Raw genomic sequence first — 57,671 nt, 5'->3', positions numbered from 1 at the left:
TGCATACAACTTCGATTCAGGTATTCGTTTGAAGTTTGGTATCGATAACGTGTTTAACCGTGAACTACCATACGGTTATACAGGTACTGATACTACAAGCTCAGCTTATGACAACGTAGGTCGCTTCTTCCATACTACAGCCTCTTATAAGTTCTAAACTATTCGTTATAAGCGATAGGTTTATTGATACAACGGCATCTTCGGATGCCGTTTTTTTATCCATTCATGTTTATCAATTTCATGTTTATCAAGTACTGATATTATCAACCACCAAAGCCAATCTTACTTTCCTTCAGCCAGCACTCGACCAATTTATTTTGTAACCACCATGGTAGCTACTGCAGCGGTCATTTCTCTATAATTCTTAATAATCCCGTAGACAAGTCTTAAATATAATTGAATAATAATTATACCCAGTATCAATTATATTGATGTGACACAATATTCTGAAATGAGTATTGCTTACGAGGTGAGTTATTAGGCAAATTTACTGATCTAATTTTGCTGTTAACTTGTTATCCAGCTCTCACTTCTAGTAAACAAAACATCAACTTTCTTGATACCAAGTGATGCAATCTCAACGCTATGCTAAAATCCACAAGGTAAATTGGTCTTACCAAAAAAGATCGTAATAAGGACATCACTGTAATGCTTCCCTAATAAAGGCATCGCAGCTGAGCAAAGTGATAAGAGCCATTGCGGCTCACCGGCAAGCTGCTCTTACGGACATAGCCATCACTTCAAAGGAACACACTCAAACTTCATCATTTGATGGATTAACCTGTTCTTTTCGGAGAATGAGAAATTATGTCAGACACAGTCAGTAATTCAGATACACAAGCTCAAGAAGCAAGCTACAGCGAGCTTCACCGTCCTGCTAGCGAGTTTGACACTCGCGATGCCTATCTAGAAAATGAACTCAAGATAATGAAGCCCAAACGTTGGGGACTCAACCTTCCTGGACGTGATTTTCGTTTTGAATGGGAAGACTTAGTCCCAGCCATCGCAGGAACTATTGGTATTACTGTGATGTATTCTGCAGTAATGGCAGCTTGGGCTGCAGGTTTAAGTGAAAAATGGGATCACGTCAATCTTGGGGCAGAATTTGCTATCCAGATTGTCCGTGTAGAAATGCTCATCCCAGCTTTGCTCTTCTGTATTATTAGCTCTGGTTTTATTAATCCAAGAGCAAACCTTGGCGGCAACCATGGACCAATGATCCCGTTAATTGGTACCATCGCGCTCGCTGGTGCTCATCCATTAGCGTTAGCAATCCTCATTGGTATATTTGGCTTGATTTTAAGTTATTTCAAAGGGGGCTCGAAACTGGTTAACCTCACCAGTAGCGGTGTGGCCGGCGGTTTATTGGTGTTCTTAGGATTTATGGGAGCTAAAAGTCAGATAGGTTCGTTATTTGACTGGGCAGGAGGACTGCAAGCCAAGCACAGTCTTGACTATTCACTCGGTTATGTTGCATTTACCATCTTGTTAATCAATGTCATTATTTATGCAGCATTAGCCAAATACGGTAAACGCTGGTTAGCGATTCCATTGTGTTCTATTGCAGCAGTTACTCTGGCATTTGGCCTAGGCGCAGGCTTAGATTTACAATTTACTACCGCTCCAGGCATCCCAAATCTCAATCCGGTTTATTGGTGGGGTTCAACTGAACATGGTTGGCAGTTAGGCTTACCAAATGCAGCTCATTTTATTGCATCATTACCATTCGCAATTCTGGCTGTTGCCATGTGGTCACCAGACTTTCTTGGTCATCGTATTTTCCAAGAATTAAATTATCCAAAAGGCGCTGAAAAAGTACTGATGGATGTTGATGACACGATGACAACTTGCTCAGTAAGACAGATCGTTGGTACTGCAGTCGGTGGCGGTAATATTACCTCATCGTGGGGAACTTACATGATCCCAGCGGCTATTGCCAAACGCCCTATTCCAGCTGGCGCTATCCTACTCGGTAGCTTGTGTATTATTGTGGCTATCATTGGTTATCCTATGGATATCACGGTGTGGCGCCCTGTTATGTCGATTGCGCTTTTAGTTGGCGTATTCCTGCCGTTATTAGAGGCAGGTTTACAGATGGTTAAAGACACGACGAGTAGCCAAGCCGCAGGTATCTGTATTTTCGCTGCATTTGTTGCCAACCCAGTATTAGCTTGGGCGTTAACCATGTTACTTGATAATAATGGTTTAATTGGTGATAAAGAGCGTCCTAAAACCTTGTCATTTGCAGACCGTATCGTTATCCCAAGCCTAGCCTTTGTGATTTGTTTGGCGGCGATGTTAGCAGTAGGCATGATCGAAGGGATTCCAGCGTTGCTATAATCTAGTCATGTTCGGTAATACCATCAATATAAAAGCGAGATCGGCAATGGTTTCGCTTTTTATTTGCCAAAAATTGCCGCGGGCTACTCCAAGTTATAAACAGATATGTTAGCCAGTTAACACTTTTGATAATCCGTTAGCGAAAGCTGCCGATATCGTCATTATGCTGTGCTATTATTAACCCATGGATAATTGGTCTTACCAATTAGCTCATTAACAGAAACAATATCGATTAGCGTCATTACACAAGCCAGGCGGAACATTTCTGCCATCAATGTCGCAGAAGATGTAAACGGCTCAGTCTAGCGAATCTACCTAGACGACAGAATGTAAACACTCAACGGATACCAACACTTTGTGTTAATTGTGATGACATCCGTAGAAAATCAACCAGAGGGTTAAGTAAATGACAGATAAAACCGAACTATTTGCCAACGCGTGGGAAGGTTTCGTAGCTGGCGATTGGAAAACTGAAGTTAACGTACGTGACTTTATCCAACAAAATTACACACCATATGAGGGTGATGAATCATTCTTAGCAGGTGCAACAGATGCAACATTAACTTTGTGGGACAAAGTAATGGAAGGCATCAAGCAAGAGAACCAAACTCATGCTCCAGTCGATTTCGACACTGAAATGGTTTCAACCATTACCTCTCATGATGCTGGCTATATCAATAAAGACCTTGAAACTATCGTTGGTTTACAAACTGAAGCGCCATTAAAACGTGCCATGCTGCCCAACGGTGGTATTCGTATGGTTGAAGGTTCATGTAAAGCTTATGGCCGTGAACTTAACAGCGATGTGAATTACGTTTACTCTGAGTTACGCAAAACCCATAACCAAGGCGTGTTTGATGTTTATACCCCAGAAATTATGGCTTGCCGTAAATCAGGTATATTAACAGGTTTACCTGATGCCTATGGTCGTGGTCGTATTATTGGTGACTACCGCCGTATTGCTTTGTACGGTATCGATTACCTAATGAAAGATAAGTTTGCCCAATTCAGCTCACTGCAAGCGCAGTTTGAAGCTGGTGAAGACTTATCAAGTGTGATCCAATTACGTGAAGAGATTTCTGAGCAACATCGTGCTTTAGGCCAAATGAAAGTGATGGCAGCTAAATACGGTTGTGATATTTCTGTACCCGCCAAAAATGCTAAAGAAGCCATTCAATGGACTTACTTTGGTTACCTTGCTGCAGTAAAAAGCCAAAATGGCGCGGCAATGTCACTGGGTCGTACCTCAACGTTCATTGATGCTTATATTGAACGTGACATTAAAAATGGTGTTCTTACTGAGCAGCAAGCACAAGAAATGGTTGACCATTTCGTGATGAAACTACGTATGGTGCGTTTCCTGCGTACACCTGAATACGATGAACTATTCTCAGGCGATCCAATCTGGGCAACTGAATCTATCGCTGGTATGGGTCTTGATGGTCGCACATTGGTGACTAAATCAAGCTTCCGTTTCTTGCATACCTTGTACAACATGGGCCCAAGCCCAGAGCCAAACATTACCGTGTTATGGTCTACAAGATTGCCACAAGGTTTTAAAAGTTACTGTGCCAAAGTATCAATTGACACTAGCTCAATTCAATACGAAAACGATGACTTAATGCGCCCTGACTTCGAGTCAGACGATTACGCCATTGCTTGTTGTGTTAGCCCAATGATTTTGGGTAAGCATATGCAGTTCTTCGGTGCTCGCGCTAACTTAGCCAAAACCATGTTATACGCCATTAACGGTGGTGTTGACGAAAAGCTTAAAACCCAAATTGCACCAAAAGCGGACCCAATCACTGCTGATGTACTTGAGTTTGATGATGTTATGTCACGTCTTGATGGCTTAATGGACTGGCTTGCAACGCAGTATGTGTCTGCGCTTAACGCGATTCACTTTATGCATGACAAATACTCTTACGAGTCTGCGTTAATGGCATTACATGACCGCGATGTGCGCCGTACAATGGCGTGTGGTATTGCAGGTTTGTCAATTGCTGCCGATTCATTGTCAGCGATTAAGTTTGCTCAAGTTAAGCCTATTCGCGATGAAAATGGTATTGCGGTTGATTTTGACATTCAAGGTGACTATCCAAAATTTGGTAACAATGATGCTCGTGTCGATGACATTGCTTGCGATTTAGTTGAACGTTTTATGGCGAAAATTCGCACTAAAAAAATGTACCGTAATGCCATTCCAACACAATCAATCTTAACCATCACTTCAAACGTGGTTTATGGTAAGAAAACCGGTAACACTCCTGACGGTCGTCGTTCAGGCGCTCCGTTTGCGCCTGGTGCCAACCCGATGCATGGTCGTGATGAAAATGGTGCAATTGCTTCATTAACATCAGTGGCTAAACTGCCTTTTGCCCACGCACAAGATGGTGTTTCTTATACTTTCTCTATCGTGCCAAATGCATTAGGTAAAGATGATACGGGTCGTCGTACTAACTTAGCGTCATTGATGGATGGCTACTTCCTAAGCAAGCCTAACCGTGAAGGTGGTCAACACTTAAACGTTAACGTGATGAACCGTGAAATGTTAGAAGATGCGATTGTTAATCCGGATAAATATCCACAATTAACTATTCGTGTATCGGGTTATGCCGTTCGCTTTAATGCGCTCACCCCTGAGCAGCAGCAAGACGTGATTACTCGTACATTTACTAAAAGTATGTAGTCTCTGCTAAAATTGGCTGTATCGATGTGTAACATCTTATCGATACAGCCTTTTTTATACCCATTTTAAGGAACAACAATGACGTTAGGTCGCATACATTCAGTGGAATCATTCGGAACCGTTGACGGTCCAGGAATTCGCTACATCGCTTTTATGCAAGGTTGCCTTATGCGCTGCCAATATTGTCATAATCGTGATACATGGGATCTAGATGGCGGTAAGGAAGTTTCTGTTGATGAAATAATGAGCCAAGTCATTTCATATCAACCCTTTTTAGACGCCAGCGGTGGTGGCATTACAGCCAGTGGTGGTGAAGCAATTTTACAAGCTCAATTTGTCAGCGAACTGTTTAAAGCCTGCAAAAGTCAGGGTATACACACTTGCTTAGACACCAACGGCTTTGTGCGTAAATACGAACCCGTAATAGATGAGTTGCTCGACAATACCGACTTAGTGTTACTTGATATCAAACAAATGGACGATGCCAAACACATCGAACTGACTAAAGTCAGTAACCATCGAACACTACAGTTTGCGCAATATCTTACCAAACGAAATATTAAAACCTGGATCCGTTATGTGGTTGTCGCTGGATTTACTGAAGATGTCGAATCAGCCATCGCATTAGCTGAGTTCATTAAACCGATGAGCAATGTTGAAAAAGTTGAATTATTGCCTTATCACCCGTTAGGGGAACATAAATGGCAAGCTTTTGGCGAAACGTATACTTTGGCAGATATTTCACCGCCAAGTACAGAAATCATGCAGAGAATTCAACAGGTGTTTGTTGACCGAGGTATTAACGCTACATTTTAGTCACAATAACAATAACAATAAACAGATGTAAATTAGCATCGGCTTATGCATAAGATGAATTATAATTCGTCCCAGTAACTTTGATCTAAACGTTCAAAAGCCAGTTTCAAAATGGTGGCCATATCAGAATAGCAGGCTTTTGCGCCTAAAGGTTGGCAATAAATACCCATCTCAGTCAATGCTGAGCTGAGTTGGTTGCCCCAATCAAATAATGATAACGGTAACGGATGGCTCGCTCGCCAACCTAACCATAATAAGCCTTGTAGTGGCAAGCTGATAAAAAAGAGCAACATAGTTAATGCTTGCGGTAAATAATCCCAGCCAAATATATACAGCTGGCTAGCCGCAACGACTAATGCCAACACAGGCATTGCAATAATCGCTAATTGAGTCGCTTTGACGACACGGTACTCTGGGAAATAAAACCCAAGTTGCCTAACCATTGGCCAGGTCTTCATATAACGTTGACCATCGCCAAGTAATTTAACCAAATTCATGTTCAATATACGGCTACCTTTACAGCTTGGGACATGAGTATAACGATAACATAATACAGTGTCATGCCCAAAATGCACTGGAGAATTTACGCCTATACTGATTTAAATTTCAGTCGTAAATCACGGTAAGAACACCGAAGTGTGGCGTTTATGAATGAATAATCATAAACCTTAATCAAAATGGAATTTTACTATTTTATTTAGTTTCATTGACTTAAAAGGCGTTAACATGTCAGACAAATTAGTACTCGTGCTCAACTGCGGTAGCTCATCATTAAAATTTGCCATCATTGATGCTCAATCAGGCGATGATAAAGTTTCTGGATTAGCTGAATGTTTTGGTTTAGAAGATTCACGCATTAAGTGGAAATCTGATGGCAGCAAGAATGAAGCCAAATTAGGTGCCTTTACTGCGCATCGCGAAGCGGTTGAATTCATCGTTAATAACATTTTGGCAGACCATCCAGAACTTGCGGCACAAATTAAAGCCGTTGGTCATCGTATCGTCCATGGTGGTGAAAAGTTTACTCGCTCGGTTATTGTTACACCGGATGTCATTCAGGGTATTGAAGATTGTGCGTCATTAGCGCCTCTACATAATCCTGCGCATTTAATTGGTATTCGTGCCGCGCTCGCTTCATTCCCAGATTTGCCACAAGTTGCAGTATTTGACACCGCATTTCATCAAACCATGCCCGAAAAGGCATATATTTATGCCCTACCCTACAAATTGTATCGTGAACATAGTATTCGCCGTTATGGCATGCATGGTACTAGCAACATCTATATTTGTCGTGAAGCAGCCAAAGTATTAGGCAAAGAGACTAAAGACACCAATATTATTTGTGCACATTTAGGTAATGGTGCATCGGTAACGGCCATTAAAGGTGGCAAAAGTGTCGACACGTCAATGGGCTTAACTCCGCTTGAAGGTTTAGTTATGGGTACACGTTGCGGCGATTTAGACCCATCAATTATTTTCCATTTAGTTAAACAACTTGGCTATACCCTTGATGAAGTCAATAACCTACTGAATAAGCAAAGTGGTTTATTGGGTATTTCAGAACTCACCAACGATTGTCGTGGGATTGAAGAAGGTTATCAAGGCGGTCACAAAGGTGCCACACTAGCCTTAGATATCTTCTGCTATCGTTTAGCCAAATATATCGCCTCTTACACTGTGCCATTAGGGCGTTTAGACGCCATTATATTTACTGGCGGTATTGGCGAAAACTCAGACCTTATTCGCGAGAAAGTCCTTAATTTATTGGCAATATTTAACTTCAAAGTCGATGATAATTTGAATAAAGCGGCTCGTTTTGGCCAGCAAGGCATCATTACTCAAGTAGGTAGCCCTATTGCTATGGTCATACCAACAAATGAAGAGTGGGTTATTGCCGAAGATGCTATTAAGCTGATCACAGCTAAATAAGCAGCTTATTCGGTCTTATATTCGGTTAATTAACATGAACAATACGCACACAAGAGGTCGTCATGTCTCGTAATATTATGCTTATTCCAATCGGTATTGGAGTGGGATTAACATCACTAAGCTTAGGTATGGTTCGTGCACTTGAACGCAAAGGCGTTAAAGTGCAATTTTTTAAACCTATTGCGCAAATTCGATCCGGTGATACTGGTCCAGAACGTTCAACCACTATTTTAAGCACGTCTCCAACTGTTAATCCGTTGGAACCTTATTCAATGGTCCATGCTGAAGCGTTAATCCGTTCAGAGCAAACTGATGTCCTACTAGAACAGATTATTGCCCGCGCAGCAGAATGCGCCAGTAATACTGAAATCCTAGTGGTTGAAGGCTTAGTACCAACACGTAGCCATCCATTTGCTGATGACATTAACTATGAAATTGCCAAAGCATTAGACGCCGATGTTATTTTCATCGCAACCCCTGGAAACGATACGCCTAATGGATTAATGAATCGATTAGAAATCGCCTTTAACTCTTGGGGTGGACAGAAAAACAAACGTTTAATTGGCGCTATCATCAATAAAATTGGTGCTCCCGTTGACAACGAAGGTCGCACACGCCCTGATTTATCTGAAGTATTTGATGATAAAAATATGAACGCGGTTGATAGCTCGGGAATGTTCCAACTTCCGGGTAAAAGTCCGCTGCGTATATTAGGCAGTGTGCCATACAATTTAGAGCTAATTGCCCCGCGCGCATCTGATTTAGCTAAGCACTTAAATGCCAAAATCATTAATGCTGGTGAAATGCATACTCGTCGTATGCGCCGTGTAACATTTTGTGCCCGTAGCCTGCCTAACATGGTTACTCACATCAAAACAAATTCATTGTTAGTGACTTCTGGCGATCGCTCCGACGTGATCGTGTCTGCATGTTTAGCAGCCATGAACGGCGTTAAAATTGGCGCGTTGTTGCTTACTGGGGGCTACCCGCCAGAACCAGAAATCATGAAGTTATGTGAACAAGCTTTTGAAACAGGCTTGCCAGTATTTTTAATTGATTCAAATACATGGCAGACCTCGCTCAATATTCAACGTTTTGATCATGAAGTGCCTGTGGATGATGCGGTGCGCGTTGAAAAAGTGCAAGAATACGTGGCCAGCCATATCGACCAAACCTGGATTGAAAGTGTTACCCAGGATTCTCCACGTGAACACCGTCTATCTCCTCCGGCATTCCGTTACAAGTTAACCGAACTAGCCCGTGCAGCCCGTAAAACTATCGTGCTTCCTGAAGGTGAAGAGCCTAGAACCGTTAAAGCTGCATCTATCTGTGCAGAACGGGGTATTGCTCGTTGCGTGTTAATCGGTAACCGCGAAGAGATCTTACGCGTTGCATCGCAACAAGATGTTATTTTAGGTGAAGGCATCGAAATCATTGAGCCAGAAACTGTGCGTGAAAAGTACGTTGAGCCTATGCTCGAATTACGTCGCAGCAAAGGATTAACAGAAGTTGTTGCCCGTGAACAACTGGAAGATAACATGGTGCTTGGTACCATGATGCTGGCACAAGATGAAGTTGATGGAATTGTGTCTGGTGCTATTCATACTACGGCACACACTATTCGCCCACCATTGCAGTTGATCAAAACGGCACCGGGTTCTAGCTTAGTGTCATCGATTTTCTTCATGCTGATGCCAGATCAAGTATTAGTGTATGGTGATTGCGCGATTAACCCAGATCCAAGTCCTGAACAGCTAGCCGATATTGCGATTCAGTCAGCTGAATCAGCTAAAGCCTTTGGTATTGAGCCTCGCGTTGCGATGATCAGTTACTCAACTGGGACTTCTGGCACCGGTTCAGATGTGGATAAAGTACGTGAAGCCACACGAATCGCTAAAGAAAAACGTCCGGACTTGATTATCGATGGTCCATTGCAATACGATGCAGCCGTCATGCCTAACGTAGCGCTCTCTAAAGCACCTGACAGCCCTGTCGCAGGTAAAGCAACCGTATTTGTGTTCCCAGATTTAAACACGGGTAACACCACATACAAGGCGGTACAGCGTAGTGCTGATTTAATCAGCATCGGGCCAATGCTTCAAGGGATGCGTAAACCGGTTAACGATTTATCACGCGGCGCATTAGTCGATGATATTGTCTACACCATTGCGTTAACGGCGATTCAAGCAGCACAGAATAGTGAGAAAAAATAACGTCAGGCACTTCAGTGTAATATCGTTGTGAATTTACAATAAATGACCACTAAAAAAGCACTGATATTTATCGGTGCTTTTTTGTGTCTGATGTCTTAGATTTTTTGTTTGATTGTCTGTTTGCCTGTTTGCCTGTTTGCCTGTTTGCCTGTTTGCAAAAGCATGTCCCTATGCGGTTCATGATACAAAAAATAATTAAGTCATTTATGGCACAAACAAAAACGCTACCCAATTGGGTAGCGTTTATAAAGAGCGTTATGTATCAATCAATACTAAAAATTATTTCTTAGCTTTTTTCTTAGTTGATTCACTAACCCATTTACCGCCGATAAACTTAGAAGACCAACCGGTAGCTTTGCCGTCAACTTCAGTAGCAACATACTGCTCTTTTGTTTTACGACTAAATTTAACCGAGGCTTTATTGCCTTCATCATCTTCGACTGGCGCATCGGCAAGATACGCATATTTAGGCCATAACAAATCGCGATACTGCACTAACTCTTCCACTAACGGCGCACGTGTTTCACGCGATTTAGGGAAAGTACTGGCGGCTAAAAATATACCAGCAGCACCATCGCGAAGCACAAAGTGAGCATCCGATTTAGTACATTTTAATTCAGGTAGGAAGATAGGATCTTCTTTTGGTGGCGCCGCTTCACCGCTTCTAAGCAACTTACGGGTGTTTTTACACTCGCTATTGGTGCAACCAAAATACTTACCAAATCGACCGTTTTTAAGTTCCATATTATTGCCGCAACGATCGCACTCAATAATTGGACCTTCATAGCCTTTAATCTTAAATTGTCCGGCTTCAACTTCGTAACCATCACATGACGGGTTATTACCACAAACATGTAATTTACGTGTTTCGTCAATGAGATAACTGTCCATCGCGGTACCACACTTACCACAACGATGTTTAGCACGTAACGCTTCCGTTTCGCCATCTTCATTGTCGCTTACCGCTTCTTCACCTGGGGTTAAGTTAAGCGTGGTCTTACAACGTTCTTTAGGTGGTAACGCATAACCAGAACAACCTAAGAACACCCCTGTTGAACCAGTACGAATACCCATTGGACGGCCACAGGTTGGACACTTAATGTCGTCTGTTAATACCATCTCATTAGGGCGCATACCGCCTTCATCGGGATCTAACTCGGCCAACAATAACTGCTTGGTAAAGTCGCCATAAAAACCGTCTAATACTTTTTTCCAGTCCAGCTTACCTTGAGCAACATCATCTAATGTTTGCTCCATGCTGGCGGTAAAGTCGTAGCTCATTAATTCTTTAAAACTGCCGACTAAGCGTTCGCTGACAATCTCACCCATTTTTTCAGCAAAGAAACGGCGGTTATCAACTTTAACGTAACCACGATCCTGAATGGTTGAAATAATCGTCGCATACGTTGAAGGACGACCAATACCACGCTTCTCAAGCTCTTTAACCAAAGACGCTTCACTGTAACGCGGTGCAGGCTTGGTAAAGTGTTGCTTAGGAGATAAGGTTTCAAGCACTAACTTGTCACCTTTTGCAACAACTGGTAGCGTCTTATCTTCTTCGTTTTTCTTACTCACTTGTGGCTGAACACGAGTCCAACCATCAAAACGTAAGGTACGGCCACTGGCTTTTAATTCGTAATCACCCGCGGTTACCGTTAAACGTGTTGCATCATATTGAGCAGGTGTCATTTGACATGACACAAATTGACGCCAGATAAGCTCATACAAGCGCTGAGCGTCTCTTTCCATATCGGTTAACGAAGCGGACTGCACAGCCACGTTCGACGGTCTAATAGCTTCATGCGCCTCTTGAGCGCCCTCTTTGCTACCATAACGAATAGGTTCTGCCGGTAAATACTTGTCACCGAACTCGGTACCAATCATTTCACGTAAGTTTTCAACCGCTTCTTTACTCAAATTGGTTGAATCGGTACGCATATACGTAATGTGGCCAGCTTCGTACAAACGCTGCGCCATCATCATGGTTTTCTTAACACCATAACTAAGACGAGTACTGGCAGCTTGCTGCAATGTCGACGTAATATAAGGTGCCGAAGGTTTGCTTGAGGTTGCTTTATCTTCACGCGCAGTGACAACATACTTTGCATCACGCAACGCATCGACAGCGACTTTAGCTTGCGCTTCATTAATCGGTTCAAATGCAGCAGATTGATACTTCATCACCTGCATTTTCAAGCTAGCGGCGGTAGGTGTATTTAACTCAGCATGGATATCCCAAAACTCTTCTGGAACAAACGCTTTAATTTCACTTTCACGCTCTACAACTAAGCGCACTGCTACCGACTGAACACGCCCAGCAGATAAACCACGAGCGACTTTTTTCCATAATAATGGTGATACCATAAAGCCAACAACACGGTCTAAAAAGCGACGAGCTTGCTGGGCATTAACCATATTGGTATCAAGTACCGACGGTTTACTAAACGCATCTTGAATCGCTGTTTTAGTAATTTCGTTGAACACAACTCGCTGATACCGTGAAGGATCACCACCAATAATTTCCTGTAAATGCCAGGCAATGGCTTCCCCTTCACGGTCCAAATCCGTTGCGAGATATATTTGGTCAGCAGTTTCTGCTAACGCTTTTAATTCTTTAACAACTTTTTCTTTACCAGGCAGAATTTGATACTTAGCCGCCCAGTCTTTATCTGGGTTAACACCCATTCGCGCCACAAGCGCTTGTTTGTCTCTGATCAGCTTGTATTTAGCTTTTTCTTCAGGAGATAATTTCTTAACTTCTGCTGCGGTTTTAGTCACAGTTGTACCGTCAGAAGTAGACGAAGTTGGTAAGTCACGAATATGACCTACACTCGACTTCACAATGAAGTCTTTACCAAGATATTTATTAATTGTCTTGGCTTTGGCCGGCGATTCGACAATAACTAGCGATTTACCCATAGTTTTATTTGCGCCAAAAAGTCTCGAAAAAAAGAAAATTGATTCCATATATAGAGGGTTGAGACAATAGTTTCAAGTTAATCCCTCTTTTACATGGCTAGTAAGTCATTTTTTAATCAGAATTGAATCAAAAATAAAAAATGTAAAAAATAATATGCGTTTTTTAAACGTAATTTTTCACTTAATGATACTTGCGAGCACCTTCAGTGCATTTTTAGTCATTTATACACATTTGTACAAATTAACCACACCTTGTTAACCCTTATAGCTTCAGTATACTGGGGTTAAATTGGCGTTAACTGACATGAACAATCACGTTCCTTTTTTATAAGTAACACAAATGAGTGTAACTACAATAATAATTATTCACTAAAATTCTCAAGGATCACGAATGAAGCATTTTGAAGCGAACTTTGATGGCTTGGTTGGACCAACCCATAACTATGCCGGATTATCATTTGGTAATGTGGCCTCATTTAGTAATGCGGCCCAGACATCAAATCCTAAAGCGGCAGCTAAACAAGGTTTGCAAAAAGCCAAGTCATTAGCAGATTTGGGGATGGTGCAAGGGGTATTAGCCCCACAGGAGCGCCCAGACCTATACACATTGCGTCGAATTGGTTTTTCTGGGTCTGACGCTGAGGTTTTACAAAAAGCTGCTCAGCAGGCTCCTGCGCTACTTAATGCTTGTTGCAGTGCATCAAGTATGTGGACAGCTAACGCGGCTACAGTGTCACCCAGTGCAGACACCTGTGACGGTAAAGTTCACTTCACCCCAGCTAATTTAGTTGATAAATTACACCGCAGTATTGAACCTGTCACTACCGGCAATATTTTGCAGGCGACATTTAATAACGACCGCTATTTTAAGCATCATCAACATTTGCCAGAACACGCAAGCTTTGGTGATGAAGGAGCAGCTAATCATACTCGACTATGTTCTGAATATGGTCATGCTGGCGTTGAATTATTTGTCTATGGTCAAACAGCAACTAACCCTAACGCCCCTAAACCAACAAAATATCCAGCTCGCCAAACTTTGGAAGCATCTCAAGCAGTAGCGCGGTTGCACCAACTTGAAGATGAAAGCTGCGTGTTTATGCAGCAAAATCCAGATGTGATTGATCAAGGTGTATTCCACAATGACGTTATTTCAGTGGGTAACAAAAATGTGTTGTTCTACCACGAACAAGCGTTTTTAAATACCGAAGCAAAGTTCGATGAAATTCGCCGTAAAATGAACTCTGACATGCATTTTGTCAAAGTCACCACAGAGCAAGTATCCATTGATAATGCCGTTCGTAGTTACTTATTTAATACCCAAATCATCACCCTACCTTCAGGTGAAATGGCCATTATTGCGCCAACAAATTGCCAGGAAAACCCTGCGGTATTTGCTTACTTAAATGAACTTGTTACCTTAGGCACGCCGATCAAACAAGTGCGCTATTATGATGTTAAGCAAAGTATGCAAAACGGTGGTGGTCCAGCCTGTTTACGTTTACGAGTCGCGATGAACGAACAAGAAGTCGCTGCAGTTAATCAAAACACATTAATGAATGACGGTTTATTTACGCGCTTAAATACCTGGGTTGATAGACATTATCGTGACCAACTCACGGTAAGCGATCTAGCAGATCCACAATTAATTATTGAATCACGCACCGCGTTAGATGAACTCACACAAATATTAAAGTTAGGCAGCGTGTATCAGTTCCAAAGATAACGTTAACGGGTCGAATAAATAATTGAATAACATATTTTAAAAGCCAACAGCATCCGCTGTTGGCTTTTTGTTTTACATTGCTAAACCGAATCAATAAAAAAGGCGCTAAGTGCGCCTTTTTAACGATTGAAACTGTTACCCAGTCGATTATAGGATTGTTACACCAATGGATACCACTGGAGTAACCAGACCATTTGGCGACTCAACTTCAACGAGGAATACACCAGAATTTGGTTCGTCTTCGCCTTTAATGGTTGTTGTAAACTGACGTCCACCATTGTAGTTAGTACTTGGCCATGTATATTCGCTTGAACTCACCACCGAGCCCGCTGATGTGGTAAATCTTACGATCGAACCGGCTGGCATTTGTTGGTTATGTAAGTCAGAGATAGTAAATGTTGCAGATGCAGCACCTTTGCCCACGATGATCATGTCACTAGCACCAGAGTGTGTTCCTGTGCTATCAACAACCACTATATTAGCAGGATTAGTAGCATACGCTGCACTACCAGACATCACTAAGGTTAAGCTTCTGCGGACAAACAATGACTTTGAATCACTTACGCCATCAGCACATGCACTGTGTACAGGGTCTGAACAAAGCACACCATTATATTTACCGTCTTTGACATCAAATGTACCATTGGAGTTAAAATCGATTAACTCTTCCAATGTGCCACCAGCTTGGCCACCGGTTTGCTGCGGATTAAATAAACCGTCTTCATTGTAGTCGTTATAAGCATCATTTAAATCAAATGGTTGACCAGTGACATCTGTCCCAGTAAGAAACGTATTTGCTTCTGATGCATCAAAGCGACCATTACCATTTAAATCCGGGAAAGACTCTTCACCAATAGCAGTTGCGGTAACCGTTGCACGGCCACCATATTTTTGGTCATAAAAATTGCCATAAACAATATTGGCATTAAGACAAGTGATATCTTCGGAACCATCGCTTAGGTTGTAACATTTTAAGCTAGCTTGAGGGTTTTTCACTTGTACGCCTAACCCATCAAAAAGAACAACACCTTCAGGTCTTGGTAACTGGCTTATCCAAGATACCGAACATGCACCATCTACGGTTTGACATGCATCTTCAATAGAACCACCTTCAGTGGTAAAAGATACCGTTGTGCCATCGGGTACAGGGTTGTTAAACGCATCGGCCATACGAGCGGTAACCTTAACAACAGTACCATCTACATCCCAACCTTCTGCATTAAACAGTTCAGCGGATAAAGAAAAACTGTCTTGATCAGGAATACCCGTAGACACAATTAACTGGCTAGACTGACTCGATACTGCTGGAACTGCACCATTGTCTACCGTTGCAGTCACTCGTAAAGAAGTCGCGACTGTACCTGTGGTTACTACCGTTTGCACAATACCACTATTATCTGTAGTAGCTTGCAGGGGATCAATTTTAACCCCACCTACAGTAGTATTTAGTGCAAATTTAACATTTTGGTTAGCAACCACATTGCCATTTTTATCCAAAACTTTAAATTTAACCACTGATGATTCAGTACCACCAGTACCTAGAATACTTATGTTTTCAGGAATCGCTGATACAAACACAATACTGCCAACATCAGCCTGCAGTATATTGATGGTACCAACTGCAGATAAACTGATGCCACCGGCATTGGCTGTGACATTAATTTGATCTTCACCAACACAGCCCTCGGCACGATACGTTGAGGTTGCGACGCCATTACTTGACGACACAGGCGAGCTAATCACTGCTTGCGCAGGGCTTTTGGTCGCACAAGTAGATGAAAAGTTTACATCCACAGGTTGTGTAAAGGCATTACCTAAATCATCTTGAATAGACACGGTTACCGTTGCCGTTCCACCAGCAGATAAATCAGTAGCACTAATAGCTGCGACACCTTCAACAAATGGTGTACCACTGCCCATCACGACGTTGGTTGCTCCAACAACAACAATAGTTGAACCGGTTTCATTGGTTGATAATGTCGCAGTGGCTTCACCAGCACCTAACGAACTGCCAGCATAAATATCAACGGTAGCTTTACCTTGTGCATTAGTTACTGCAGTTTTAACGGGTAAATCACCAATTGGGCTATCAAATGTAACAATTGAAGACTTTGTAATACCAGTGACTGTCGCAGTTAATTTACCTGGTGATAAAGTGCTAATCGATTGAACAGCGTTACCAGCGGCATCAGTTAACACCAATGACACTTGAGCCCCACCACCTGCAACACCGCCATCACCCGTCATAGTGACAAATAATGATGCACTTTCACCAGACGTGGTAGTCGCGGTTACTGTTGCTCCGGTATTAATCTCAGCCGTGTTGAGTTGGATAGTGGCGACACCGCTTGAATTGGTGACAACTTCACCGGTACTTGGCGCAAATGTACCGTAATCATCATTATTAAGCGTAAATGAAACAAGCGTACTGACAGCGGCACCCGTTGAGTCTTTTACGGTTGCAGTAATAACTGCAGGTTCTGCAACAGAAACTTGAGTGTTGTCGATACTTAACGAAATAGATATGGTTGGGTCTGGTGTAGTCCCACCTCCGGTTCCATCATCGGTTATACTGCCACCGCCGCCACATGCGACGAGAAAAAAAGAACATAAAAGCGCAAAATAAACTTTATATGCTGACCTCATTGTCAGGCTCCCTGTTACATTAAAATAAACTTAAGAATTATTATAGTTACTTATACATTAACAATACGCAAACATCTTATAACTTTAGCATAACTCTACTATTTTATTCGCTATTTATTGGCGAAAACTTTCACTTTTATGCCATTTCCTAAGTTGCCGATACCTGCTAATCTTTAGCGCATTCAATAAAGACATAAAATAATATGATGAGAAGGAACACTCTGTGAGTAATCAATACAAGCTCGGACTCACGAGCAAAATTTTAATTGGCATGGCATTAGGCATTATATTTGGCCTAGCATTGAGAAACTTTTTCCCTGGTAGTCAATTTATTCAAGAGTACATTACCGATGGATTCTTACATGTCATTGGTACTATCTTCATCTCAAGCTTAAAAATGCTTGTCGTACCTTTGGTATTTATCTCATTAGTATGCGGTACTTGCTCCCTTAGCGATCCATCTAAACTGGGACGTCTTGGTGGCAAGACCATATCCTTCTATTTATTCACTACCGCTATTGCGCTCACTATTGCGATTCTAGCAGCCGTGTTAATCCATCCAGGTAATGCAAGTTTGGCCGGTAACGTATTAGAATACTCGGCAAAAGACGCGCCTAGCCTGTCTGAAGTCATTATTAATATTGTACCGACAAACCCTATGCAAGCCATGAGTGAAGGCAATATGTTGCAGATTATCCTATTTGCAGTTGTTTTTGGCTTTGCCATCTCACATATTGGTGAAAGAGGTACGCGTATAGCGTCATTTTTTAACGACTTAAATGATGTAATTATGCGTGTGGTTACCTTAATTATGCAGTTAGCACCTTATGGTGTGTTTGCACTGATGGCGACCCTCAGCTTAACGTTGGGCTTAGAAACCTTCGGTAGTGTTGTCAAATACTTCCTCCTCGTGGTTGCCGTTTTATTTATCCAAGGCTTAGTGGTTTACCCTACTCTATTAAAATTGTTCTCCGGTCTCAGCCCGTTGATGTTTTTACGTAAAATCCGCGACGTACAGCTGTTTGCTTTTAGTACTGCAAGCTCTAATGCAACATTGCCGGTAACCATTGAAACCGCAGAGCACAGAATGGGCGTCGACAACAAAATCGCGTCATTCACCTTACCACTTGGTGCCACTCTCAACATGGATGGCACCGCCATTATGCAGGGTGTTGCAACGGTATTTATTGCCCAAGTATTTGGTATTGAACTGAGCATCATGGATTACGCGACTGTAGTGGTAACGGCCACACTGGCGTCTATCGGTACTGCGGGTGTGCCTGGTGTCGGCCTTATTATGCTGGCAATGGTGTTAAACCAAGTAGGCTTACCGGTTGAAGGTATTGCCTTAATTATTGGTGTAGACAGAATGCTAGACATGATCCGCACTGCGGTAAACGTCACTGGTGATGCAGTGGCTACGGTGATCATTGCCAAATCAGAAGGCGAATTTAATGAAGAAGTCTTCAACGATTCGCAAGCAGGTAAAGCAGCCAAAAGTTTTGAAGAACAAGTGCTTAACGCCAAAAAATAACACTTAAGTTCACCTTATATAAAAAAGCGCTAATTTAGCGCTTTTTTATTATCTTTTCCCTACATAAATGTGCCATTATCATCAACTTACATTGAAATAAGCTCTCATAGATATCAACAAATGGATATCAACAAAATCTAGCCAGCTTTAACTTATAAAAAACGGAATAAATATGGACATGACTTTATTGGCGGGTTTAGCGGTTATTCACATTGTGGCATTAATGAGCCCAGGACCTGACTTTGCCATTATCGTTAAAATGGCTACGCAGCAAACACGCTTAACCGCACTTTATTGTGCCTTCGGCATTGCTGTCGCTATCTTAATTCACACTTTTTTGTCGTTGATGGGCATCAGTGTGATGATACAACAGTCTCATGTTGCCTTTATGACCGTACAACTAATTGGCAGTAGCTATTTAGCATGGATGGGATATGGGGCGCTCAAGTCAGCTATCACCAGTATGATTAGCAAACGTCGTAATTCAGATATTTCATCGACGCAACCTAATGTGGCAAAAGCGGCGCTGATATCGTCATTAAAGGGATTTAAAGTTGGACTATATACCAATCTACTGAATCCTAAAGCGCTGATCTTTTTTATTACTTTATTTTCCGTATTGATTACGCCACAAGTCAATTACTCAACTAAAATTGCCGCCACGGTATTGTTATTTGTGTTGTCATTGGCGTGGTTTAGTTTACTCGCACTGATCCTATCTAAACCTCGGGTACAACAAAAATTACTCGCGGCCAATACCATTATAGATCTACTCGTTGGGATTATTTTTATTGCCGTTGCAGTCACGATTGCTAATAATATAATTCATCAAATTATCGGTCAGTTTTAAACATGATTAAATTCGATTAAGTAAGCAGATGAATAAGTTGACTATTTTTATCAAGCAGTTACCTGTTTGAGCCACGATGCTTACCCGTTTATAGCTTTAAACTAAGAGACTTTATTTAGCAAGCCTGTAAACGGCTGCGAGGATAATGCAATAATCGACGTGCTAAATAATCCACCACCACATTTAAACCCGCAGTGAAAAACAACAGCAACAATGCCCCACTAAAGCGAATTTCAGAAAAATTACTGTCGACATAAAAACCCAACGTCATCACCCCAAGCATGCCCAAGATAGCCGTTTCACGGATAATCACTTCAAATCGATAAAACAGCAGTCCCATAAAATGTGGGTATATGGCAGGTAGCACTAGATAACTGTACTGATCAATCCTAGGCTTGTATGTCAACGGCACACTAATGCTGTCAGCTTGACGTGACATTAAAAAGACCATCAGGCCGCTATTGTGCAGCGCTAACGCGATAATCGCTGGCAACATCGAGGGCCCTAGTAGCATCATAAACACAAAAGCCAATAAATATTCAGGCAATGAACGTAATATTAAATTCACAGCCCTCATGATTAAAATAACCACTTTTGGCATCATCAAGTGGGTATTAAAAGGCAATAATACCAACGTCAACACATGAGTTAACCCCAAGGCACAAAAAGCCAGTACCAAGGTAGCAACCATCCCGGGAAACACTTGCTGGCTGATTAATGTATAACTCCAGTTAACGAGCTTCGACAGGTTATCTGTGTCAAACCAGCTCAAGAAGGGTTGTCCTTGAAGCATCGGTGGTAAAACATCAACACTAATAAAACGCCAAATAAGTTGCGAGTCGATAACAGGAATGGGAGGTAAGAAGTACACAGCAAGCGGTAAATACAGCCAAAGCATTATCGGTTTAGCCCAAAAACGTATGCTACCAATTAACAACACAAATAAGATTAATAGTGCACCGCCTTGTTGATAATGCCCCTGACGAAAAGCGGATTCTAAATAAAACCCTAATGTCGGCATACCAATAAAGCCCAACACAGCACTACTACGAAGCGCGCATTCAAAACGGTAACGAATATAATCGACAATCTGCGGATACATGTGCATCCATCGACCATATATAAATGCCGACAGTTTATCGGTGCCCTTAGGCAGTGAAAATAAGGTATGCATTGGCGCTTGCTGTAAAATATCAGCAAACACACGGGCAAAAGTAGCAGCATAAGGAAGCGCTATGGCTAAAATACCGGTAATGGCTGAAAGACCAAATATCTGTAAGAATATCAATGCCCAAAATATCTCATGGATAGCACGGATAAATGCACACATTGCCGCCACTACAGGATGTTGATACCACAATGCTAATGGAAATCCCAATAGCAACCCAATCGTAATCCCAAGCAGCGCAAAACTAATGGTTTGCCACAGCGCATCAAGTAAATACTCTGTCGCGAAAAAGTCAGGGTGCACAAAGCCTTGCCACATGCGACCAAGCTCAGACCAAGGATCGAGTGCAATCACCTCGGTATCAGCAAAAAACCAACACACGGAGACCATGAGTAAAAGCAACAGAGTGATTTTCTGCCAATGCCCTACAAAAGAGTAGCGACTGTGAGTCATCATTTTAGGCATTATAAAAACGGGGATAGAATGAAGATAAATCGCTTAGCAGCATCAACATGTTCATATTTATGCCACTGAATGGTTTGGTAAATCGGCTAATGCATAATGCTGTGATAAATGAGCCAGAGATAATTGGCTCGCTTTGTCATCTAGTACTACCTTGCCATCGCTAATGACAATAATACGCTCAAAGTTTGCTAACGCTAGTTCGGCATCATGCAACACACAAATAACACTCTGATGCGTTTGCTTAATCAAGTTTAGTAATCGTAAGCCCATTAGCGGATCTAATGCAGAAAAGGGCTCGTCGCCCATAAACACTGATTGTTGTTGAAATAACGCTCTGGCTAAGGCCACACGTTGGCGCTGACCACCAGACAACTCATTGACTTTCTGTTGCAAAGGCACGGTCAGTTCTAGTTGCTGGCAAATAGCGGCGATTTGTTGTTGCGGCTTATTAAACGGCAACAACAAATTAGCCAAATTATACCAACGGGAATAACGCGCTAACCCACCAATAAACACATTGTGATATATCGACAGGTTATCAACTAACCCCTGTGCTTGAGAGCACAAACAGGTTTGCTCGGCCAATTGTTGATAAAGGTGATGCAACAGCGTGGTTTTACCCACGCCTGAAGGGCCTAAAATAGCCACATGCTCTTTTGCCTTAAATGACAAATTCACTTTAGGTAATATAATTTGCTGGTTATAACCTAAATCAACATCAACCAACGACAACATTAATCGAGCATTCCAATTGTTTTTGCCACGCGCTCAATCGGTTCATAATCACTATTTTTAGCCGGTACAAACGACTCACGTGGGAAGCTGGCTAACAAATCTTTATCCGTCATACCAATTAACGTTTTAGTCAGCTTTTCTTTAAAGCCCGCACCAAACGTTTCATCAACACCCGAATGCACCGTCCATTGATAATCTGGGTAAGTAGGGCTTTCCCAAATGACTTTCACTTTGCTGGTATCAACGTCACCGTTTTCAACTGCTGTGTCCCACACTTTGTAATTAACCGCGCCGACTTGATAAACACCTGCTTCAACTTGGCTGATAGTGCGGCTATGGTCGCCAGAAAAACCAATGCGTTTAAAAATTTGTTCAATTGGCTTACCGGTATTTTTTTCAATAAAATACTGTGGCATCAAACGGCCTGAAGTTGAGTCTTTAGAACCAAAGGTAAAGGTATAATCATTCAATGAAGGAAAATTAGTTGAAGCAGCCATTTCAGTAGATTTATGAGCAATCAAATAACTCTTGAAAAACTGATCTTCAAAACCTTGGGCAATAGCCTCAGAACCTGGCACTAAACGACGCGCTTGCACACCAGATAAACCACCAAACCAAGCAAGTTGTACTTGGTTATTACGAAATGCTGTTACCGCTGCAGAATATGACTTTACCGGAATATATTTCACTTCCACGCCCAACTGCTCGGTTAAATAATCAGCCACTTTATCAAAGCGAGTCCGAAGCTGACTTTCATCTTCATCAGGGATAGCCGTAAAGGTAAACGTTGCACTTAATGCAACTGTCGAAAATAAACTTAAAAAGCTAGCCGATAATAAATGTGTTAGTTTCATCTCAATCTTAAAAGTTAGTCTGTCAATAACCCTATTCTAACTTACCTGATAACTGATTACACCGACTAAGCCCTTTCAGGGCAAAAATGTTAGCAAAATAATTATCACTAGCACCATGATGGTATTCAGTTTGAATATGGTTATCATAAAATTCTGTTTAATATTTAACCTTACCAACTTGTAGGGTAATATTGGCCAAGCACATTTCACATATAATGACGGCTTAACAAGGATGGATTATGCGCATATTGGTTATTGAAGACGACCCTCTGTTGTCGCACCATTTACAGGTGCAGTTATCAGATCAAGGTAATCAAGTGCAAGTGGCATTAACCGCAAAAGAAGGGTTTTATCAAGCCACTAATTATCCTATTGATGCTGCTATTATTGATTTAGGTTTACCCGATCAAGATGGAATAAGTCTAATCAAAATGCTGCGCAATGCAGATGTTAAAGCGCCGATTCTAATTTTAACCGCTCGACTAACGTGGCAAGATAAAGTCGAAGGGCTCAATGCTGGTGCAGACGACTACTTAGTTAAACCATTTCAAAAAGAAGAACTCATCGCCAGACTTGATGCCATAGTGCGCCGCAGCAGTGGTTTTGTTCGCTCAACCATCACCAGCGGTGCTCTGCAAATAGATGTCGCGGCAAAACATGTAACGCTAAACCAAACACCATTAGACATCACTGCCTTTGAATACCTTATTCTGGAATACTTGATGCGCCATTGCCATGAGGTTGTCGCTAAACAGCGTTTACTGGATGTGGTCTATGCCGACAAAGAAGGCGACCCCAACACCATTGAAGTGATGGTCAGCCGATTAAGAAAGAAACTTGCTCAAGGTGGAATAGAACAGTCCATCATTACCCTTCGCGGCCAAGGATATAAATTTAATCACCCATGCGACTAATTTTACAACCTAAAAAACGTCTGCTTACCAGGATGTTCTTAACCTCTTTGGGTATTATCGCGTTAGTAGGTTTTGGTCTGGCGTGGCTAATTACCCTACTCCATGCCCAAAATCGCTATAACCAAACCACCAGCGCCTTAATCGCTCAACTACCCATCATTGCCGCTGAGTTTCGCGAAAACAATCTAATCCCTATCACCCAGGCCCGTGAAGGTGACGACGTCGACACGCAATACATTATGGCTACCTGCAATAGCAGCTATAACACTTTATGGCGCTCTGACTACGCTATTGGCTTAAACTTGAATAACATTTGTGAACAATATCTTGATATAAAAGATGATTTACCGCCTTTCTACCTCAACTTTAATGACCAACAAAGTTACTTTGCTTACTTGCTCAGCATTGACGTTGAAACCGAAATGTATCATCTATTGATTTTAAAAGACGCCACCGCACTGAAAACTGAACTCAGTCAATTTAATCGACTCACTTATTTTAGATTGGCAATGGTAATGGCTATTGCACTGTTACTGCTAGTGAGTGCAGCCTACTGGGGAATGCGGCCGTTAACGAAGCTGAAACAAGAGTTGATACAGCTGCAACAAGGACATAAAAAAAGCCTCTCACAAGATTACCCCGTTGAATTACAAGGCATCACCACAGCATTAAATCAACTTATGGACCAAACAGATCAACGTCAAACGCGCTATCAAAATGCCATGAACGACCTTGCTCACAGCTTAAAAACGCGTCTCGCCGCCAGTATTGCCATCATTGACGATGACGCATTAGATCGTCAGCAACAGCACCAAAAAATACTTGAACAAATAAATGACATGGATCATTTAGTACAGTATCAACTCAAACGTGCCATGTTAGGCCAACAAGGCTTACGTCAACAACAAACCGCTATCGCACCGATTGCTCAACAACTTGCGCAAATGCTCGATAAAATATATCGAGACAAACATGTCATATTCACCCTAAACATATCAGCATCATTGCAACTCCCACTCAGCAAAGGCGATGTGATGGAGCTATTGGGTAATTTACTGGAAAATGCATTTCGCTTATGTGGCAATAACGTCATGATCAGCGCCGCGAGCCTCGATAACAATCTCATCCAACTCAGTGTAGAAGATGACGGCCCCGGCGTAGACCACGCCATTAAACAAAAAATAATCCAACGCGGTATGAGAGCCGACACTCAATCGTCGGGACAAGGAATTGGTCTAGCAGTATGCCATGAGCTCGTTAGCAGTTATGGCGGCACAATGACCATTGGTACTAGCGAGCTTGGCGGAGCAGCTTTTGTCATTCAGCTCCCCGCAACGGCATAAGCACGCAGCAACAAAGTCATCAATCAAATAAGCATATAAAGCCACAACTGGTTTTACTCAACAGTAATCACTAACTTAATGGCGCATAAAGTTGCTCTGCACGATTAAACATCGCCCAAGAAGTCGCAATAAATTTATCGTTACTAATGGGCACATTGCCACGATGGCTGTGTGTAAAACCGGCTGGAGCAATCACCATAGTGCCTTTTTTAGGGCTTATTTTACGTTGTTGATAATAAAATTCTGTTTCGCCGCCCTCTTCAACATCATTCAGGTAAAACATGTATAACACCACCCGATGAAGCGCCTCATTATGGCCATTCTGTGGATACTGTTCTGAATGCCAATGCGGATATCCACCAACACCTTGCTGATAATGCTGCACATTAATCGTACCACTGCGATACAAATATTTAGTTAATGCCGCTGCTCTTGGCCTACCTAACGAATCAAAATTATCAGGCGTTAACGTTTGCGGTTGACCATTTTCATCTGCTACTTGTACAGAAACCGCTCCCATTAAGGTTAACGAGTATTGGGTAAAATAATCGCTAATATGGGTAAATGTCGCCGCTAAAAGTTCATTTTTTAATTCAGCTAAATCATCAAAAGCATCTAACATTAAATCACGACTGCGCTTTTTCTCGGTATCTACGCCAAAACCTGTATGGCCTGGCCCTACACTCGGATGCGTTTCAAATGCCGCAATTAAGCGATCACATAAATCATTACTTATCGCGTTGGGATATACTTCAATAAAATCCATAGGGAGTGACTATTGTTAATTTATTTATAGTAGTATGCTGCCACGCAATTAAAGTGCCTGTAAAGGGCAATACATAACATAGCTCATTGTTCTTCAAAGTAACTATCGATTGAATATGAAAAAAAACCAAAAAATCGCTGTAGAACAATTAGAAGTGGGTACCTTTATCCGCTTGCCAATTTCCTGGAAAGACCACCCTTTCCTGTTTAGCAGTTTTAAAATTAAAGACGCTGCACAAATTGAACTTATCAAAGGCTTAGGGCTAAAAGATGTTTTTTTTGATCCCGAAAAAAGCGATATTGAGCCTGTAACGTCCGAGAATGCCAACACCTCTAAACCCGACGAGCAGGCCCTCAACGCACTAAAAGAGCAAATGATTAACCAGAAGTCGGCCAAAATAGATGAGCAACAAAAGCTCAAACGAGATTTAAAGAAAACCGAACAACAATTTAATCGCTCAGTGTCGATGATGCGTTCAATGGTCTCTAAAATCAGTAGCCGACCACTCAATGCGGTCAGTGAAGCGAAAGACCTCATCAGCAACATGACCACCATGCTACTCAATAGCGATAATTTAGCCTTACATTTAATGGGCGATGCCAAAAATGATGAGCATATTTATCACCATTCACTCAACGTCGCCATGTTGTGTATGTTAATGGCAAAAGAGCTAGGTTGGAGCCGCGAAGAAGTTGAAACGATTGGTATTGGTGGGTTATTTCACGATATAGGTAAACTCAAAGTTCCGAGTAACATTATCAATAAGCGAGTGCCTCTTACCACACCAGAAGAAAACTTCATTAAACAGCATCCATTAATGAGCATTAACTTTCTTAAACTCGCTGACAGCTTTCCAGACGAAGCCAAACCGTTAATAGCTAATCATCACGAATTTTTAGATGGCAGTGGCTACCCACAAGGGCTAAAAGCCGACAAATTAGACAAGCTGTCGCAGTTAATCGCCGTGGTTAACGAATACGACAATTTGAGTAATGGCACCAACCAAACCAAAGGAAAACCGCCAAGTATCGCCTTGGGGTTACTGTATAAAAACTATAAAAACAAACTCAATACTGAATATATTAGCATGTTAATCAAAATGTTAGGTATTTATCCGCCTGGCAGCATTATTGAATTATCCAGTGGCCAATTTGCCATGGTTATGTCGGTAAACTTGCAAAAGCTATTGTGCCCTAACATTGTGGTTTACGACCAACTGGTACCCAAAGATTTAGCCCCCATCATCAGTTTACAAGATGAAGGCTTAACTATTGTTCGCAGTCTACCTGCCGCAGCATTGCCAGAAAAAATCCATAAATACCTCAATCCTAGAGAACAAATCAGCTTAGGTATTGGCCAAAACTAGTGTGCTGCAGATAAAATAGACTATGTTGAATAGTCTATGTTGAATAGTCTATGTTGAATAGTCTATTTCATCTCTTTAATGAGTGACTTACATAACACCATTTCAGTTTATTTACCCTAGCCAACTCAAGTATTTGAGGCATAAAAAAGCCATCAATCGGCAACAATTGATGGCATTATTTTGTCTAAAATAAGCTACTGCTACAACCAACCTTTCCGTTTAAAGAAAAAGTAGGTTCCTGCTGCACTGGCTAGCATTAATGCCACTGCCATTGGGTAGCCAAAGCGCCAGTCGAGTTCTGGCATAATATGAAAGTTCATCCCATAACTGCTGGCAATTAACGTAGGGGGTAAAAATACTACCGCCGACACCGAAAATATCTTAATGATTTTGTTTTGTTGCAAGCCACTGAATCCCATCGCTGCATCCAGTAAGAATTGTAACTTGTCGAAAATAAACTGGCTGTGTGGCATCAATGATTCAATGTCAGATAGCATCTCACGAATGTCTTTCAAGTTTTCATCTGACAATCGGTCACGATAATAACGTTGCATATAACGTAATGAACGCTGAGTATCCAACAAACTCAATCGAATTTTACCGTTCGAATCTTCTTGCAAGGTAATCAGTTTAAAAACACCGTCAAGCTCTTCGTCATTAAATACTTGCTCGCCAACATTTTCTAAAATACTATAAATATCTTCAATTAAGTCAGATAGATAATCAACTTTCAAAGTAAAGAGCTCTAACAATAAGCCTTGTGGAGTGGTAATATCCAAGCGCCCTAAACGTAGGTAATTACGCAGTAAACGAATAAGGCCGACATCTTCTTCACGTATTGTTAGCAAAAAACGTTCTCGCAAGTTAAACGACACGTTCACTGCGCGTACATCTGAACTCACCCGCTGTGGAAACAACGAGTTAATGTGTAAACCGTCTTGGTTTTGGTAAAAACGCGCCGAAGCCTCAATTTCTTTAATATCTTCTTCGTCAGGTACTTCTTCAGCAGAGAATAGCCTCAACCATTGACGCTCTTCGTCGTCGGGTTTTAATAAATCTAACCACAATGTCGACTCAGGCACTTTATCGCCCACACTCAATTCGGTGGTGATTAATTCTCTATTTTGATAGGCGTATGCAGTGATCATCGCTCCCCCAAAGTCCGTTAGGCTATTACAAGCATAACAAACAAAAACACTCAAAAAGTGGCGCTAGTTTACTCAACTACAAATGAATGAAAAGTAAAATATTCAACTGCGCCAAAAATCGTACCAGTTAGATAATTTGATCGGTAATTTGCTAAATAAGCCATGAGCTAAGCCGTTATATAAATCCAAATAAAACGTTGCAAAGTTCACCGCCATTGACACGATTTAAGCATCAGTAAATTGATATAAAAATCTGCGTAAATTAATGTCACTCTGCAAGCTATTGAACCCAAAGTTCACACGCAACACTAGATCCAACAACATGTTAGCTCGCTTTACTCGCTAACTCACCAAAGCATAGCACGCGTTAAACCTAGACTCGCTATTATCTTCGCTCATAAAAAAGCGCCCAAATAGGACGCTGTTGTAACAACACCAATTAAGCTTAAGTTATTCGCCTTTTAAGCGACGGTCTAATTGGTCTTTCAAATTGGCTGGCACGCCTTTAATCAAAATAGTGTCAGATATCGGATCATAAATAACCCGTTCACCTAAATGGCAGCCATCAAAGCTCAAGGTCACTCCGCCACCTGTGCCTGAAAACTTCTTCAAGCTGCGTAGACTGGCTTTATCGGCCGGAAACTCATCGTCTAACTCATAACTGCCGCCACACGCAAAATCATAAAATGAATCCATACCAGAATCAGCTAACTCATCGGCTAAATCTTTAACTTCAATCACATCACCGGAACCTGCGCGTTCAGAACAATAATCAAATACCTTGTTACGACAATCTTGGCGTTCATCTTTGGTAAGCTCACTACCTGCGACAAAATCTTCAACTGCATGGATCAGGGTTTTGTTTTGCGCCTTAATGTTAACGCCTTCAACACAGCCCATAAAGTCTAAAAAGAAATCGGCAACTTTACGGCCAGCACGACCACGAATAAACGAAATATACTTACGCGAGCTTTTATCGGCCTGCCATTCAGTTAAATCAATGCGCGCAGCTAATTGAATATTGTTTAAATCTAAATGGTTGTTTTGCGACAATTCCATGTCATCTAATACTGTCATCGACGACTTAGCGCTTAATAACGCCACAAATAAATAGTCGCTCGTCATGCTGGTGTAGCAAGACATCAACAAAAAACCGCCTTGGCTAAAATCGTACTTGGCCAGTTCTTGTTGCAACAGTTGGCTCGCTTGACCACTAAACTCAACAAAACCTAAATCGCCTTTGCGATAACCGGTTAGTGCATCAGAAAATTCACTGTTGGCTTCGCCATCATCGCCATGGGTTCCAAAAAAGCCAAACCCCTTACCCGCTTTACCCGAATAGGTTTGATGTAACTCTTCTAACATGGTTTCAACGGCGTGAGTATTCAACAACGGTTGCGGGCGTAAACGACAACGCATTTGCCCCTGACTGTCTTGAGAAATTTCGTGAATAATTGCTTGCTCAATACTAATGCTCATAAACCTTGTTAATCCTAGTCTGTCGCAGATGATAATTTAAAAAAGAATGATATCAGACCAACCGTATAAATCGAACAAGGGTTTACAATATTCCTCACATACAGCGAATAAAACTTGAGGCGAGCGACGGCTAAATCCGTTATTATGTGCAGCTAATTCATTATTTATTGAAGTTTTCTGACTATGGCAATTCAATCTAAATACACAAACACTCAAGTTGAAGCACTTATCAGCGAGCTGCTTGCAGTACTAGCTAAGCATCAAGCACCAACCGATTTAAGCCTAATGGTTTTAGGCAATTGCGTGACCCATTTACTCGACAAAAAAGTCCCTGGTGAATCACGCCAAAAAGTTGCTGAGCAATTTGCCAAAGCCTTAACACAGTCGGTTAAGTAATCGACTAAATAAAATTTATCACTAATGCTAACAATCAGTTACACTGAAAACAGTCTGTGATAATAACGTAGGAATACGAGTTAACATGATCGAGCGCAAAAAGCAGCAAATGACGCGTGATAAAGTGTCACGCTTAGTTAATTGGGGTCACTGGTTTGCCTTCTTTAATGGCATATTAGCGATGTTAATTGGCGCTCGATATATTGGCAGTGTCGGCTACCCAGAAACCATTATTGGTTGGGCTTACCTGTCAATCAGCACCATAGGTCATTTTACCTTTTTGGCCTTTATCGGTTACTTAATTTTTATTTTCCCGATTACCTTATTATTACCTTACTCCAAAATTTTACGTGGTTTTGCTGCATTTATCGCCTCACTTGGTTTATATGCCCTACTGTATGACACCATTATTTATGACGACTACGGTATCCATTTAAGTCCTTTTGCGTTCGACTTAGCCTGGCAAGATCTCAATGCGCTATTACACAGCACTTCATACATAGTGACACCTATCGTCATTGTGATTGTTGAGCTTACTGCGGCCAATTATCTGTGGAAACGCATCGACAAAATTCAGAAAAAACAATGGGGCAACAAAGTGGTGTTGTTTGTCGGTATCTGTTTTGTCAGCAGCCATTTATTTCATATTTGGGCCGACGCGACCAATATGACTGAAGTCACCCGTTTTGACGACGCCTATCCAGTGTCATACCCTGCGACAGCACGCTCGTTCATGGAAAATCACGGCATTGACAGCAGCATGCAGTCAACAGAGTCTCGCAACACTAAATCACGTAAGCTGAGCTATCCCATCAGTCCGATGCAATGTATTGCAGACAGCCAACCCAATATTATGGTTATCAGCATAGACAGCCTACGAGCAGACATGGTCGACAGTGTCACTATGCCGTTCTTAAGCCAGTATCGTATTCAAAATCAGCGCTTTATGAATCACTATAGCGGTGGCACCGACTTTGAAACCAGCATGTTTACCCTCATGTATGGCTTACAAGGCAACTACAGCGATCGCAAAGAGTTTGATAGCACCAGCCCAATATTAACCAACACGTTGTCACAGCAAGGCTATCAATTAGCCATGTTTGCGCCTGAAAATGATCAATACGCTGCTAATAGCGCAATGTTCATCGGTATAAACATTCATATCAGCGAAGGCGATAATGGCAGCGCAGATGCCGATATCAACACCATTAATGCGGTGAATGCTTGGCAGCCAAAACAAACACAACCGTGGTTTGCCTTAGTTAATCTTACCGCACCAAAAGATTACGACACCCCAGTCGGATTTTTAGGTGTACAAACCATCAAACCGCACATGCCATTAAAGCCTGCGCAAAAGGTGCTGTTTAATCAATATCGTCAATCACTTAACTTTATCGACCAACAACTGGCTAGCCTACTCAATAACGTGAGTGATGATACCATTGTGCTCATCACTGGCACTTACGGCCAGGTCTTTACCAGTAATACCAGTGACGCCCGCAGCGATTTATCGCCAGGTAATGTTAAAGTGCCGCTGATAATCCATTGGCCCGACAGCCATGGTAATAAAGTGAATTACCGCACCAGCCATTACGGCATAGCGCCAACCTTGCTAAGCCATGTGTTAGGTTGCACCAATCCAAGTACAGATTACAGTTCAGGCCGCAGTTTGTTAGAACCTAATAATGAAACCTGGGTTTACATAGGCGACAGCCGCCGCTTTGCCATTTACCAAAAAGCTGAAATAACAGTATTGGATCGTTTCGGTAAATACCGCATTTACGATTTAGACTATAAAAAACGTTTAGATAAGAAAATGAGCGCACCAGAATTAATCCAAGTCATGCGTGAAGGCCGTAGACTTTATAATCAATAAGATATTTTATTACTAATAACATATTTAGCTTAAAAGATTGTAAACGAGCGAACTATTCATCAGCTTGCTTGCTTATGCATAGATAAGGTCGACGATTTTATTAAATGGATAGTTTATAATCAATCGATAACCGACTGATAACTAACTACTTGCGTAAACAAATCGCAATTGATACAGTAATTATCCACTTAGTAACCCCCAAGGCTCACAGCCATGCTAAGTGATTGGCATTTATGATGATATTTTCATTATATCTGAAGTCAAACTAAGTAATTTCGGTATGTAGCGCAGCCCGGTAGCGCACTGTCATGGGGTGTCAGGGGTCGGAGGTTCGAATCCTCTCATACCGACCAAATTAAAAATAAAAAATCCTGTACGCATCAACTGCTTACAGGCTTTTTTGTGTCTAAAGATAATACGTGAATTTTATTAATCCGGTCAAACCTTCTACTCTACAATTACAACTTACGTTATTTCTGTCATAACTTTTTTTAATGTCTAAATGTAGCGGGTCGCGAGGTTTGAGAAATGAAAACGGGTGGTTTGAGACAGGCAATATCGTATATTTCTCAAACTGAGTGATGTCACTTGGTTTAAGACAAATCAAAAATACATCAATTGAATAACGTTTAAACCTGCCTTAAATCGATTGTAACCAACGAAGTTTAACCGTCCCAGCACCGCAGGTGCGAATACCAACTTTTTGTTAGGCCGCTATTTAAGAGCAGCTTCGATTTTTTCGGTATCTAAGTACTTCTCAAATGCACCCAAACTTTGAGAGACAGATGATTCTGTCATTAACTCTTGCATTGCCACTTTCCCTACAATACTGAATGCAGACTCAAATGCTGTTGAATTTTCTTCAATAGCCTTCTTGGATATTTCTTTGCAATCTTTAGTTATTAATCTAGTAATAAGCTCTCCAACATATTTATTCATTTGATCTAAGTTAGCATCTGAGACATTTGAATAAGGTTTTATAGTGCTATGCTGGGACATACCAAAGTAGATCCATTTAGCTAAATTCTTCCTTTCTTTTCCATTCATTGAATCTGTTAAACAGACACCTAACTGCTGCGTTGCAGAGACTGTGCTTGCTAATGTATGCGGGCTCATTACAGCTGCTATTAAAATAATAGTGGAGATTAACTTCATAATGCTTTCCTTATTGATTGCCTAACGCCCCTCTAATAAGTGAACCAAGTGCTGGCGGGCGATTTGCTCAGTAAATGGCATGACAGCCTTGGTGAGTCTGAATTTAAAGGCTTGTTATACGCAACTTTCAGCTTTAGGTCTAAAGTAGTTTTTTGAGGCTGGTAATAGCAAAAAAATCATTGCAAATAAGGGGATGATATATATTCCCAATATCGGATAAATTCTAAATGCCTCAAACAGAGAAAGATCGTAAAAATACTGGTCATAAGCCTTCCAAAGCCAAAAAAGAGGTAATCCACCAGTCCCTATTAAACCAATAATCAAAGATTTTTCATCTCGCTTTTTCAAAGCAGAAGCAACCCAAAAAAAGGCTACTCCAGCAATTAACTGTGAAACTGCAGTTGATGGCCTAGCATCTACGACGAAAATCATCCATGCAGCAAGAGTAATGCTGACTCCTGAACTCAAGTAAAGCAACATTAAAGTCATTTTGGCAGAAAAAGGCATTTACAAACTCCTTGTGTATAACGCTTTAGTATTTATGCGTTGCGCTGTTTGCATGGCACAAACCGCTTGTTGGACGTGGCCGATGCCGAGTCCAGGTTAATGGGTAAGCTTTATGCTAAAGGAATTTGCTTTTTTTGATGCTAGCTCTGGGCTGAAAACAATTTCGAATTGATTATGTGGCTTGACTTGTACGTGTTTCATTGAAATTCCCTTGTCATTGTGGTGTTCCATCACATCTCTTTTATGTCTAGCTGATTCAATGAGGATAATATACTCGATTGAGTCTGCATTTAGCTCTGCGTTGCGGCTTAGTTCAACGCTTAGGATAAGAACGCGGCTTCGCGCGGCCTATCCTTATTTGTATGTTTAATTACTTATAAAAGATAGCTATTAATTTTTGATAACCATAGACATCACAAGACCTGCAATCATTCCTTGCGTGGCGGCAACTGCAATACGAACGAGCATCATCGGCTCTGTTATAGAGCTGTAAGTATAAGCTAATGAGCCCTCGTCTATTTTAGCCACAATACCAAACAACAAACCATATATCACACAAACGAAAACCTTTTTAGGTGAAATCAACCATTGATAAATAGCTACGAAAACACTAGAGACAATCAACACCCCAACAACATGATCTATAGGGGAAGCAGTCCCCTGCCTTAAAGCATCAGTTATTTCTCGGTAAATTGGCCTGATGCCAAGTTCTCTAAAGATACCTTCCAAACCAAACCATGCCAAATAATCCAGTCCTGTCCATGTTAAAAAGACCAAAGCTATCGCAGCTATATATTTACCAAACACTTTATACTTTTCCACTAAACTCTCCTGAAACATAACGTTTTAATATTTGTGCGTTGCGCCGTTTGCATGGCACAAACCGCTTGTTGGACTTGGCCTATGCCGAGTCCAGGTTAATGGGTACGCTTTATACTATAGGAATTTACTTTTTTTGAGGCTAGCTCTGGACTGTAGAGCAGTTTGAGTCAATTGATATCGAGTAGTGGGTAAGTTTTTCATTGAAATTCCTTTTCATTATGGTGTTCCATCACATCTTTTAAGTCTAACTGATTCAATGAGGTTAATACACTCGATTGAGTCAGCATTTGGCTCCGCGCAGCGGCTAAGTTCAACGAGACTGTAGAATAACTCTAACAGCCAAATTCAATTAAAAAACGAGCTCTTGAAATCAATCCTAAGCGCTTTTAAGACACTAGGTAATGCATTTGGAACCCAGAAAAAAAGCTGTTTTTCTTTAAAATGAGTAACTCTACAGCCTCAACGCCTAATTAACAGGCAAAAAAATGGTTGGTAAAAATACGCGACGAAGGAGCAAATACCAACTGTTATTTGTCCTTATTTATTAGCTTTTTAGGAAGAGGTATTGTGCACAACTCTTTTCCAAAGAGATCGCCAGATATATACTCTGTCAAATAACCAGAAATACCACATTGTTTTTGTATTCCTTCGATAATTGAGACATGTATATAATTTTTATTATTTATTGAAACTATATTCATTGAACTAGGTGAACCGCCTCCGCAACGATCAGAACCGAAAGACTCCTCTTTATCTCCATTCAATATTTCTAAATATGGAACTTGTTGTGTTCCTCCAGAAAATCTAGCAACTTCTTCTAAATCACCATCATTATCAATATCTATCGACAAAAAATTTTGTGTATCTCTTGTTCCTGGGAAATTAAATGGAATATCTACTTTTACCCAGTTTTCTCCTTGATCTATTCCTTCGGAAATTTGATGGCAAACATTAACTGCCTGAACAGATGCACTAAGCATAACCAATACAAGGGCGACTGATAACTTCATTACTCTGCCTCAACGCCCAATTAACGGGCAAAAAATTGTTGGCTAAAATAAGTGAACGTAGTGAACAAAAAGCCAACTTTTTTTGTCCTAATTTAATGACTTGTAATATTTTTATTGCATCAAGTTCATATGTTTTACGCTTTGCAGTTACTCTAACCAATAGAATCGATTAATTTCTATACTTATTTGAATGCTGCATGCTAATAAGAAGAGGGCTACCGAGAACAATCATAAAGAGTATAATGAAAACAACAAACGAATAATAAGATATAAAGAGCATTAATACTACGGTTAGCAGTAAAGGCACTATTAATGCTGTAAAAGCGTAAATAAGCTTTGTAGTTAAATTTGAATTACTTTTAATAGACAAAATCATTCCAATGCTTATGGCTAGACTTATAAGCAGAGGCAAAAAGAAAAAAAGAAAAAGTAAGCCCCAAAAAAATCCAATTGGATTTCCTACCATAAAATGCTCCTTGCAATAATCAATTGGGTCATGCTCACCTCAATGTCAGACATAATCTAACTCTACCAAGGTATTCGCTAATTGTGGATAACACAAAAATATAACGTTTTAGTATTTGTGCGTTGCGCTGTTTGCATGGCACAAACCGCTTGCTGGACTTGGCCGATGCCTAGTCAAAATTAATTGGTATGCTTCATGCTATAGGAATTTGCTTTTTTTGATGCAGGCTCTGGGCTACAGAGCAGTTTTGAATTGATTATGAGGCTTGATTTGTATGTGTTCAATTGCAATTCCCTTGTCATTCTGGTGTTCCATCACATCTTTTTTAAGTCTAACTGATTCAATGAGGTTAATACACTCGATTGAGTCAGCATTTGGCTCCGCGCAGCGGCTTAGTTCAACGCTGCAAGCAACTGCAGCTGTAACGGAACTTGTGCATGCACGAATATTTTACCGCACATACACAAGTGAAGAGTAAGCTGTCAGATTGACTTGCTTTGCATTACCCAATAACTCTCTGATTCTTTAAGTACGCATATAAAACCATGCTTCCAGGTACATTAAATATGATCACAAATAACGAAGCTAGCATGGAACTCACAACCCCCAGTTTCTTCCGTTTAATGAAAATGACAACAAGTGCAAAAGCAACCAACAATATACAGGCCGCCACTAAAAAAATGGATGCTGAAAGCCCGAGATACCAGATGATACTTCCTTGCTCAGTGGCCGGAAAAAACATTACTGCAACCAATAAAACCCAGAAGACAATAATTAGCCATTTCCATATAGGGGCAATCAATAGGTTTTTATTATAATTTGATTGATAAAACATTGCCTAAACTCTACTGATGCTTAACAGCGTATTAGCTAAAATTTCGATAAACATCCTGAGAAGCCAACCAAAACCCAGCATCTATACCACTTTAATTATTAATAATTTTAGTAACTTATCAGCTTAATAAGCTAAAATCAATCACGTTTTAGTTCGAATGAAGCGAGAATTTTAGTGTCACGATGATGCTCACAGAATGCATGCAGCAGTAACATTTTCATCTGGAAAAATAAAAAGATCGAGGGTGATCAACAGTTGGTATTTGAGGGGGAGCAAAAGCCATACGATATTCAAAGACACATCTTACTAAATACTACTCAACAGATTCAATGGCTTACGCATGATTTGACTGTGTTGATATTGATTGGTTTTGATAGGGTTGAGAAAACAACAACACAACCACCTAAATTTTTCATATGTAGTGAAGCACTGCGCTTTCCTACCCCCGCAGTGAAGTTAGCCAGAAGGACCCTGTCCTAATTCTCTCAGCAAATCAATAACCTCTGTCATAATATCACCTACTTTTGCATCCAACTTAGTTGAATTATGGTCATTTAAACGTTGTGAACAAATCCATTTTTGGCTTATAGCTGCTGACGATGGAGTATTTTTAAACTTAGCAAGCTTTATGACAAATAGAGTCCCTAAATGTCCAAGCATCATATCCTCCGCAATGTATCTTTAGTTGCAAATAACATCAATCGGATGATTACCTTGTTCTACGTAACATTGGCTAGCAAATACGTTCTTTTGTCTATCAAAGGAAATCTGTGCCAATCGACTCTCTATGTCGTCAATCCTTGTTATACGCCATTGCCTATATGTGAAAATAATAGCCAAAACAGTTATAGAACTTCCCACAATCGTGAATATGCTTGCCATAAAACCATGATCTAATGCGTTCAGGTAAGTCAACATGTTGGCTCCATATGCACCTATTATCCACCCAGCCAAAAAGACACAAAGAACAACCCAATATTCAACTTTACCCATGTAACTCAACTCCTTGTTATGTCTAGCAACAATCACAGATGAGTGATAAAAAATCAACTTATATTAATCTGTAGGTACTAAGGTCCATATAGTAAATTATTCATAATTGTCCTACGATTTCTATCTCAGCCCTTCTCAACCAGTACACATTGGACTTCTTACTATCGACCCCCACAAGGCCCACTGCCCTTTGCAGACGTACTGCGCTCTAATGGCCCGTATACATTGCGGTGTTAACCGAGTAATCATCTGTTCGAACTGCCTTACTTCTAGTGGGGGCGTTATCTCGACTACTGCCGAACGACCGTAAACAATCACCTCGCCTAACTTGTAGCACTGGCTTCTGCTTGCGAACCCTTAACCATATTCTTGATGGGCCCAATAGTTACCCCAGCGTGTTAACCCATGACGCAACGCCTTCATGTTCAGCGTCACTTGCTGCAGCTGCCGCTGCTGCACATTAATCTTCATCATTATTCTTGACCATTACTCTTCATCATCAATCATTGCCCTTATTTCATCAATCCCTAACTTAAGCACCCGGGCGCATATTGCCGAAACATCATCAAATGGCACTCTCACATCACCCCGCTCCCAACGCTGATTAATTCCAAGCTCAAAATCTGGGTCACTTTTATGGTCACTTTTTAGGGGGTTAGACTATGACAACTCTGTGATTACAGGCTTCAGAGCTAGCTTTCATGGCTCTGCCATGGGGCCGGAAATTAGAATCCTCTCCTAACACAGGAGGATACCGACCAAATCTAAAATAAAAAGCCTGTACGCATAGAATGCGTATAGGCTTTTTTGTGTTTAAAAACAAATGTGAATTTTATTAATCCGGTCAAACACCAAACTTGTATCCTTTTTAATCTCAACATCCATCGGCGTTATATTTAGCTCCCTTTGTGCATAATAACGCTACAACGTTCGCATGCCCTTGCTGCTTGGCGCGCATTAAAACGGTTCGACCTTTATTATCGCGTAAATTGACATCTGCACCTTGGGCTAATAACAACTGCATGATGCCGATGTGCTCCTTGTCGGCAGCGTAGAACAATGGCGTAAAATGCTTATTATCATATCGATTGACCTCAGCACCATGGGAGAGGAGTGTTTGCACTATATTGAGCTGAGCTTTTTCTGCCGCAGCCATTAATGGTGAAAAATCATCACTGTTTGTGCCATTAACATCAGCTCCGTTATCTAGTAAAAGACTAATAGATTCAATATCGTTATGCTCAATGGCCAGTAATAGTGGCGTCATCTTACTTTCAGCGCTTTGTAACTCAGTTTCAGCGCCATGTGAAAGCAATAAACTCACCATTGCCACATTGCTAGTGGCAACCGCATATAACAAAGGAGAGGTGCCGCCATTATCTTTGATATTTATATCAGCGCCATAGTTGAGTAATAACGTGACTATATTTAGGTGCGATCGATTTGCCGCCCAGTTAAGTGCGGTATGGCCTGTTCTGTCTTTTAAATCCACACTGGCACCTTGTTTAAGCAGTGTATTAACCACGTTTTCATGACCACTCAATGCCGCAAGCATCAATGCTGTTCGCCCTATTCTGTCTGTTGCTCTGGCATTTGGGCTTGCTCCTTGCTTGAGTAATGCTTTTACCGCTGGCTCGTCGCCAAATGCGGCTGCATGAAGTACTCCTTTGCGCTGCTGGTTAATCATCGCGCGTGTTTTGACGCTTTTTACTGATGCATCAACCGATGGTGCATTACTCTGTGCATCGCTATTTTGTTCGGTTGGTTTAGTCTGTACTGGAGACGTATCAGCTGGAGTCGTCTCTATTGATTCAGCCGGAAACCGTGGCGGATGTTGATATTGCTGATGTTGTGGGTAAGCCGAGTCTCCCTCGCCGCGGTAGCCAGGAAAACCTACATCTGCACCACTTTTGCGCTGGTTATCTATGATTGATGGCTCTTTTGATTGACTCTCTGGATTGTTGATTATGGGTTGAGTATCAGATACAACCTCCTTCCCACCACGATAATTGGGATCACCTTTGCCAAGCTTGGGCATATTTTTTTGGTAATCGTGACCTATTGCCGGTTTTTTAGCACTTTGCTTAGGCGCTGGCGGGGTTACTGCTGGGTTTGATATTACTGGCGTGACTGGCACTGCCGACGTTACTGCCGGAGTTGTGATGGCAGGCGTGACAGCTGGCGTAACTAGCTCCGGCGTGGTTGCAGTAGCCGGTGGAGTTGTAGTTGAGGGTTGAGTTGGATCGCTGTTTTCTTCAGCGAATAATGAGCTTATCGCCGAAGATAAAATAATGGCCGAGACAAAGATTATTCGTATGATGCACATTTGCTATTCCTATCTTCTAAGTCCGTAAAGACCGTTAATAACAATATCAATTAGGTTAAGTTAAAAGGAGAGAAACAAAAGTTCTCCCCTTTGATTCACCTGCTAATCCTTAATTATCATCTACGGATTTTTGTTGTTGCGGTGGCAGTATCGTTATCACTATTAAGATCGCCTTCTGCTGTCACCGTCGCCGTCCAGCTAACAGCGGACGTTCTGATGATGTTGGCTGTCCAACTTGCATTTAATGAAATCGTATCTCCTTCAGCCAAGTCGCTGAAAGCCATCGGCGGCAGTTCAATAACCACTCCTTGGTTAGTGACTCCAGTAATGGTTACCTCACCACTGACACTACTGGGTTTAAGATTGCTCACATCGACAACCATTGCCACCGTTTGATTAAAGGACACTGTAGCTGATGCTGCAAAAGCAGTCAGTGCAACATCGACATCAGTATTTACCACAGGAACTTCGCCTTCATATTCGATAATGAGCTGTGCGTTATATAAGGCTGTTGATTTACTATCGCCCTTAATGTAAACCGCAAGGTCAAAATCTGACGTCATCGGTAAACCATTGCTGGTAACCGCCGGTTCGCCGTCCTCAGTGACAATAGTGACATACTCATTTGCCGTCACATCAACCCAACCTCTACTGGTTGCCAGCGGAGATATCTCTCCCTCTTCCCAATCCAGTAAATTGATCACTGTGGTCGTTGGCGTACCGACCTCATACTTAATATTTTCTTTGGCAAAAGGCGGCGCGCTACATTCAATTAACGGGATCTCAAGTCCAGGCAAGTCTTGACCAAACTTATTAGGTTTAAGTCTCCAACGGGGGCCTGAGACAAGCTCACCGAGTGACGCATTTGGCAATGCACTACCGATGAAATCCTGAATTTTTGGGTCAGGATTGACATCATAAGACCATTCAAATGGGTCACGATTGATGGTGGTATAGTAAGCATTAGAATAGCCACCAGCGAGATCTGATGAGAATGCATAAGGGTGCTCTGCAGCGCTTTCACCTGGTGTAGCCAAAGGGTCCAGTGCTTTAGGGGTATTCTTTAATATTGTACCGACACCGATAAAGGATGGATCGAAAGCGCCACTTTCAGTATCGATTATATCGCTGTCGCCTTCATAACACGGAACAGTACTTTTCCATACGGCTGCGTCACCATCACCTTCAATTCTATAGGAAGGCTTACGCCCTGTTGCAGCTTCATTTTCCAAGTCTTCTGGACGAAGTTGGTCATTAGGGTTATTGGTGATCCAGTGATTAACCACAAGCTCTGCTCGAGTAACGACAAAGTTTTCCGTCGATGTTTTCCATTCTTCAGGAAGCGCCAACTGGGCATACATGCGGATATCGTTCGGCCGTTTATGTATTCCGCCCCAACCATAAAGTGGCTTACCATCATCTTTAAGCTGCACGGAATAGTCACTGCTTAAGGCGATGTTATCGAGCATGTTGGTCTTGTCGTTAGGAAACATTTGGCACCCTTCAGGCTGACCATCTGTTTCACAGGGTATCGCATTGGTTAGGCGATAGGCTTGTTGTCCACCCACTAACACTTGAACATTATCATCTAGTGGCGCGCCAGCGCAGTCATACGACAGAGTGCCGTCTGGGGTTGATATAATGGCTTGGGTACCGTCTGGGCTGGCAAAAAAGTATGGGATGGTCTCATAACAACTAAGCGCATGCTCCATAACAGTATAATGCTCTGTTTCACATTTTACCGAGGTGCCACCGAGCCCTTGACACCATGTTCCTAATGGTGGTTTTACCTTGTATTTTTCGGTGGCGGCATTGGCAACTTGAATACCAATCACCCCTCCGCCTTCGTCAATATTACCAACGAATCCTTCGAGGTAATCACCATTGCGCGCTTTGGGCTGCGCGCCCAGAAAATCAACCACATAAAAGCCAAACTCGCTATCCACTGGATATAACATCACACCCGACTTGTCGAGAAGCGCTGGATTATCATCAGGACAACTCACTGGGCCAAGGCCACAAATGATCGTTTGGTCATCTGCGAAGGTCACTCCATTCAACCCTCCCAGTACGTCATTAACAGAAAACACATGCACTGGCGATTCATAAGCCACCGCACTTCCTATTGAGGCCAGCAATGCTAAAGAGATAGCAAGGGCAATCGGCCTTTTATTAAAGTATTTAACAAATAACATAACAACCTCCTGTAATTATTGTTGGGGTTAAACTAGTTAGACATAACGACCTCCTGGATTTATTTTTAACCAAAACACGTCAGCTCAGTGTCAACACCTACACGCACTGCAAATTAACAAACAGGTCGTCATTCGATGATGAAATGAATGACAAGTAAGTAATAAGTAGTAGGTTATTTTTACGGCTACATAATGCTATGTCTCACTTTTACAGCACTCGAGATATTTACTTATGCGCCTGCTATTAACCATAGAAAAATCATGGTTAAATTCAAGAGGCAAAAAATCATAAAAGTAACGCTAAACACGTTTTTGGCGGGGGAAATCCTTCAACATCAATCTATTAAAATAATACGGGGTCAGATCAATAAAAAGTCATATTTTCATCGTTACTACTCAATAAGTTAGCGTCGTAATTCTTTAGAATGACACCTGAATAAAAATAGCACGATCGGACGAAATAGGCTGTATTGACTAGTAACATCGAAATGAATCAGAGGATGACATTATGGAGACAAAAACCACGTTTTAGATACTACCAAAAGGTTATATTGAAGCGAAAACAGGGTGATTTTAACGAATAGATCATACTAAATAATTATTTATTTTTATAACTTATAACAATAAATACCTACAAAGTGATACTAAATCATTTTAAGTTTGGTGCGCATTGTTAATGGTCAAATACACACTTTAGATAACAAAAATCATAAGGGGAGTACAAGTTGCAGATTGAATAAAACCACCGTTTTGGAACTGTCACTCCGATGTAAGCATCGATAGTAACTTCACCAATAGATGGACGGGGAATAAAGTGCGGTGATACGCATTTATAGTCAACAGTCGCATCGCGAATTAGACGGTAAGGTTAATATCAATGCGTCCTAAATGATTTTACGCATTTAAGACGCTAAAATGGCAATACTAGGGCAACGTACATTAGACAGACATATATTATTGAGCAATGTCACTAATTTGTATCACGGGATGGGTATTTGTGAAATTAACTATATCTGCCGCTATCACAGCTTGATGTGGGCCAAATGATTGTTTAAATGTTTCTACAGATTCAAATGTAAGATGACCCATTGCGATGTAAATAGGAGGCTCACCGGGTACAACACTAGCAAGGCCAAGGTCTGCACTGGCTGAAATAAGTGCTTCCCCGACTAAATCTGCAACAAGTGGTAAATGGGTTTTACAGTAGTAATCCATATCGAAAGTAGCACTTTCACTATTTGGGTACAATACACTGACTTTAATCATGACATTCTCTCTTTTGTTAATCGTTAAGTTCTACAGTATTCAAACATAGTGGCGACAGGTTAACACTTTGGCGAAAACCTTATCTACACAATGCCCAGTCACCATATCGTTTTTTAAAATTGTTGCTCATGCTCATTGCTTCGTTTGCAAAGTGTTAGTTACATTTAATGAGGCTAGTCTACGCAACAACTTGTATAGGTACTTATCAAAAAGGCTCAGTTGATGGTCACTTTAGTCCAAAACGAATTAACGCGACCTCCATTGCTACATATTAAGGAATTGCCGTTGCTACATACTAAGGGATTGCCGTTGGCGATACTCAGACGGCGAGCAACCGATATGTTTTTTAAACACACGATTAAAGGTTGATATAGATTCAAAGCCTGTTTGAAAAACAATGTCGGAAACCCGAGAGCTTGGTTCGTCTAGCAAACTAATGGCTTTATCAATTTTTAATTGGCTGATATGTTTTTTAGGGGACTGTCCATAAACCTCGCCGAATTTTCGTTTGAAGCTCGACACACTCATATGGCACAACGCGGCCAATTCTTCGATGCTTACATCACTGAATAAGTGATGCTGGATAACTTGTTCGAATTTGACAAAATTAGGCTTAAACATCGATGCTAAAAAATCTAATTCTGATGGGGCTGACACCTTTTGGGTCATCAACAACACAAATTCACGTAACTTGGTTTCTATCATCAAGGGCGTTGCCAAATCAGGTGTGTCGAGCAATATAGAAATACTGTCCCGAAAATGTGTCAACAATTGGTCCACTTCTACTTGCTTTAAGTCGTAATCGACTTGATAGTCCGATTGGGTGAAATCGAAATGGAATAAACGTTGAAAAATATCGGGAAACAAAAAAACACCAATCACCTCACCACGGCCTTGCTCTAACTGGCCACTTACGGTTTCATAGAAATAATTGACGCATTTGGCAAGCAAGCCAATATCACGGTTTACCGTCAATACTCCTGTTGCAGTACGCACCTGGTACTCACCTTCGGTAAAAAAAGCAAAACATGCTTCGTTAGATGCAAATTCTCGAGCAAAACGCTTAAAAGCTGGAATAGTAAGTTTTTTAAAAACAACATGACCTTTGTATTCAAGTGTTTTCTCAATAGAGGAACCCTGCATGAATAAACAACCGCATAATTGAACAGTCGTTAAAGTATGTAATACAGCTGTCTTTTACGCCAGAGGTTTGTGGTTCAAGACCTAACCTTAAACGAAAAATCGCGCCATAAGTGTTGGATAACAAGGCGCAGTTTCTTATAACTCACAGCGCATTCGTTACCTATATCAAGGTAATGAATACTCTATAAAAACTGATTTTTAATCGTTTAATACTCTTGTTCTGAAGTTAATCATTTAACACTTAACCTAGAAAAATGAGCTTCAAACAATACATTTCAATCTTCAAAAAAGACTCCCGTAATCAATATTTAAAGGGTTAGGTATTAGTGATAAAATGAACAGGATCATTTTGCTAACTGCATTACCTGACTGAGAGATAATAAACAACATCATGGTATTACCTGTACTCTATTCGTTGAGAAATTGTCCTTACGCAATGCGCGCCAGACTGGCTATTTATGCATCCAAACAGCAAGTAAACCTGCGCGACCTAGTGTTAAGCAACAAACCTGCAGAAATGCTTACGGTGTCGCCCAAAGGTACAGTGCCAGTTTTAGTCACCACAGATAATCAGGTCATCGATGAAAGTTTATCCATCATGCTATGGGCTTTTTCACAAACAGACCCTGACGATTATGTTAATAAAGCAACGCCAAACGCGTTAACTGAAATGTTGGCGGTTATTGCGATATTTGATAATGAATTCAAAGGACATTTAGAGAAATACCGCTGCTCTAAACGTTACCATGAACCGTCGCTTATAGAAGATAGACAACAATGCGAGCGTTATCTTGCTGATCTCGAATCAAGGCTTTGCCAGCACTCATATTTAATGTCTGACCAACCAAGTTTGACAGATTTAGCATTAATGCCGTTTATTCGTCAGTTTGCCAGAGTTGAGCGACAATGGTATTTACGATCACCCTACCCCAAATTACGACAATGGCTTAATCACTATTTACAGAGTCGAATGTTCAGCAAGGTGATGGTACAAAACCCAATGTGGTTAGACTCAAAACAAGAAATTGTTTTTGGGGCCAATGTATAAGGCTGGCTTGATAAGCCAGTCATCAAAACTCGCGGCGACAACATTAAAATATTTCGCCTCAGAATATGAACTAACAACCGTCTAAAATAAAAATCATCTCAGATAACAATCATCTAAGTTAAACGTCATCTAAGTTAAAAGTCGTCTAAAATAAAAATCATCTCAGATAACAATCATCTAAGTTAAACGTCATCTAAGATAACAATCACCTAAGATAACAATCGATAGCCTATCAACCTTGTGCATCGCAGAGTAAGTTGGCGTAACGTTCCATTGGAATACTCATTTGCTCTTGTAACGCTTTGCCTTTCGCCAGTAGATCGTGTCTTTTTATCGCAGGAATATCGTTTTTGAACGCGAGCACAATGGTATTGCCGCTTTCGACGTCAAAACTGAGTAATCGATTTTCAAATTCGAGCGCGAGTAATTCATCTAGCTCTTGGCGTAATTCAGCTGACGTATGCCAGATATTGAGCACCAAAACCCCTTGTTGATTGAGTGCATTTTTACAATCGTGTAAGTAGGATGATTGTACTTGTTTCGGCTCCATACCTTGTGAGTTGTATAGATCTGAAAAGATAATATCGCTTTTTATGTCGGTATTTTTAATGTAATTCACCGCATCGTCAATATGAATAGCAAGACGATCAGTTTCAGGTAAGTAAAAAAACTCTTTCGCAGCCTTCGCGACGGCTTCACGGTATTCAACCGCGTGTACCTTCAAATCGGCGAAGCTACTGAGCAATATTTTAGCCATTGAACCTGCACCCAACCCCATGATTGTGGCTGTTGTTACTGCGGGAATAAAAAATAAACCTGCCATCATGGCTTGGGTATAGCCCAGATGTAATCCATTAATATCATTGATTTTCATGCAACTTTGATAGATTTTTCCATCAAAACTGAGAATGCGGCTGTTTCTTGTTTGATAAACATAAATGGGGCCGTGCTCATCTGCTGTAGATGAAATGCAGGTTCCTTTGATATCCATGGTATTTTTGATACCTCTTAAATATGGGGCTGTAGCGGGTAAGGCAGTATAACGGAAAATAAGCTTAGGTCTTTGTTATTGATTTTTATCGTTTAATAAATGAAAGTATTTAGTGAGTAGCCACTTTTATTTGCTACCGTTGTCACGCAACAAAATATGACATTTCACGCTACAGAGTATGAGCTTTAGATCAAAAACCTCCGATTTACAAAAATGAACCTTGCACCGTTAATTTAACGTTAGTCGCTTTTTATCCGTCATCAAGCTTATGCGAAACATTTTATCTATCATTAATGTCTATCGCTAATATCTAACCTAGTAATGTCTAATCTAGTAATATCTAACCTGGTCATCTCTAATCTTATAGTGTTTAACTTTGCTATGCCTTACCGCAGAGTGAATCAATTCACTCTGCTCATGCGCTATTTTTTATCAAACTTGCTGAGACTGTTTTACGGGTTTGAATTAGGGTATATCCACCACTTAATACCACCAGCAGGCTTCCAAGTAAGGTTGCTAAATCTGGCGATTCTCCAAATATAAATATCCCCAAACCTAAGGCAAATAATAAACGGGTATAACGAAAAGGAGAAATAACCGATACATCGCCCGCGCGCATAGCAATTGTGAGGGCATTATACGCCATCACCCCAAACACAATTGCACCGATAATTTGCGCTGCTGCAGTGGAACCAAGTTGTAATGGCTCGTTTTGGTATAATTGTATGGCAATGCCTGCTGGAATTAGCACAAAAAAACCATACACCCCAAGTTGCATATTAGACAACACCGGCGAAGCAGCACGAGTTGCTAAATCGCGGCCCGCAAAACCCAAGGTCGCGACAACTGCAAATAAAGACGTTGCTTCAAAGCCATCAAGACCAGGGCGAATAATCATCAACACGCCACAAAAACCAATCAATACGGCAATCCAGCGTTTAAAACCAACCTGTTCACCAAACAATAAAGCGGCACCTATCATTGCGATTAATGGCGTGGCCTGCAAAATGGCCGATGCACTTGATAAAGGCGTTAGCGTGATAGCCAATGCAAAACAGAAACGACCAATAACTTCGCACACCGCACGGATGAGTATTGGCGTAGACAATATCGCTGGGTGTAAAATTGTTTGCCCTTTACGCCAAGTCAGCAGCATAAAAATCAACATTCCGCCCAATCCAAATAACGCTAAAATCAGACCAATAGAAGTGGTTTCGGCTGCCGATTTAATCAGCATGTCTTCAATAGAAAATGCTGCCATCGCGGCAACCATAAAAAGACTACCTTTAGTATTATTCAAAATAACTCCAACAATGGGTCGATTGTATCCAGCTGAAAAAGCGGAAAAGCTGACGAACTCAGCCGATAAAAATATAAGCCGGCAATGGTATCACTCACCATATGCTATCGAGAAAACATCATTTGTTTACAACTGTGTCTAACTTGAACTTGAACTCAAATCTACACTCAAACTTAAACTTAAAGCTAAAACTAAAACTAAAACTAAAACTAAAGTATTTATCGAAAGTAAGGCTGTTTCAATTCTGCCAATGCTTATGACGCTGCTATTTAATGCGTTACTTGTCTGTGCGTGTAATATCAACTTCACTTGCAAATAGATTGCCCATCAATATTAAAGCCCAGTGCGATAACTCAACACTGGGCTTTATTGACTACACGCAAAATATCAATTTATGGCTTCATGTAACTCTTGATACATCAACTCACGCATCTTAAATTTTTGAATTTTCCCCGTCACTGTCATTGGGTATTGGTCAACAAACTTGATGTAGCGCGGTACTTTAAAATAGGCAAACTTTTCGGTTAAAAAGTGACGAATATCGTCTTCGGTGATGTCGGCATTGGCACGGACCTTAATCCACGCGCATACCTCCTCGCCGTATTTGTCACTCTGCACGCCAAACACGGCAGCATCCTGCACGTCCTTATGGCTATAAAGTTTTTCTTCAATTTCACGTGGATATATATTCTCACCGCCGCGGATAATCATGTCTTTTATACGGCCAACAATTTGCACATAGCCTAATTCATCCATTTGGCCGATATCGCCCGAATGTAACCAGCCTGCGCTGTCGATGGTTGCAGCCGTTTTGACTGCATCATTCCAATACCCTTGCATGATGCAGTAACCTCGACTGCACACTTCACCGGGTTGACCAATAGCAACGACGTCACCAAATTCATTGATGATTTTCACTTCGGTATGCGGCAATGCTCGGCCAACGGTGAGCACTTGTTTTTCGATTGGGGAGTCAATTTCAGTAATGTGATTTAACGGGCTGCATTCGGTTTGTCCGTAACCAATTAGCACTCCTTTCATATACATTAACTCTTGTACTCGGCGCATGACTTCTTCGGGGCATGTGGCGCCCGCCATAATGCCTGTGCGCAATGAGCTAAGATCAAACTGGTTAAATTGTGGATGTTCTAATTCGGCAATAAACATGGTTGGTACGCCATGCAGAGCTGTGCAGCGCTCATTTGCGATTACTTGTAACGTGGTAAGAGGATCAAAAGACTCACCGGGATACACAGCTGCTGAAGCATGAATAACACAGGCTAAACTGCCTAACACCATGCCGAAGCAATGATATAAAGGAACCGGCATACATAACTTGTCAGTTGAGGTAAAGCCCATGGCGTCAGCCACTAAATAAGCGTTATTTAAAATATTGTGATGCGATAACGTCGCGCCTTTAGGGCTACCTGTAGTACCTGAGGTAAATTGAATATTAATCGCATCATGAGTATCGAGAGAGTCAGCAATGGTGGCCAACACATGTTGAGCTTCGTCGTTAACCTCCAGCAGCAAATCATTAAAGTTGAGCATGCCGGGAGTGCGGTCTGTGCCCATTCGAATAACATACTCTAGTTCAGGCAGTGCGAGTGTAGTGAGCTTACCTGCTGTGCTGGTGCTTAACTCTGGCAGCAACTCATTTAACATCTGTAAGTAATCACTGGACTTAAATTTATCGGCACAAATCACCGCTCGGCAGCCCACATTACTCAAAGAGTATTCCAGCTCTTCAGGCCGATAAGCCGGATTAATACACACCATAATGGCACCAATTTTAGCCGTAGCAAATTGGGTTAAACACCATTCAATATTGTTAGGAGACCAAATTCCGACTCTATCCGCGGGCTGAATACCTAGCGTTAATAAGCCGGTGGCAAGTGCATCAACCTTTGCTTGAAACTCACGGTAATTCCAGCGGATTTGTTGATGATGAACGACTACCGCAAGATTGTCTGGGTAAGCACTGGCAATATCATCAAAATATTGACCAATGGTTTTATCGGTAAGCGTCGTTGAAGTGACACCATGATATTCACTTTGAGTAAGCGGTAGTTGTGCTTGATGTTGATTGACCATTAAAGCCTCCTTGCATGTGCTTCGTCATGCTCAAGCTAACCAATTAACGGCCTGACTCACAAGTAAAAAAGCACTACATTAGACTAAAGAGGCATGGTGAGTAATGTTTACAGCAAAGGCTAATATTTACAGTAACGCATTCATTTTTGTCAATAACGGTTTGATGATGATGTCTAAACAACCTTATTAAAACGACTTTTTAACGCCCCCTAAAAACAATAAACAAAAGTGAACGACGAACTGGAGTGATAACCGGAGCGATAATTGAAACGATAGACGAAATCGAAAAATTAACCATAGCCCAAACTAAATACCCAAACACCTAAATACCTAAATACCTAAATACCTAAATACCTAAATACCACCGACTATTAACATTATTACAACAACATCACGTAAGTTAACTACAGAATGGAATTGAAAAACACAAAACTATTAACCACAACCCGCACTAAATCATTTAAATGTTGATCTAGCGCAAGCTTTAGTTAAAAATCGAACAAATACTGATGTTTTTTAATTCCAAGCCGATAGCTTCCTTATACTTATCTAAAAGTGACATTCATCTAATTATTATGCTTGAGACAATTCGCACACTCTTTTCCGTTACAGATGAAAGCCTTTTAGTTGTTGGTGACTTTCAACCTATAGTCGTTTTCATCTCTATCGCTATCGCGGTTTTCGCCTCGTTTATGGCATTACAAGTCGCGTCTCAAGCGGTATTAACGCTCAATAAATATAAACGATACTTACTCACCAGCTGCGGCAGTATTGCACTTGGTGGCGGTGTGTGGTCGATGCATTTTATTGGCATGTTAGCGTTCAGTTTATGCACTCCAGTGAGCTACGATTTCGGCTTAACCGCGTTATCGTTTATTCCGAGTATTGCCGCATCTTGGGTAGCCTTAAATGTCATATCAACAGCCAAACCAAAACTAAGCCAGTTTGTGGTGGGCGGTATATTGACCGGTGCAGGTATTGGCACCATGCATTACGTCGGCATGGCGGCTATGGAAATGGCTCCTCTACTACGTTACGACTTATTCTATTTTGGCTTATCAATAGTTATTGCCATTATTTTGGCCATTGTCGCACTGTGGATACGTTTTAGCTTGAACCATCTAGGTCGCTTTACCTTAAGTGAATTACATAAAAATGCGATTGCGGCGATGGTGATGGGTTGCGCTATTTCCGGCATGCATTACATCGGTATGGCTGCAGCTCGTTTTGTCCGCCCACCAGGATTTGAATTTTCTGAACAAACCACAAAGATGTCACTGTATTTAGGCATTGCCGTTGCCACGATTACGGTGGTGATTATTTTATTGGTGTTAGCCGTCAACATGCTGATTAAATACCAAACCTCGTTACACCAAGCCAAATTATCTGAAGCACGCTACCGCGCGACCATTAGTACCGCCGTTGACGGTATCATTACCTTTAACGCTAAAGGGCGTATTGAAAGCGGCAACCGAGCGGTAGAATTACTCCTGGGCTGGCGACTTGAAGATGTGTGCCACCAAAATATTCGTGACTTTATACCAGGCCCATTTATCGAAGAATTTAACGCCCGTTTAGACAGTTTTTTTAACCACAACATAGCGCAGCAAAAAAGTACTGGCCGCGATGTAGAAGCGCTACATGTTAACGGTACGGTCATTCCGGTTAGGGTATCTATTGGTCATGCATGTATTGAAGGTAAAAGCCTGTTTGTGATGTACATAAGCGACTTACGTCACCGTATTGAAATGCAACGTGCACTAATTAAAAGCGAAGCCCAGTTTCGCTCACTTATCGCCAATATTCCCGGTATCGCCTATCGCTGTTTAAATATTGAAAACTGGCCGATGGTATTTATTAGCGACGCGGTTGAAAAGATCACCGGTTATCCAGCAAGCGACTATATAGGCGCAACACCAAAACGTCATTTTTACCAACACGTACACCCAGATGACCTTGAGCAAATCGGTAATCAAGTCGTCACAGAGCAAGTGTTTAAGCTAGAATACCGTATCTATAATGCCAACGGCGATATTCGCTGGTTGCTCGGTTATGGTGCTCATGTTGACGGGATAGATGTACAAGATAAATGGCTCGACGGCTTTATTATGGACATCACCGATCGCAAAGAAATGGAACAATCTTTATTAATTGCCAAAGACAAAGCGGAACAAGCAGCATCGGCTCGTTCGGCATTCCTAGCGAACATGAGCCACGAAATTCGCACCCCAATGAACGCCATTATTGGCTTTAGCGACATTTTACTCGACGATTCGCTACCCGCTGAACAGCAAAAGCATTTACGTACCATTAATCAGTCTGCTAAGTCTTTATTGCACCTATTAAACGATGTTCTCGATAGTGCTAAGTTAGATAAAGGCAAGTTCGATCTCGAATTACGCGATTTCTCTGTTATTGAAGAAATTGATTCGGTGGTATCGACATTATGGTTACAAGCTAGCTCTAAAGGTCTGTTCTTAAATGTGAATGTATCAGCAGATGTGGCAATGTCCTATCATGGTGCTCCAGATCGAATTCGCCAGGTATTGACCAACCTTATTGGCAATGCGATTAAATTTACCGCCGAAGGGGGTGTCAGTATCGATGTGAGCGTTAAACCAAGCGGTTGCATTGAATTTGCCATTAACGATACCGGTATTGGCATGACGCCAGAACAATTAACCTTAGTGTTTGATGCCTTCGCTCAAGCAGATGCCAGCATGAATCGTCGTTTTGGTGGCACTGGTCTTGGTACGACCATCAGCAAACAATTGGTTGAATTAATGGGTGGCAAAATTACCGCCAAAAGCACATTTGGCCAAGGCAGTTGTTTTGGTTTTGCCTTGCCATTAACCGCGCCCAAACACATCAACAGCACGTTGACCCCGTTAACAAACAGTCACATTAAACCATTGGCCATTTTGATTGTTGATGACATTCAGCAAAATATTGATTTGCTCACCATTATGATGAAGCGCCAAGGTCATAGCATCATTACTGCCCGCGACGGTAAACAAGCCCTACTGCGGATGCGCAGCGACAAAATTGATATTGTATTGATGGACGTGCAAATGCCTATCATGGACGGATTAACCGCCTCGCGTACTCGTCGTGAACAAGAGCAAAATGAACAGTTACCGCATATGCCAATTATTGCATTAACGGCCAGCGTATTGCCTGAAGACAAAAAAGCAGCCTTGGATGCCGGCATGGATGGTTTTGCCAACAAACCTATCGATATGATGCTGCTTAATCATGAAATTGCCCAAGTATTGAAACTTGAACAAAGCAATGTGGCCGTCGATAACCCCGCTGTTGATATCGACAACAGGCAAGTGGTTAATGAGAAAAAAGGCGCTTCGATGTGGGGAGATCAAATGACTCTCGTGAAAGAAATCAGCCTATTTATGACTAAACAACACGATAGTAACCAACAGCTTAAACAATTAATACAAACTGCCGACTGGCCAGCTATTAGTCAACAACTGCATGGACTCAAAGGGCTGTCTGGCAATTTAGCTCTAATGCAACTGACACGGTTATTTAGCGATGCTGAACGCTCAGCCATGACAAAATCCAGCACAGAATTACTGACCTTGCTGCCAAAGATTGAACAGGCTTTTGCGCGCATCGCAGCCTATCTTAGCACTCAAGATATCAGTCAACACCCAGATAAAGCCGCAGAAAAAGATCCTATGAGCGTCGATGAGTTCATCCAAATCATTAACCTTATTCGCTTAGCTGCAAAAGAAAATCAATACAATGAACACGATGTCGATACACTAATTGCAGCCACTCCGGCGGCATACCGACAGCAATGTATCAACATACAACATGCTCTAGACGACTTTGAATTTGAACAAGCAATAACACAACTCAATACTCTTGAGTCCGATGTTACTGCACAGTAAAAAGACTGAATTGAATGATATATAACAACCAAGACCGTATGCCGACAATTTTAGTTGTCGACGACGAGCCCGCTAACCTCAGAGTATTAAAGAAAATGCTTGAGGATCAGTACAGGCTGATATTTGCTAAAAGTGGCGAAGAAGCTCTGCGTTTAATTGAACGCGACCTGCCTGATTTGATTTTACTCGACGTGATGATGCCAGGTATGACTGGTTTTGAAGTCTGTCAGCAACTAAAAACAGAGCAACGCACCAAAGCAGTACCGGTCATTTTTGTTACGGCGTTAAGTGACGAAGTAGATGAAGCCAAAGGCTTTGATGTTGGCGCGGTAGACTACATCACTAAACCCGTGTCCCCAGCGGTGGTTAAAGCACGTGTTCGTACTCATTTGTCTTTAGTGCAGGCAGACGATTTGCGCCGTACTCGTTTACAAGTCATTCAACGCTTAGGCCGAGCATCAGAATACAAAGACAACGAAACCGGTATGCATGTGATGCGCATGAGCCATTTTTCTAAAATCATTGCCCTCGCCTATGGTTTATCAAAATCGGCCGCCGACAATTTACTCCATGCAGCACCAATGCACGATATTGGTAAAATTGGTATTCCCGACAGCATTATGCTTAAACCGGGTAAGCTCACCGATGAAGAGTTTGCCATCATGAAAAAGCACCCTGAAATCGGCGCCGAAATTCTAGGTGAATCAGATTCAGATTTGATCGCCTTAGCCAAAGTCGTCGCCATGACTCACCACGAAAAGTGGGATGGCAGCGGCTACCCTCATGGACTTAAAGGTGAAAATATTCCTATTGAAGGACGTATTGTGGCAATTGCCGACGTATTTGATGCTCTCACCAGTAAACGCCCTTACAAAGAAGCATGGACTGTCGACAAAGCCATGGCATTTTTACATGACCAAAGCGGCATACATTTTGACCCGCAATTAGTGACATTATTTCAGCAATCTTTACCCAGTATTTTATACATTAAGCAGCGCTGGCAAGACTAATATGCCGTAATTAGCACGTTAGTTTTTGTCATGCACAAACGGGCTTAGCTCAGTGGTTTAGCCCGACATCAATTGTTAAATTCACCGTATTTTATTATCACCACTAGGATTTTTTATGACACCGGCTGCAGCATTACCAAGCCAACTGAATACTACCGCCATTTTGTTAGTGTTAGCCTTAGGCACATTTATATTGGGATTATCAGAGTTTTCAATGATGCCAATGCTGCCATTAATTAGTGAAACATTTTCCTCAACACCGTCACAAAGTGGTTATGCGATTAGTGCTTACGCGATAGGCGTTGTTGTCGGCGCCCCTATTTTAATGCTGACAACCGCCAACATGAAAAAACGCCATGCCTTGGCAATATTTCTGACATTAATGTTTATCTCTAATGGCTTAAGTGCCATGGCAACCTCACTTGAACAGCTTATTGTATTTCGCTTTTTAAGTGGCCTACCCCATGGCGCTTATTTTGGTGCCGCTATTTTATTGGCTGCCGATATTGCTCCTCAAAATAAACGTGCAAGTTACATGTCTAAAGTGTTTATGGGCCTAACCATAGCCACCATTGTAGGGGTTCCCATTGTCACTTTAGTCGGCCAAAACTTAAGCTGGCGCTATTGTTTAGCGGGTGCATCTGTCCTCGCCTTAATTGCATTAGTGTGCGTATATGTGGTGATCCCTAAAATTGAAAACAACCAACCATCAAATTTAATCAATGAGTTTAGCGTATTAAAGAATAAGTTGGTCTGGTCAATTCTTGGCATTGTGATTATTGGTTTTGGTGGTGTATTTTGTATTTACACTTACATCGCCGATACCATTTTAGTGGTCACTGAAACGCCGGCATACACCATTTCAATCGCGATGGTAATGTTTGGCATTGGTTGTACCTTAGGCAATTACGTATTAGGCAAAGCAGCCGATCGCGCAGCCTTAAAAACCACTGGTATTGCCTTAGTGTGTACGATTATATTTTCGCTTGCTTACGTCAGTGCCAGCCATAATATTTGGCTATTGTATGCGGTAATTTTCTTTATTGGCTGCAGTGTGGGTTTAGCGACACTGATTCAAACCTTACTGATGGACGTATCGCCAAATGGTCACGCGATGATAGGGGCATTAGTACAATGTTCATTTAACACCGCCAATGCTATCGGTCCTTGGGTGGGCGGCATGTTTATCGCACAAGGCGCAATGCCTAACGAGACAGGTTATGTAGCGGCAGTGTTATTTGCCGGCGGCTTAATGATGTGGCTGTTAAGTTATCTGCAAATGAATAAGAAAAAGGCTCAACTGGAACAATGTTCTGCATAATCAGGCTTTAGAATTTATTCTTTAACGAATTTTTATAACAAATAATCTAACTAATTATCTAACTCCCTAACGAATTATCGAACAAATTGCCGGGCTCAATACCGATAACATTGTCGGTAACATTGTCGGTAACATTGTCGATAACATTGTCGGTAACCGTTAGGGTAAGTAGTTTGAGCGTCTGAGAAACACCTATCTCGGCGACTTATCAAACCATTAAAAGCGTCATTTATATTACGTGATGAAAATGTATCAATATCAATAATGTAAATTAATTAACTATTATTTAATCTCAAATTTTTGCATCCATTTATCACAACGAGCGTCATCAAGCTCTTCATAAAGATGCAGTGCAGGTAATAATTCAAGCTCAAAACTTTCCTCGCTATCATTAGCTATCGCGGTTAACAGCATGGTAAACCAAGCCGTTATTCCACCTTGAGGTGACGCCTTTAATCGAGGAAAACTAGGGTCAGTTGCCGTCCCAATTAACCAGTCTTTCGCAAGTTCAGGGGCTATAACTAACGCACGCGCTAATCCAACAAAATCAACAGCGCCACATTCTATTACTTTTAATGCCTGAGTATAGGTTTTAAACCCTCCAGTAACGGCTATAGGCACATTTGTTACGCGTTTTGCTGTGGCTGCAAATTCTGCAAAATAAGGGTCTTTTGTAGATGAATCAGAGCTATATTTTGCTCCGGGGAAATAAGATCCACCGCTTATTTCTATCAAGTCTAATGAAGTTTGATCAAATATTCGGATAGCGGCTAATGGATCTTCCTGCGTTAAACCACCTTCTAATTGATCGGTGGAATTAATCTTAATACCTATTGGGAATGAATCCCCAACAGCACTTCGCACTTTCTCACTTAATAGTGTTTGTGTGGCCGCACATCGCGGTATTGGCAGTTGCCCCACTTGTCTATCGTCATAACAACACGACTGCAGTGCTCTGATTTTTCTGCGACGTAAAGTAATGTAAAGCTAGAGAGTTTTAAAAAATGTGGCATAATATGGGCATGCCTATGACCAAAACGACTGACAACATTTTGCTAATCGACGACGATGAACGTCTCGCAGCAATGATCAAAGAGTATCTTGAG

42 protein-coding genes, 1 tRNA gene and 1 pseudogene (1 of these 44 running past the window's edge) are annotated in these 57,671 nt (G+C 41.4%); 20 read left to right on the top strand and 24 right to left on the bottom strand.

Annotated elements, in window-relative coordinates:
- The 4 genes and pseudogenes from AAEY98_RS16355 to pflA form a co-directional block, all read left to right on the top strand.
- Positions 1 to 157 (top strand): annotated as a pseudogene (locus tag AAEY98_RS16355) (TonB-dependent receptor domain-containing protein) (it extends 2,716 nt beyond the left edge of the window).
- Positions 158 to 807: 650 nt separating this feature from the next.
- Positions 808 to 2,340, top strand: a complete 1,533-nt coding sequence (locus tag AAEY98_RS16350) for a DUF3360 family protein (protein ID WP_162022783.1) — start codon at positions 808 to 810, stop codon at positions 2,338 to 2,340.
- Positions 2,341 to 2,746: 406 nt separating this feature from the next.
- Positions 2,747 to 5,029: a formate C-acetyltransferase gene (gene pflB / locus AAEY98_RS16345; protein WP_101088045.1), complete on the top strand. Its 2,283-nt coding sequence runs from the start codon at positions 2,747 to 2,749 to the stop codon at positions 5,027 to 5,029.
- 78 nt (positions 5,030 to 5,107) lie between these two features.
- Positions 5,108 to 5,845, top strand: a complete 738-nt coding sequence (gene pflA, locus AAEY98_RS16340; RefSeq protein ID WP_101088044.1) for a pyruvate formate lyase 1-activating protein — start codon at positions 5,108 to 5,110, stop codon at positions 5,843 to 5,845.
- Positions 5,846 to 5,904: 59 nt separating this feature from the next.
- Here the strand turns inward: pflA and yfbV are convergent, their stop codons facing one another.
- Positions 5,905 to 6,342 (bottom strand): terminus macrodomain insulation protein YfbV, encoded by a 438-nt coding sequence (gene yfbV, locus AAEY98_RS16335; protein ID WP_162024315.1) that lies wholly within the window; start codon positions 6,340 to 6,342, stop codon positions 5,905 to 5,907.
- Between the two features lie 229 nt (positions 6,343 to 6,571).
- Here yfbV and ackA point away from each other — a divergent pair, with 229 nt between their 5' ends.
- Together ackA and pta are read left to right on the top strand one after the other, a co-directional pair.
- Positions 6,572 to 7,774 (top strand): acetate kinase, encoded by a 1,203-nt coding sequence (ackA, locus tag AAEY98_RS16330; protein WP_351018199.1) that lies wholly within the window; start codon positions 6,572 to 6,574, stop codon positions 7,772 to 7,774.
- Positions 7,775 to 7,836: 62 nt separating this feature from the next.
- Positions 7,837 to 9,987, top strand: coding sequence for a phosphate acetyltransferase (pta, locus tag AAEY98_RS16325; RefSeq protein ID WP_101088038.1), 2,151 nt, complete (start codon positions 7,837 to 7,839; stop codon positions 9,985 to 9,987).
- Positions 9,988 to 10,266: 279 nt separating this feature from the next.
- On the opposite strand, the gene topA is transcribed toward pta, so the two are convergent.
- Positions 10,267 to 12,906: a type I DNA topoisomerase gene (gene topA / locus AAEY98_RS16320; RefSeq protein WP_351018196.1), complete on the bottom strand. Its 2,640-nt coding sequence runs from the start codon at positions 12,904 to 12,906 to the stop codon at positions 10,267 to 10,269.
- Between the two features lie 391 nt (positions 12,907 to 13,297).
- Between topA and astB the strand changes: the two genes are divergently transcribed.
- Positions 13,298 to 14,632 carry an N-succinylarginine dihydrolase gene (gene astB, locus AAEY98_RS16315; RefSeq protein WP_101088034.1) on the top strand — a complete coding sequence of 445 codons (1,335 nt, stop codon included), beginning with the start codon at positions 13,298 to 13,300 and terminating at the stop codon, positions 14,630 to 14,632.
- A gap of 147 nt (positions 14,633 to 14,779) precedes the next feature.
- On the opposite strand, the gene AAEY98_RS16310 is transcribed toward astB, so the two are convergent.
- Positions 14,780 to 17,278, bottom strand: coding sequence for a hypothetical protein (locus tag AAEY98_RS16310; protein ID WP_350996062.1), 2,499 nt, complete (start codon positions 17,276 to 17,278; stop codon positions 14,780 to 14,782).
- Positions 17,279 to 17,501: 223 nt separating this feature from the next.
- On the opposite strand from AAEY98_RS16310, the gene AAEY98_RS16305 reads away from it, so the two are divergent.
- Positions 17,502 to 18,812 (top strand): dicarboxylate/amino acid:cation symporter, encoded by a 1,311-nt coding sequence (locus AAEY98_RS16305; RefSeq protein WP_277949095.1) that lies wholly within the window; start codon positions 17,502 to 17,504, stop codon positions 18,810 to 18,812.
- A gap of 172 nt (positions 18,813 to 18,984) precedes the next feature.
- Entirely contained in the window at positions 18,985 to 19,662 is a 678-nt protein-coding gene (locus AAEY98_RS16300; protein WP_059745481.1) for a LysE family translocator, read from the top strand.
- 115 nt (positions 19,663 to 19,777) lie between these two features.
- Here the strand turns inward: AAEY98_RS16300 and AAEY98_RS16295 are convergent, their stop codons facing one another.
- The 3 genes from AAEY98_RS16295 to AAEY98_RS16285 are packed head-to-tail and all read right to left on the bottom strand — an operon-like array spanning position 19,778 to position 22,884.
- Positions 19,778 to 21,295, bottom strand: a complete 1,518-nt coding sequence (locus AAEY98_RS16295) for a PhnE/PtxC family ABC transporter permease (protein ID WP_101088031.1) — start codon at positions 21,293 to 21,295, stop codon at positions 19,778 to 19,780.
- A 57-nt stretch (positions 21,296 to 21,352) separates the two neighbouring features.
- Positions 21,353 to 22,030 (bottom strand): ATP-binding cassette domain-containing protein, encoded by a 678-nt coding sequence (locus AAEY98_RS16290; RefSeq protein WP_351018191.1) that lies wholly within the window; start codon positions 22,028 to 22,030, stop codon positions 21,353 to 21,355.
- On the bottom strand, positions 22,030 to 22,884 hold the full coding sequence (locus AAEY98_RS16285) for a putative selenate ABC transporter substrate-binding protein (protein WP_350996071.1): 855 nt from the start codon (positions 22,882 to 22,884) through the stop codon (positions 22,030 to 22,032). Before AAEY98_RS16285 ends, AAEY98_RS16290 begins: the two co-directional genes overlap by 1 nt.
- A gap of 239 nt (positions 22,885 to 23,123) precedes the next feature.
- Here AAEY98_RS16285 and AAEY98_RS16280 point away from each other — a divergent pair, with 239 nt between their 5' ends.
- Together AAEY98_RS16280 and AAEY98_RS16275 are read left to right on the top strand one after the other, a co-directional pair.
- Entirely contained in the window at positions 23,124 to 23,798 is a 675-nt protein-coding gene (locus AAEY98_RS16280) for a response regulator (protein WP_101088025.1), read from the top strand.
- A complete protein-coding gene (locus tag AAEY98_RS16275) occupies positions 23,789 to 25,141 on the top strand; it encodes an ATP-binding protein (protein WP_351018188.1) in 1,353 nt (450 codons plus the stop codon). The genes AAEY98_RS16280 and AAEY98_RS16275 overlap by 10 nt, the downstream gene beginning before the upstream one ends.
- A gap of 70 nt (positions 25,142 to 25,211) precedes the next feature.
- Here AAEY98_RS16275 and AAEY98_RS16270 read toward each other — a convergent pair whose 3' ends face one another.
- Positions 25,212 to 25,907 (bottom strand): 2OG-Fe(II) oxygenase, encoded by a 696-nt coding sequence (locus AAEY98_RS16270; RefSeq protein ID WP_350979653.1) that lies wholly within the window; start codon positions 25,905 to 25,907, stop codon positions 25,212 to 25,214.
- 115 nt (positions 25,908 to 26,022) lie between these two features.
- Here AAEY98_RS16270 and AAEY98_RS16265 point away from each other — a divergent pair, with 115 nt between their 5' ends.
- Positions 26,023 to 27,273 carry a cyclic di-GMP phosphodiesterase gene (locus AAEY98_RS16265; protein WP_101088019.1) on the top strand — a complete coding sequence of 417 codons (1,251 nt, stop codon included), beginning with the start codon at positions 26,023 to 26,025 and terminating at the stop codon, positions 27,271 to 27,273.
- 200 nt (positions 27,274 to 27,473) lie between these two features.
- Here AAEY98_RS16265 and corA read toward each other — a convergent pair whose 3' ends face one another.
- Together corA and yejK are read right to left on the bottom strand one after the other, a co-directional pair.
- A complete protein-coding gene (corA, locus tag AAEY98_RS16260; protein WP_101088017.1) occupies positions 27,474 to 28,421 on the bottom strand; it encodes a magnesium/cobalt transporter CorA in 948 nt (315 codons plus the stop codon).
- A gap of 450 nt (positions 28,422 to 28,871) precedes the next feature.
- Positions 28,872 to 29,900 carry a nucleoid-associated protein YejK gene (yejK, locus tag AAEY98_RS16255; RefSeq protein WP_182744939.1) on the bottom strand — a complete coding sequence of 343 codons (1,029 nt, stop codon included), beginning with the start codon at positions 29,898 to 29,900 and terminating at the stop codon, positions 28,872 to 28,874.
- Positions 29,901 to 30,083: 183 nt separating this feature from the next.
- On the opposite strand from yejK, the gene AAEY98_RS16250 reads away from it, so the two are divergent.
- The 3 genes from AAEY98_RS16250 (at position 30,084) to AAEY98_RS16240 (ending at position 32,525) form a co-directional block, all read left to right on the top strand.
- A complete protein-coding gene (locus AAEY98_RS16250; protein ID WP_011637946.1) occupies positions 30,084 to 30,296 on the top strand; it encodes a YejL family protein in 213 nt (70 codons plus the stop codon).
- A gap of 85 nt (positions 30,297 to 30,381) precedes the next feature.
- Positions 30,382 to 32,172 carry a DUF3413 domain-containing protein gene (locus AAEY98_RS16245; protein ID WP_351011467.1) on the top strand — a complete coding sequence of 597 codons (1,791 nt, stop codon included), beginning with the start codon at positions 30,382 to 30,384 and terminating at the stop codon, positions 32,170 to 32,172.
- A 276-nt stretch (positions 32,173 to 32,448) separates the two neighbouring features.
- Positions 32,449 to 32,525, top strand: a tRNA-Pro gene (locus AAEY98_RS16240).
- A gap of 361 nt (positions 32,526 to 32,886) precedes the next feature.
- Here AAEY98_RS16240 and AAEY98_RS16235 read toward each other — a convergent pair.
- The 5 genes from AAEY98_RS16235 to AAEY98_RS16215 form a co-directional block, all read right to left on the bottom strand.
- A complete protein-coding gene (locus AAEY98_RS16235; protein ID WP_192115959.1) occupies positions 32,887 to 33,327 on the bottom strand; it encodes a hypothetical protein in 441 nt (146 codons plus the stop codon).
- Positions 33,328 to 33,441: 114 nt separating this feature from the next.
- A complete protein-coding gene (locus AAEY98_RS16230) occupies positions 33,442 to 33,834 on the bottom strand; it encodes a hypothetical protein (protein ID WP_351011470.1) in 393 nt (130 codons plus the stop codon).
- Between the two features lie 390 nt (positions 33,835 to 34,224).
- Entirely contained in the window at positions 34,225 to 34,656 is a 432-nt protein-coding gene (locus AAEY98_RS16225; RefSeq protein WP_182773041.1) for a hypothetical protein, read from the bottom strand.
- Between the two features lie 527 nt (positions 34,657 to 35,183).
- A complete protein-coding gene (locus tag AAEY98_RS16220; protein WP_182773042.1) occupies positions 35,184 to 35,666 on the bottom strand; it encodes a hypothetical protein in 483 nt (160 codons plus the stop codon).
- A gap of 169 nt (positions 35,667 to 35,835) precedes the next feature.
- Positions 35,836 to 36,132, bottom strand: a complete 297-nt coding sequence (locus tag AAEY98_RS16215) for a hypothetical protein (protein WP_351011472.1) — start codon at positions 36,130 to 36,132, stop codon at positions 35,836 to 35,838.
- A 590-nt stretch (positions 36,133 to 36,722) separates the two neighbouring features.
- On the opposite strand from AAEY98_RS16215, the gene AAEY98_RS16210 reads away from it, so the two are divergent.
- Positions 36,723 to 36,950, top strand: a complete 228-nt coding sequence (locus tag AAEY98_RS16210) for a hypothetical protein (protein WP_350996104.1) — start codon at positions 36,723 to 36,725, stop codon at positions 36,948 to 36,950.
- A 473-nt stretch (positions 36,951 to 37,423) separates the two neighbouring features.
- On the opposite strand, the gene AAEY98_RS16205 is transcribed toward AAEY98_RS16210, so the two are convergent.
- The 6 genes from AAEY98_RS16205 to AAEY98_RS16180 all read right to left on the bottom strand — a co-directional run bounded on the left by AAEY98_RS16205 (position 37,424) and on the right by AAEY98_RS16180 (position 44,890).
- Positions 37,424 to 37,630, bottom strand: a complete 207-nt coding sequence (locus AAEY98_RS16205) for a hypothetical protein (RefSeq protein WP_351018184.1) — start codon at positions 37,628 to 37,630, stop codon at positions 37,424 to 37,426.
- Between the two features lie 18 nt (positions 37,631 to 37,648).
- A complete protein-coding gene (locus tag AAEY98_RS16200) occupies positions 37,649 to 37,960 on the bottom strand; it encodes a hypothetical protein (RefSeq protein ID WP_351018181.1) in 312 nt (103 codons plus the stop codon).
- Between the two features lie 874 nt (positions 37,961 to 38,834).
- Positions 38,835 to 40,286 carry an ankyrin repeat domain-containing protein gene (locus AAEY98_RS16195; RefSeq protein WP_351018178.1) on the bottom strand — a complete coding sequence of 484 codons (1,452 nt, stop codon included), beginning with the start codon at positions 40,284 to 40,286 and terminating at the stop codon, positions 38,835 to 38,837.
- A 116-nt stretch (positions 40,287 to 40,402) separates the two neighbouring features.
- Entirely contained in the window at positions 40,403 to 42,481 is a 2,079-nt protein-coding gene (locus AAEY98_RS16190) for a hypothetical protein (protein WP_351018175.1), read from the bottom strand.
- Positions 42,482 to 43,435: 954 nt separating this feature from the next.
- The gene (locus AAEY98_RS16185; protein ID WP_351018172.1) at positions 43,436 to 43,747 is read right to left on the bottom strand and encodes an EthD family reductase; all 312 of its coding nucleotides are present in this window, start codon (positions 43,745 to 43,747) and stop codon (positions 43,436 to 43,438) included.
- Positions 43,748 to 44,035: 288 nt separating this feature from the next.
- Positions 44,036 to 44,890 (bottom strand): helix-turn-helix domain-containing protein, encoded by an 855-nt coding sequence (locus AAEY98_RS16180; RefSeq protein WP_351018169.1) that lies wholly within the window; start codon positions 44,888 to 44,890, stop codon positions 44,036 to 44,038.
- Positions 44,891 to 45,281: 391 nt separating this feature from the next.
- Between AAEY98_RS16180 and AAEY98_RS16175 the strand changes: the two genes are divergently transcribed.
- Positions 45,282 to 45,938 (top strand): glutathione S-transferase, encoded by a 657-nt coding sequence (locus AAEY98_RS16175; protein ID WP_101088001.1) that lies wholly within the window; start codon positions 45,282 to 45,284, stop codon positions 45,936 to 45,938.
- A 232-nt stretch (positions 45,939 to 46,170) separates the two neighbouring features.
- Here AAEY98_RS16175 and AAEY98_RS16170 read toward each other — a convergent pair whose 3' ends face one another.
- The 3 genes from AAEY98_RS16170 to AAEY98_RS16160 form a co-directional block, all read right to left on the bottom strand.
- Positions 46,171 to 46,929, bottom strand: a complete 759-nt coding sequence (locus AAEY98_RS16170; protein ID WP_182745293.1) for a spermine/spermidine synthase domain-containing protein — start codon at positions 46,927 to 46,929, stop codon at positions 46,171 to 46,173.
- Between the two features lie 415 nt (positions 46,930 to 47,344).
- Positions 47,345 to 48,229 carry a DMT family transporter gene (locus AAEY98_RS16165; RefSeq protein ID WP_242445193.1) on the bottom strand — a complete coding sequence of 295 codons (885 nt, stop codon included), beginning with the start codon at positions 48,227 to 48,229 and terminating at the stop codon, positions 47,345 to 47,347.
- 387 nt (positions 48,230 to 48,616) lie between these two features.
- Complete coding sequence (locus AAEY98_RS16160) at positions 48,617 to 50,323, bottom strand: AMP-binding protein (RefSeq protein WP_351018164.1); 1,707 nt, start codon at positions 50,321 to 50,323, stop codon at positions 48,617 to 48,619.
- A gap of 575 nt (positions 50,324 to 50,898) precedes the next feature.
- On the opposite strand from AAEY98_RS16160, the gene AAEY98_RS16155 reads away from it, so the two are divergent.
- The 3 genes from AAEY98_RS16155 (at position 50,899) to AAEY98_RS16145 (ending at position 56,565) form a co-directional block, all read left to right on the top strand.
- Positions 50,899 to 54,234, top strand: a complete 3,336-nt coding sequence (locus AAEY98_RS16155) for an MHYT domain-containing protein (protein WP_351018161.1) — start codon at positions 50,899 to 50,901, stop codon at positions 54,232 to 54,234.
- A gap of 14 nt (positions 54,235 to 54,248) precedes the next feature.
- Positions 54,249 to 55,244, top strand: coding sequence for a response regulator (locus tag AAEY98_RS16150; RefSeq protein ID WP_174839634.1), 996 nt, complete (start codon positions 54,249 to 54,251; stop codon positions 55,242 to 55,244).
- Between the two features lie 115 nt (positions 55,245 to 55,359).
- Positions 55,360 to 56,565, top strand: a complete 1,206-nt coding sequence (locus AAEY98_RS16145) for an MFS transporter (RefSeq protein WP_123882708.1) — start codon at positions 55,360 to 55,362, stop codon at positions 56,563 to 56,565.
- A gap of 282 nt (positions 56,566 to 56,847) precedes the next feature.
- Here AAEY98_RS16145 and AAEY98_RS16140 read toward each other — a convergent pair whose 3' ends face one another.
- Positions 56,848 to 57,486, bottom strand: a complete 639-nt coding sequence (locus AAEY98_RS16140; RefSeq protein WP_350979669.1) for a beta/alpha barrel domain-containing protein — start codon at positions 57,484 to 57,486, stop codon at positions 56,848 to 56,850.
- Positions 57,487 to 57,671: the final 185 nt, after the last annotated feature.

This window comes from Shewanella sp. AC91-MNA-CIBAN-0169 (assembly GCF_040310165.1).
Lineage (GTDB): Bacteria > Pseudomonadota > Gammaproteobacteria > Enterobacterales > Shewanellaceae > Shewanella.
Note: the sequence above shows the minus strand (reverse complement) of the source record. Positions and strands in the feature narration are given on the sequence as shown.

What these genes read in the sequence shown, in the direction of transcription:
- AAEY98_RS16350 (WP_162022783.1), top strand. Translation starts at nt 808, where the DNA reads ATGTCAGACACAGTCAGTAATTCAGATACACAAGCTCAAGAAGCAAGC.
- pflB (WP_101088045.1), top strand. Translation starts at nt 2,747, where the DNA reads ATGACAGATAAAACCGAACTATTTGCCAACGCGTGGGAAGGTTTCGTA.
- pflA (WP_101088044.1), top strand. Translation starts at nt 5,108, where the DNA reads ATGACGTTAGGTCGCATACATTCAGTGGAATCATTCGGAACCGTTGAC.
- yfbV (WP_162024315.1), bottom strand. Translation starts at nt 6,342, where the DNA reads ATGAATTTGGTTAAATTACTTGGCGATGGTCAACGTTATATGAAGACC.
- ackA (WP_351018199.1), top strand. Translation starts at nt 6,572, where the DNA reads ATGTCAGACAAATTAGTACTCGTGCTCAACTGCGGTAGCTCATCATTA.
- pta (WP_101088038.1), top strand. Translation starts at nt 7,837, where the DNA reads ATGTCTCGTAATATTATGCTTATTCCAATCGGTATTGGAGTGGGATTA.
- topA (WP_351018196.1), bottom strand. Translation starts at nt 12,906, where the DNA reads ATGGGTAAATCGCTAGTTATTGTCGAATCGCCGGCCAAAGCCAAGACA.
- astB (WP_101088034.1), top strand. Translation starts at nt 13,298, where the DNA reads ATGAAGCATTTTGAAGCGAACTTTGATGGCTTGGTTGGACCAACCCAT.
- AAEY98_RS16310 (WP_350996062.1), bottom strand. Translation starts at nt 17,278, where the DNA reads ATGAGGTCAGCATATAAAGTTTATTTTGCGCTTTTATGTTCTTTTTTT.
- AAEY98_RS16300 (WP_059745481.1), top strand. Translation starts at nt 18,985, where the DNA reads ATGGACATGACTTTATTGGCGGGTTTAGCGGTTATTCACATTGTGGCA.
- AAEY98_RS16295 (WP_101088031.1), bottom strand. Translation starts at nt 21,295, where the DNA reads ATGCCTAAAATGATGACTCACAGTCGCTACTCTTTTGTAGGGCATTGG.
- AAEY98_RS16290 (WP_351018191.1), bottom strand. Translation starts at nt 22,030, where the DNA reads ATGTTGTCGTTGGTTGATGTTGATTTAGGTTATAACCAGCAAATTATA.
- AAEY98_RS16285 (WP_350996071.1), bottom strand. Translation starts at nt 22,884, where the DNA reads ATGAAACTAACACATTTATTATCGGCTAGCTTTTTAAGTTTATTTTCG.
- AAEY98_RS16280 (WP_101088025.1), top strand. Translation starts at nt 23,124, where the DNA reads ATGCGCATATTGGTTATTGAAGACGACCCTCTGTTGTCGCACCATTTA.
- AAEY98_RS16275 (WP_351018188.1), top strand. Translation starts at nt 23,789, where the DNA reads ATGCGACTAATTTTACAACCTAAAAAACGTCTGCTTACCAGGATGTTC.
- AAEY98_RS16270 (WP_350979653.1), bottom strand. Translation starts at nt 25,907, where the DNA reads ATGGATTTTATTGAAGTATATCCCAACGCGATAAGTAATGATTTATGT.
- AAEY98_RS16265 (WP_101088019.1), top strand. Translation starts at nt 26,023, where the DNA reads ATGAAAAAAAACCAAAAAATCGCTGTAGAACAATTAGAAGTGGGTACC.
- corA (WP_101088017.1), bottom strand. Translation starts at nt 28,421, where the DNA reads ATGATCACTGCATACGCCTATCAAAATAGAGAATTAATCACCACCGAA.
- yejK (WP_182744939.1), bottom strand. Translation starts at nt 29,900, where the DNA reads ATGAGCATTAGTATTGAGCAAGCAATTATTCACGAAATTTCTCAAGAC.
- AAEY98_RS16250 (WP_011637946.1), top strand. Translation starts at nt 30,084, where the DNA reads ATGGCAATTCAATCTAAATACACAAACACTCAAGTTGAAGCACTTATC.
- AAEY98_RS16245 (WP_351011467.1), top strand. Translation starts at nt 30,382, where the DNA reads ATGATCGAGCGCAAAAAGCAGCAAATGACGCGTGATAAAGTGTCACGC.
- AAEY98_RS16235 (WP_192115959.1), bottom strand. Translation starts at nt 33,327, where the DNA reads ATGAAGTTAATCTCCACTATTATTTTAATAGCAGCTGTAATGAGCCCG.
- AAEY98_RS16230 (WP_351011470.1), bottom strand. Translation starts at nt 33,834, where the DNA reads ATGCCTTTTTCTGCCAAAATGACTTTAATGTTGCTTTACTTGAGTTCA.
- AAEY98_RS16220 (WP_182773042.1), bottom strand. Translation starts at nt 35,666, where the DNA reads ATGAAGTTATCAGTCGCCCTTGTATTGGTTATGCTTAGTGCATCTGTT.
- AAEY98_RS16215 (WP_351011472.1), bottom strand. Translation starts at nt 36,132, where the DNA reads ATGGTAGGAAATCCAATTGGATTTTTTTGGGGCTTACTTTTTCTTTTT.
- AAEY98_RS16210 (WP_350996104.1), top strand. Translation starts at nt 36,723, where the DNA reads ATGGAACTCACAACCCCCAGTTTCTTCCGTTTAATGAAAATGACAACA.
- AAEY98_RS16205 (WP_351018184.1), bottom strand. Translation starts at nt 37,630, where the DNA reads ATGATGCTTGGACATTTAGGGACTCTATTTGTCATAAAGCTTGCTAAG.
- AAEY98_RS16200 (WP_351018181.1), bottom strand. Translation starts at nt 37,960, where the DNA reads ATGGGTAAAGTTGAATATTGGGTTGTTCTTTGTGTCTTTTTGGCTGGG.
- AAEY98_RS16195 (WP_351018178.1), bottom strand. Translation starts at nt 40,286, where the DNA reads ATGTGCATCATACGAATAATCTTTGTCTCGGCCATTATTTTATCTTCG.
- AAEY98_RS16190 (WP_351018175.1), bottom strand. Translation starts at nt 42,481, where the DNA reads ATGTTATTTGTTAAATACTTTAATAAAAGGCCGATTGCCCTTGCTATC.
- AAEY98_RS16185 (WP_351018172.1), bottom strand. Translation starts at nt 43,747, where the DNA reads ATGATTAAAGTCAGTGTATTGTACCCAAATAGTGAAAGTGCTACTTTC.
- AAEY98_RS16180 (WP_351018169.1), bottom strand. Translation starts at nt 44,890, where the DNA reads ATGCAGGGTTCCTCTATTGAGAAAACACTTGAATACAAAGGTCATGTT.
- AAEY98_RS16175 (WP_101088001.1), top strand. Translation starts at nt 45,282, where the DNA reads ATGGTATTACCTGTACTCTATTCGTTGAGAAATTGTCCTTACGCAATG.
- AAEY98_RS16170 (WP_182745293.1), bottom strand. Translation starts at nt 46,929, where the DNA reads ATGGATATCAAAGGAACCTGCATTTCATCTACAGCAGATGAGCACGGC.
- AAEY98_RS16160 (WP_351018164.1), bottom strand. Translation starts at nt 50,323, where the DNA reads ATGGTCAATCAACATCAAGCACAACTACCGCTTACTCAAAGTGAATAT.
- AAEY98_RS16155 (WP_351018161.1), top strand. Translation starts at nt 50,899, where the DNA reads ATGCTTGAGACAATTCGCACACTCTTTTCCGTTACAGATGAAAGCCTT.
- AAEY98_RS16150 (WP_174839634.1), top strand. Translation starts at nt 54,249, where the DNA reads ATGATATATAACAACCAAGACCGTATGCCGACAATTTTAGTTGTCGAC.
- AAEY98_RS16145 (WP_123882708.1), top strand. Translation starts at nt 55,360, where the DNA reads ATGACACCGGCTGCAGCATTACCAAGCCAACTGAATACTACCGCCATT.